This window comes from Phyllobacterium sp. (genome assembly GCF_037994405.1).
GTDB lineage: Bacteria > Pseudomonadota > Alphaproteobacteria > Rhizobiales > Rhizobiaceae > Phyllobacterium.
This window is the reverse complement of the sequence record NZ_JBBNAN010000173.1, coordinates 1-55,168: the sequence shown is the minus strand read 5'-3', so window position 1 is coordinate 55,168 and position 55,168 is coordinate 1. Positions and strand designations below refer to the sequence as shown.

Below are 55,168 nucleotides of genomic sequence, written 5' to 3'. Positions count from 1 at the left end.
AGATTAGGGCGTGGACTCGTTAATGCGCAGCCATAACCTGATCGACGCGAGTTGGATGAATGCCAGATAGTTGGCCGCAAGCTTGTCGTAACGCGTTGCGACATTGAAAAGCCGTTCGACTAAGTTGCGAGCGCTGTAAAGATAAAGGGCTGAAGCAGAGCGCTTCTTCCGGTTCCGTCTCGGTGGGATGTTCACTCCAGCACCGGCCTCCACACGCGCCTCTTCTTGTTCACGCGATCGCGATCTCAACATCATTGTGATTTGATAACCGCCGAACGCCCATGCATTATTTCGGCAAGGCGGCTCGGATAGTTTAGATGTCTACATTCGTCATTTGCGCGGTGTTCGTACTTGCTACTTGGGCAGGATGCAGGAAGTTTCCTGTATGGCCGACGCCTTTATCTACGAAACGGCTGCGCCATCCGTTCCGGTTGCCGTTCTGGAGATCCGCAACAACGAGGCCCGCCCATTTCTCTCCATAAGTTTCTGAACGGGCCTCGCTTTCGGTCGGCGGCCAGGCACCAGGATGACATCCGTGCTAAGTGCTCCCAATTCGGAGGGAAAGATGCGACTATTTTTGGTGTTGATTTTGATGGCGCTGAGCGGCTGCGTATCCAATGTTTCCCCGGATAGTGATGGTATACCACGCCGCGCGTCCTGGGCTGGAAACAATTAGCTGCCAGAAGCGTGCACTCCCTGACCGGCCGCCCGAGGCGCGATAGCAAGGCCTCACGTTTTCTTAACCATACAAGTGCACGCTCGTACCGCTGGTGGCCAACATCCACTGGCCCGGCCTGCCTCTGTATTGCTTAATCGGCAGGTCTTGTTCCTTCACCGCCAGTGGTACCAAGCCACCCCCTAGGTTTCACCAAGCGCACATAGCGCAGGAGCATTAGGCGCGCCGTTAGTTCACAGGCGTTCCAAAGCAGCCACGCGTGGAGTTTGCGCATGGTGGCGCCTTGAGACCGCATCTGCGGGGGTGAATCTCTAAGTCGGATTGCCTAGTTGAGTGTCCCTTTGTGGTGGTTGAGGTTCTGAAGGAACACGCCAATCTTCAGATAATCGAAACGGCGATTGGGAGTAAGCGCTCACCTGATCCCCTGCTATCCCGAATAGTTTGAAGATGTCAGAAGATGCGCGCAGCGCGGGTGTCGTCGAACTGCATGTCAACCTCGGCGAGATAGATCGCTTCAACATGATCGGCTGAAATGCGAGCCGGACGGCCATCTACGCCCAAGATGCATTCAACGCCGGCGCAGCCACGAACCTTGAAGAAGTTTCGATCGGATTGAGGTAGCCCACGAACACATCTCGCGGCATCAGCGGGGTTTCTCGGGTCGTATAGGTGTGCGTCCGCTTGTTCTTCACCTCAACGCGGCGGCGCGGATAATAGACGTCGTATCCAGCCTTTCGGATGTTGGCTGAAGCTTTGTCTTCCGCCTTCACATTGGTCCGCACCACGTACCAGTGCTTGTCCTTGTCTATCAAGTCTGTCCTGCGTGGGCTGCTACTGAATGAGATTTTGGCAAACAAAGATGCACAGAACTGCACCTCATGGGACGGACGAGCACCAGTCCTGCACTGTGCGAATCGCTTTCATTGAAGTCGCCAAAGATTTTGATATCCCGTATCCGGATGGCCGTAACCGGCTGAGATGATCGATCTGCAGCTTGATGGTTGAACACCCCTCATGTGCTGCTATTGCGTTTCATTTCCCGCAATTGGCCGTTATCAACACAATTTTGCTCTGCCCTTCCCAAAACCACAGGTTGCGACCTTGATTGTTTCAAGGGATGTGGTTCCGTCTCCCAGTCCATACGGGGTGTCTCTCCAACACCGCCAGTACGGCACCTTTATCGTGCTTCAAAAGCCGGCCGTGATAAGTCATACTTTGAAGTAACACATCAAAGCGAGTTCACAACATGCAACCTATCAATCTCGCCATCGTCGGCGTCGGCAAAATCGTTCGCGACCAGCATCTGCCCTCGGTCAACAAGAGCGCGGATTTCAATCTGGTTGCGACAGCAAGCCGCCACGGCACGATCGACGGCGTTCCGGCCTACCAAACCATAGACGCAATGCTGGACGCAGTCCCTTCGATCAACGCAGTGTCTCTGTGCATGCCACCACAATTTCGTTACGAGGCCGCGCATAAGGCGCTTTCGGCCGGCAAACATGTTTTCCTTGAAAAGCCTCCGGGAGCCACGCTTTCCGAAGTTGCAGATCTGGAAACGACGGCCGCGGTTAAGGGGGTATCGCTCTTCGCAAGCTGGCACTCGCGCTATGCCCCGGCCGTCGAGCCCGCCAAAGCTTTCCTCGCTTCCACACGTATCAAAAGTGTGAAAGTCATTTGGAAGGAAGACGTGCGGCATTGGCACCCGAACCAAGCCTGGATCTGGCAGGCCGGCGGTCTTGGCGTTTTTGATCCAGGTATCAACGCGCTTTCGATTGTCACACACATTTTGCCCAAGGCCGCCTTCATCACAGCCGCGACGCTTGAATTCCCGGAGAATTGCGACGCACCCATTGCCGCCGAGCTGCATTTCAAGGACGCCGACAATCTGCCAATCCACGCGGTGTTCGACTGGCGGCAAACTGGAAAGCAGACCTGGGATATCGTCGCTGAGACCGAAGCCGGAACCATGGTCCTCGCAGAAGGCGGCGCGAAGCTGTCGATCAATGATGAGCTCAAATTCTCGGAGCCGGAGCACGAATACTCTACGCTCTATAGTCGCTTTGCCGAAATCATAAAATCTGGCAGGTCGGATGTCGACGTGGCTCCACTTCGCCACGTGGCCGATGCCTTCCTGCTCGGCAAGCGGAAGTCTGTGGAAGCATTCCTCGATTGAGATCGACTTCGGTTGAAATTCAACCGAAGTCATACCAAACCTCCCGCTCCAGTTTCTGAGCAAGCCCCAGGTAAAGACAACGTCGTCGGCCGAGAGATCGGCGAGCGTAGCGCCTTCGATGAGGATGCCGTCGCCGTCGCCGTCGCCGCCATCGAGGAGATCATCGCCTTCTCCGCCGTCCAGATCGTCCTGGCCGGCAAGTCCCCAGATCCGGTCGTTTTCATTCGTCCCGAACAGGGTGTCGTTAGCACCGGTACCAACTATCGTTGCCAAGGAGCATTCCACTCCGCAGCCGCTGCATGGAGTAAAAAAGGAAAATATGCCCAACCGCACACAAATGCACTGGTTGGACCGAGCAGCACCAAACGTCGCACGAAGCTCTAACGCGAGCTATTGATAGCGGTTTGGTGTAAATTGGACGAGGGCGGAGGGTCCGTTGGGAGGCCGACATGGACGAAGCTCAGAAACAACTTCAAGAAGAAAATATCGCGCCGAAATGGTCAGCACCACCGCTGCCAGCCACATCAGCCGAATACATCACGGTATTGGCGCATTATCATCGCGCCGAGATGGGGCGCATGGCAGGTTGGCGCGACCGGATCGACCGGACAACCAACTGGGCCATCACTGGTGTTGCGGCAATGCTGTCGCTATCCTTATCCACGCCGACGTCACACCATGGCGTGCTCCTGTTTGCGATGGTGCTGGTACAACTTCTCCTTCTGATCGAAGCCCGGCGCTATCGGTTCTTCGACGTCTATCGCGGCCGGGTGCGCCGATTGGAGAAACACTACTTCGCCCAGATCCTGGCCCCCCTGCCCGAGCCAGACAGCGAGTGGTCGCGCCTGCTGGGTCAAGATTTGCGCAGACCGCAATTCATGATCTCCATTCGGACGGCGATGGCGCGACGCCTGCGGCGCAACTATATGTGGATGTTTTTAATTCTGCTTCTGGCATGGGTGCTGAAAATCTCGACACCCAAATTGCAGGACGAGGGCGGAACGCTCGACGTCGCACGGTCCCTGCACGAGATTGTCGGGAATGCTGCATTCGGGCCAATACCCGGTTGGGCCATATTGGTCGCGGTGGTTATGTTCTATTGCTGGCTTGCCTATGCGGCGCTGCTGACTGACGACCCTGACGAGAAGGAACACGGCGCGGTTCACGTTTGACCTCCGGCGCTTCATTCTACAGCGGAACATATGCCGTGCGCAGCCGTTATTCCCTCGTGATGAACAGGAGCTTATGACATGGCTATATTCTCGAAAAATGCGGACGATATTCAGGCTGACGTTGAGGCACAGATTGCGGCCTTGCGGAAGGAAATCTCGAAAATCTCCGCCAGCCTCTCAGATTTGCGCGGTGAGAGGTTTGACGAGATGAAGCGCGTGGCTGGCAGGCAGGCCCGGTACGCCGCGGACACGGCGAAGGAAAACCCTGTCGCAACCCTGGCGATCGTAGCAGGTGCAGCCTTGCTTATTGGCTTGTTCTCACGGCGCTAATCATTGGCCCATGCAAGGATGAACACAATGGATGATATGACCGAAGCGATGCAGGGCGACGCAGACAAGGCGCTCTTGAAAAGTCAGATTGCCGATCTGAAACGCGATCTGGCGGCGATTGCCAAAACACTTTCCGAGAAGGGAATCGAAATACTGGACGACTTTGCCGACGATGACCGCTCGACCTATGATGAGATAAAGGAACAAGGCCGGCGAGCGGCAATAGGACTAGGTTATCGGGCAAGAAGGATTGCGGATACACCGACTCAAAACTCGGTTTCGACGTTGATGATCATTGCCGGACTTGGTGTCATCATAGGCATGCTTGCACGGGGATAAAATAAATCCAAATTTTTTGGAACAATCGGCGTCGATGTGCATTTTTAGAAAACTGGTCCCCCAACCAGTCAGGCCGCACCCCACGGCCAACCCCCGAGTCCCAGCTTTCGCTTTACGTGAAAGCTGGGCTTTTTCTTGTTAACGGACCTGATCGAGGAGACGCTTACACTCGAGAAGGTCAAAGAGTGTTTCCTGCAGAAGCGTTCGATTGTCCTTGGAAAGCCGTTTGCCGTCGGCAGCGACCGGCCCTTCGTCGTCGCCCTTGATCAATCCAAAGAGGCGACGGCCATGCGGGGCAGCCTTCGGCGTGCCCATGACGGCAGCTTCTTCGGCATCGTCTGCCCTGCTCTGTTCGGCCGCTATCGCTTCTTCCTGGCGGGCAGTCGCCTGCTTCTGCTGGCTGATCGCTTCCGCCGCGGCGGTGTCGCCACTGCCAAGTGCGATGATGAACTGGGTGCCGTTTTCCCGCAGGAGCCGTTGCACTCCCTTGATCGTATAGCCTTGATCATAGAGAAGATGGCGGATACCCTTCAGCAGGTCGACATCGAGCGGACGATAATACCGCCGACCGCCGCCACGTTTCATGGGCTTGATGTGCGTGAACCGGGTTTCCCAGAATCGCAGGACATGCTGGGGCAGATCAAGGTCTTCTGCGACTTCGCTGATGGTTCTGAATGCGTCGGGGCTCTTGTCCATGTTTTCACCCTTTCAGGAGAAAATCTGATTCGACGTCCATTTCAGCGGTTTATGCTCCATTTTTCAAGCGCGACACGAGACTACCGCACAGCAATCTCGCTCGACAGCGTCTCGAATCTGCGAATCTGCCTTGTGTCAGGCAGATTTCTTCTTGCGGGTCTGGTGCGACCGCAAAATGCGCTGCTTCAAAACGTTGGACGCCTTGAACGTCATGACCCGGCGCGGCAAAATCGGAACTTCCTCACCCGTCTTTGGATTGCGGCCAACGCGTTCGTTCTTGTCTCTTACCTGGAACGTGGCGAAAGATGACAATTTTACTGTCTCGCCACGAACAATTGCGTCACACACTTCATCGAGAATTGTCTCGACCAGTGAAGCTGACTCTGTGCGCGAAAGCCCTACCTTGCGATAGACTGCCTCAGCCAGATCAGCGCGCGTAATGGTCTTACCCCCCATACGATCTCAAAGCTCTCGTTTGTTGCAAAACTACCAGGTGACAGCGGAAGTTATAGGATGAAAACCGATCGGGCAAGCAGGTTGGAAAAGTTCGTGAACTAATCTGCAGACCCGCTAGACCCGCTACCACCGTAGCAGAACTGCACCCCACGTAAAGCCCCCACCCATGGCTTCAAGAAGCACCAAATCGCCTTGCTTGATGCGACCGTCTGCGACCGCGGTCGCAAGAGCTAAGGGTACTGAAGCGGCTGAAGTATTTCCGTGCTGGTCGACCGTGATGACCACCTTTTCTTCCGCCAGATTGAGCTTCTTCGCGGAGGCATCGATGATGCGCTTGTTGGCCTGATGCGGGACGAACCAATCGATGTCCTCAGCGGTGATTCCGGCCTCGGAAAACGACGCCTCGATGACGTCGGTAATCATGCCGACGGCGTGCTTGAAGACCTCCCTGCCCTCCATTCTCAGGTGCCCGACAGTCTGTGTCGTGGAGGGGCCGCCATCAACATATAGTTTCTGCTTGTGCGAGCCGTCAGAGCGAAGATTGGCGGTCAAAACGCCGCGATCCGAGGTCAAACCGCGCCCTTCGCTTGCTTCCAGCACAAGCGCGCCGGCACCATCACCAAAGAGCACACAGGTCGTGCGGTCATTCCAGTCGAGGATGCGGGAAAAGGTCTCCGATCCTATCACCAGAACGCGCCTGGCCATGCCGCCACGAATATAGAGATCAGCCGTGGTGACGGCATAGACGAAACCCGAGCAAACCGCCTGCATGTCGAATGCGAAGCCATGCGTCATCCCGAGGCGTGCCTGAATATCGACTGCCGAGGCAGGAAACGTATTATCCGGCGTCGAGGTCGCAAGGATAATCAGATCAATGTCATCCGGTGTCAGGCCGGCATTGTCCAGCGCTGCCCGCGCAGCTGCTTCGCCGAGGGAAGCTGTCGTTTCACCCTCACCAGCGATATAGCGCTGCCGGATGCCGGTCCGCTGAACGATCCATTCGTCTGATGTTTCAACAATGCCTTCTAGGTCAGCATTCTTTACCACACGCGCCGGCTTGGCTGCGCCTATACCTCTGACAACTGACCGGATCATCTATTTTTCCTGTTGTTCTATCTCAGCTTCTGCGTCGCTCTCGCCCTGGAAGGCCACGCCGACCGGGCTCTTGTGGAAGTGGGTCAAATCCGCCGCGATCTTGTCCAAAAGCTTGTTGTGGGCCATGTCGTAGCCCACATCGATGGCTGAAGCAAAGCCCAAAGCATCGGTGCCGCCATGACTCTTGATGACGACGCCGTTCAATCCGAGAAATACCCCGCCATTGGTTTTGCGGGGATCCATCTTTTCACGCATGCGGTCGAACGCACCCTTGGCAAAAAGATAGCCGATCCTCGACATCAAGGTACGGTTCATGGCGTCGCGCAAATACTGAGTGTATTGTTTGGCCGTGCCTTCGGCCGCCTTGAGCGCGATATTTCCGGCAAAACCTTCTGTCACAACAACATCGACAGTGCCTTTGCCGATGTCATTTCCTTCGACGAAACCGTAATATTCGAGGCTTGGTAGCGGAATTTCACGCAGGATTCGAGCTGCATCCTTGACGTCGTCCTGGCCCTTGATCTCCTCGACGCCGACGTTGAGCAAGCCAATTGTTGGCCGCTCGATCTCGAAGAGCGAGCGCGCCATAGCCGCACCCATTACCGCATAATCAACGAGCTGCTGCGCGTCTGCACCAATCGTCGCGCCAATGTCCAGCACAATGCTTTCGCCGCGCAGTGTCGGCCAGACGCCGGCAATCGCTGGCCGCTCAACATTGGCCATGGTGCGGAGGCAAAATTTGGACATGGCCATCAACGCGCCGGTATTGCCAGCCGAAACGCAGACATCAGCCTCGCCAGTCTTGACCGCTTCGATTGCGCGCCACATGGACGATTTCCAACGACCGCTGCGCAGAGCCTGGCTGGGCTTCTCGTCCATGCGCACAGCAACGTCGCAATGGTGGAAGGTAGAAGCATTGGACAATGCCTGATGGCGGGCAAGCACCGGTTTGACTTCTTCCTCGCGCCCGAAGATCACAAACCTGATGTCAGGATGGCGCTCCAGCGCCGTTGCCATGCCGGGAATAACGATTTCAGGACCGAAATCACCGCCCATGGCATCAATGGAAATTCTGATCACTCTCGATTGTCCTGTCCTGTTCAGTGCTTGTGGGTAAGCAAAGGATGTTCTTTGAAAAGACTCGGCGAAAATAGTCATTTTGCATTGGCGCACAACTGGTTTCTGCGCATCTACCAACTCACCGAGCTGCGTTATCGTGAAAATCCTGTCCCTAGAATGGTGATAAATGCGATCTGCAGACCATGTTTCATGCATCTACCCGCAGGATGGCTATCCGATCAAGTCTTCTGTTTCCAATCCTTCAGTGCCGCAAAGGGATTCTCTGGCTTTTCAGCCTCGCCATCGTCCTCTCCATAGGTCACTACGATGGGTGGAGCGGCCTTTAGTCCTTGCTTGCGCGGATAGGGGTCGATCGCAAGTTCGAAAAACTCCTCGGCAATCGCACCCGCGTCAAGCGTATCGCCGGAAAATGTCTCCGGTATGTCTGGACCCTCCGCACTAATGATCAGTTCACCATTCTCGTCGAGCGGCAGACGGGCAAGTCGGGAATTTTCCGGAACAAAAATCGAATCAATTTCGGTGTCTATCTTCGCGTCAATCGGCTCAAGGGTCACAATGCATGACTGAACGATTTCGGCTTTGACAACACCGCGAACTCGAACACCATCCTTCTTCCACGGTATGATCTGAAGGTCGGCCACAAAGGATTTGACATCTTCGAGCTCATGAATGTCACGCAATGCCTCACGCTCGTGAGTATTTGCCTCAATTTTCACGGCAAGTCCCTTTTGCTGCAGCCGTTGAACCGAAACGGGAAAGCTTAATGCCCCATCTGTATTCCTCGTCATCGTGCGTCCTCCTACGATGATGCAATATCTGCAGCGGCGTCGGGAAATGTCACCTTGCCGGTCGCGATCATATCATCGGATTGGTCCTCAAGCTGCCGCACTACCTGGCCGACATAATTTGCAAGCGGGGTTGCGCCTGCCCAGTTCGGGGTGTCCGGGCGGACATTGCGGGCGAGCGCCGCGACAAGTGCGGGATAATCATTGTTTTCGAGTGCTTTGTCGTAAGATTCGATGCGGCCGTAGAACATGCGCGCGAGTTTCTTCATGCGCTTGGGCACCCCCGTGTCGCCGATGCCGAGCTCGCGCAGGGAATGATCGACGTCTTTGAAGAACTCGTCCGTCACCTCCTGACCAATCGATCTAAGCGCCTCGGTTCTTCCCTTGATACGCCGTACGAACAAGAAGACATGCAGCGAGAGCATTTCGTAGCGGCCCAATGGCGAATCCGGTACTTCGAAGTCAGAATAAAGGGTGGGCTGCCGCGCCGCTGCCACGATCGCATCGTAGAGCGCAATGGTAATCGCCTCATTTGCTTTGGCCTTGCGGCTAAATAGACTGAGAATCATAGAGTTGTGCCTTAACTTGAGTCCTCCACGCAGCACGAGTCGCGTGTTGCATCGGACTTCAAGGTGGTTTACCGAAGTTCTGCGGGCAGCGAAAGACTTGCGCCCAGTTTGAAATGGAGATGTCGTTGCTGCAGCGGATTTTCAAGACCGATCGTCCACGGGAATACCTTCTCGCCGGGACCCTTCTTTTAGCCGCAGGACTTGCTGGCTGTAATACGGCCAGCCTCAATCCAACCGAGACACTGACCGAAGGATATGTACTCGACCAAAAAGCGCTGGACTTTGTTCCTGTGGGGTCGAGCCGTGAACAGGTTATCCTGTCGCTTGGCAGTCCGTCTACCACCGCCACCTTCGACAATGAGGTTTTCTACTATATTTCGCAGAAGCGTAAACGCACCGTCGCTTTCATGATGCCGAAAGTAACGGATCGCCGCATTCTGGCTGTCTATTTCGACAAGGACGGCAAGGTCCAGAACATTTCGAACTATGGTTTGCAAGACGGCAAGGTGTTCGACTTCATTTCCCGCACCACGCCGACAGGCGGCAAGGACCTTTCGTTCCTCGGTCAGATGCTGGCGGGTGTCAGCAAATCACCTGCCGTTCCCGGTACCGGTCGCACGCCCACCGGCGGGGCGCCCGACTAACGCGCATCTCAGAAACAAAACCCGCGAAACATGGTTTCGCGGGTTTTTTTGTTGATGCTACTTGAGGCTAGTGCGCGAGCACCGCCAGCAACAGCAGCGCAACGATGTTGGTAATCTTGATCGCCGGATTGACCGCCGGGCCCGCCGTATCCTTGTACGGATCACCTACGGTATCACCCGTAACCGAAGCCTTATGAGCTTCAGAACCCTTCATGTGGCGGGTTCCGTCCTTGCCAACAAAGCCGTCCTCGAAGGATTTCTTGGCGTTATCCCACGCACCGCCACCTGACGTCATCGAAATGGCGACGAAGATGCCATTAATGATCACGCCAAGGAGTGACGCTCCAAGCGCAGCAAACGCGGAGGCCTTTGAGCCCGAAATCAGCAGCACGCCAAAGTACACGACGATCGGGGCGAGAACCGGCAAAAGCGACGGAATAACCATCTCCTTGATCGCCGCACGCGTCAGGATGTCCACAGCGCGCGCATAGTCAGGCCGTTCGGTGCTCAGCATGATACCTGGCTTTTCCCGGAACTGCCGACGAACCTCCTCAACCACCGAGCCCGCTGCACGGCCAACAGCTGTCATCGCAATGCCACCGAAGAGGTAAGGGATGAGACCACCGAAGATGAGGCCCGCAACCACATAGGGGTTGGACAATTCGAAGGAGACGGCACCGATTCCCTTGAAATAGGAGAATGCGGTGGCACCATCCTTGTTGGCTTCGCTGATGAAGAACTGCAGATCATTGGCGTAAGCTGCAAACAGGACCAGAGCGCCAAGGCCGGCAGAACCGATCGCGTAGCCCTTGGTGACCGCCTTGGTAGTGTTACCGACCGCATCGAGCGCGTCAGTGGACTTGCGTACTTCCGGGTCAAGTCCAGCCATTTCAGCGATACCACCGGCATTGTCGGTGACCGGGCCGAAAGCATCGAGCGCCACGATCATGCCGGCAATGCCCAGCATCGCTGTAACGGCAATACCTGTGCCGAAAAGACCGGCGAGCTGGTAGGTTGAGATGATGCCTCCAACGATAACAAGTGCCGGCAATGCCGTCGATTCGAGCGAAACCGCGAGACCCTGGATCACGTTGGTCCCGTGACCGGTAATCGAAGCCTGAGCGATCGAGTTAACAGGACGTTTGTTGGTGCCGGTGTAATACTCGGTAATCACCACGATCAAACCCGTCACCACAAGCCCGATAAGGCCGCAAATGAACAGGTTGGCGCCGGTGACAACCTTGCCGGCAACTGTCCCTATCTCCGCCCAGCCAACGGTCATGGACGTCGCCGCGCCGAGACCGACAATCGACAGAAGTCCCGTCACGATCAGACCTTTGTAAAGCGCGCCCATAATGGAGTTATTGGCACCAAGCTTGACGAAGAACGTGCCGGCGATCGAAGTGATGATGCAGGCGCCGCAGATCGCCAGTGGATAGAGCATAACCGCACCAAGCACCGGTGTTGCTGCAAAGAAGATGGCAGCCAGAACCATTGTAGCGACGATCGTCACAGCATAGGTTTCGAACAGGTCGGCAGCCATACCCGCGCAATCACCAACATTGTCACCGACATTGTCTGCAATCGTTGCCGGGTTGCGTGGATCGTCCTCGGGGATTCCCGCCTCGACCTTGCCGACAAGATCGCCGCCAACGTCGGCGCCCTTGGTGAAGATGCCGCCGCCAAGGCGTGCGAAGATGGAAATGAGGGAAGCACCGAAACCAAGGGAGACCAGAGCGTCCATCACCGTACGGTCAGCGGGCGCATAGCCCATCGGGCCGGTCAGAACCCAGTAGTAGACCGACACGCCAAGCAACGCGAGGCCCGCGACCAACATGCCGGTGATGGCGCCCGATTTGAAAGCAATTTCGAGACCAGCTGCTAGACTGCGGGATGCAGCCTGTGCCGTGCGCACATTGGCACGGACAGAAACGTGCATGCCGATAAATCCGGCAAGCCCCGAAAGAACTGCACCGATCATGAAGCCGATCGCTGCCGTGCTTGTCAGGAGAAACCAGACGGCGATGAATACGACGACGCCGACCATGGCAATCGTCGTGTACTGACGTGTGAGATAAGCCTGTGCGCCTTCGCGGATTGCACCGGCGATTTCTTGCATGCGCGCATTGCCCTGGTCCGCCGCGAGCACCGATTTGGTGGCCCAGATAGCATAGACGACAGACAGCAGACCGCAGGCAATGACCAGAAACAGTATTGTCATGCCACTCCCTCAGGTTTTGACCGGAAAAACCCCTCCCCGGGTCAGGTTCGGTACGGCACACCAAAATCCGCCAGGCCGGCAGAAACGCGACCGTATGTGTAAGGAGTAACGAAGCAAATGCGAAAACGTCAAGGTCTTTCGCATCTTAGTGAAATGCGCGACCAAAGCAGGCTGGCTGATTGAGAAGGCGTGCGTCAATATTGTCTAGAGGCAGGCAATGGAAGGTTTGCGAGTGCGAGTAATCTACAATGAGCGGATCAAACTGTTTTCAATATTTCTGAATGGGATTGGTATCGCAATTTTTGCCGTCGGAGGGCTAGCGCCCACCATATCTGCCCTATATGGACCGGATGGCCTCACGTTGCTCAAATGAGGATGAAGCAATGACAACGTCGCAAATGCTTTTATTTTTCTAATGCCGTTGTCTGGCCTGGTCATCGCTGGGGTCGTTCTTCTCTACGATTGGAAGTATCCAGCCAAACATCAATGTCCGCGCCACAGATAATAATCTGAGCGTTTGATTAACGTCGCGGGCCTTTAACACCCTTGCTCTCGCCCCGAATGTCATAGGCGAGCCTGTCGAGGACAGCATTGACGAGCTTTGGTTCTTCTTCCGTATAAAAAGCCTTGGCGATATCGACATATTCCGAAACGATGACTGCGGTCGGAACGTCAACCCGATCCTTCAGTTCCCAGATTCCGGCGCGCAGGATGGCACGCAAGGTCGAATCGAGACGCGAAAGCGGCCAGTCTTCGGTCAGCGCCTGGCGGATCATTGGATCGAGCAAGGTTTGCTCCGCAACGACACCGGAAACAATCGCGCGAAACCATTGGGGATCGGCGTCGAGATATTGGGTACCGTCCACTTCCTTACCAAGGCGGTGCGCTTCGTATTCCGCCACAACCTCGAGAACACCAGTGCCCGCGACGTCCATTTGATAGAGTGCCTGAACAGCGGCCAGACGGGCAACACCACGCTTGTTGGCTGTCTTAGCGGCTGGGCTTTGCCCGTCTTTCGTAGAAGGCATCCTCAGGCTCCAAGCTTTTCCTTGATGGCAATCATGGTCAATGCAGCACGTGCTGCAAACCCACCCTTGTCCTTGTCTTCGCGGCGCGCACGTACCCACGCCTGCTCTTCGTTCTCGACGGTCAGAATGCCATTGCCGATCGCAATGCTTTCATTGACAGTAAGATCCATCAGCGCGCGGCAGGACTCGTTGGCGACGATGTCGAAGTGATAGGTCTCGCCGCGAATGACGGTACCGAGCGCAACGTAACCATCATATTCCTTTCCGCCTTCCACTGCAGCATCCAGGGCGAAAGAAATGACTGCCGGGACCTCCAGGGCCCCCGGGACAGTGACTACATCATAAGTGGCATTGGCTTCGTCGAGCGCCAGTTTGGCGCCATTCAGCAGTGCGTCAGACAGATCGTCATAGAACCGTGCTTCCACGATCAACAGATGTGGCGCCTGCGCCTTCTTTTTGGACATGATAACTCCAAGGGAAATGGGGTGGCGTCGCCGCCGTTGGCTGAGGTCCTAGGCTGATTTCGGATATTCTGCAAGCCGCGCAGCGTATCTCGCCATCTGATCGATCTCGATATTGACATTGTCACCAACCTTGCGGTCGCCCCACGTTGTCACTTCGAGCGAATGGCGGATGAGCAGGACATCGAATTTGCTGTCGTTGACGCTATTCACGGTCAGCGATGTGCCATCGAGCGCAACCGATCCCTTGGGGGCTATAAAACGTGCCAGATGCTCCGCTACCCGCAGCGTGAAGCGCACGGCATCGCCCTCGTCCTCCCGCCGAATGATTTCCGCCATCGCATCAACATGGCCAGAGACCAGATGACCGCCCATTTCATCACCGAGCTTCAACGAGCGCTCGAGGTTGATCCGTGTTCCAGCCTTCCAGCCGGCGATGCTGGTTAAGCGCAAGGCCTCCTCCCAGGCCTCAGCTTCGAACCAGCGTGCATTCGATCCCTTTTCAGGAAGCGTCGTAACGGTCAGGCAAACGCCGGAGCAGGATATGGATGCGCCGATGTCGATCGTTTCAGGGTCATAATTGGTCTCGACGCGCAGCAAAACGCCTTCATTGAGCGGCTTCACCTGACCAATTCTGCCAATATCCGTTACAATTCCAGTAAACATTCGTGCTTCCTTAGACAGGTCTGACATATTCGCTGTATCGGTCATCACCAAAGCGATATTCATGCGACAATTTGAAACCCCGAGCGATATGGGAGTGGAGCTCAGGGACTGCAACCCCGGTGTTGCTGCCAATTGCGACTGGGCCCTGGAAAAGCGCCAGGCGATCAACCAGGGCTTCCTGCAAAAACGAGGTCGCGACCGTCGCACCGCCTTCCACCATCAATGTCGATATGCCCTGTGCGGCAATGTCATCGAGCAATTCCGGAAGCGCGGTGGCGCCGCAATCGGTTTCCGTAGCGAGGATTCGGCAGCCCGCCGAGACGAGCGCCTGCCGTTTTTCCGGGTCAGCATCGGCCCGGGCCGCCACCCAGACCGGAACCGTGCGCGCGCTCCTGACCAATGCGCTGTCAAGCGGCAGGCGGAGCCGGCTGTCGAGGATGATGCGGATCGGTGAACGCGCTTCCAGGCCCGGCAGGCGGCACGTCAGCTGCGGATCGTCAGCAAGTACTGTGCCGATGCCGACAAGTATCGCATCGGATTCGGAGCGCAGCAGATGAACCTGCGACCGGGAGACGGTGCCCGTGATGGCTATCTGCCCGTCGCCGCTCCTGCCGATGAAACCATCAGTTGAAAGCGCAAGCTTTAGAGTCACTTCCGGGCGTTTCTTCGAAGAGCGAATCAAGTAACCTGCGAGATAGTCCGCTGCTTCTGCGCCGAGCACATCTTCCTCAACTTCGATTCCGCCAGCGCGCAGGATCGCGTAGCCTTTGCCAGCAACACGATCATCGGGATCATTGGTTGCAGAAACGACGCGAACAATTCCTGCCGTCACCAGCGCATCCGCACACGGCGGGGTCCTGCCATGATGGGCACACGGTTCAAGCGTAACGTAGGCAATTGCGCCCCTCGCCTTTTCACCAGCTTCGGCCAGGGCCTGCGTTTCGGCGTGGGGGCGTCCGCCAATGGCCGTGACCCCGCGCCCGACGATCACGCCATCCTTGACAATCAGGGTGGCAACGGATGGATTCGTCCCCGTAAGTCCTTGATGGCTGCGCGACAAACGAATGGCCGCGTCCATAAAGCGGCGATCAAGCGCCCTTTGCTCCGGCCCGGTCACTTGGCTCATTGGTCCGAGACCGGATCAGCTGCGACATCAGCCGAGGTAATCTCGTCAATAACGTCATGAAAGTCCTTGGCCTCGCGGAAATTGCGATAGACTGAGGCGAAACGGATATAGGCAATGTCGTCGATGCCCTTCAACGCGTCCATGACCAACCGGCCGATCTCGTCGGACGAAACCTCCGGCTCTCCGGAGCTTTCCAGCTGGCGAACAATACCCGACACAGCGCGCTCGACCCGCTCGGGGTCAACCTGGCGCTTGCGCAACGCCACTTCGACAGAGCGCATCAGCTTGTCTCGGTCAAAGGCAACCTTGCGGCCGCTCTTCTTGATCACAGTGAGGTCGCGCAGCTGGACACGTTCAAACGTGGTAAAGCGTCCTGCGCAAACGGAACAGACACGCCGCCTGCGGATCACCGCACCGTCCTCGGCCGGACGAGAATCTTTGACCTGAGTGTCTTCGGATTGGCAGTAGGGACAACGCATCGAATGACTTTCTGAACGCAATCAATTTTGGCTGAAGATAGTGTGTTTATCGACGAGATAAAAGTGTTCAGGCGGAGGCGATTGTGAACGGACCGTTCGATCCATCACAATCGCCTCCGCCCGAATAAAATCAAGCGATCTACTCTACTTATCCCAGGTAAGGATAAAGCGGGAAGCGTTCTGTCAAGTCGACAACCTTCTGCTGAACAGCCTTTTCGACAGCAGCATTGCCCTCGTCGGAGTTGGCCACTTTCAGACCATCGAGAACCTCGGAGATCAGATTGCCAATTTCCGTGAATTCTGCCGGGCCAAAGCCGCGCGTCGTTCCAGCCGGCGTGCCGAGGCGAACACCGGAGGTAACGAAAGGCTTCTCTGGGTCGAAGGGAATGCCGTTCTTGTTGCAGGTAATATTCGCACGGCCGAGCGCAGCTTCGGCCCGCTTGCCGGTTGCATTCTTCGGACGCAAATCAACGAGCATCAGATGGTTGTCAGTGCCACCGGAAACGATATCAAGGCCATTCTTCTTCAAAGTCTCGGCCAGGGTCTGCGCGTTGGTGACGACGTTCTTGCCGTAGGTCTTGAATTCCGGCTTGAGCGCTTCACCGAATGCAACCGCCTTCGCGGCGATGACATGCATCAAGGGTCCGCCCTGCAGACCCGGGAATACCGCCGAGTTCATCTTCTTGGCGATCTCGGCGTCATTGGTGAGAATCATGCCACCGCGTGGACCACGCAATGATTTGTGTGTCGTCGTCGTGACGACGTGTGCATATGGAAGCGGCGACGGATGAACGCCGGCGGCAACGAGACCGGCAATATGCGCCATGTCGACCATAAGATAAGCGCCGACAGCATCGGCGATCTCGCGGAAGCGCTTCCAGTCCCACACACGCGAATAGGCAGTGCCGCCTGCCAAGATCAATTTTGGCTTGCTCTCGTGCGCCTGCTTTTCGATAGCATCCATATCAAGCAGATGATCATCCTGACGCACGCCATAAGATACGACCTTGAACCACTTGCCGGACATGTTGACGGGTGAACCGTGGGTCAGGTGACCGCCTGAATTAAGGTCGAGGCCCATGAATGTATCACCTGGCTGCAGTAGCGCCAGGAATACGGCCTGGTTCATCTGGCTGCCGGAATTCGGCTGAACATTGGCAAATTCGCAGCCAAACAACTGCTTGGCGCGCTCGATTGCCAATTCTTCGGCAATATCGACGAACTGACAGCCGCCATAATAGCGCTTACCCGGATAGCCTTCGGCATATTTGTTTGTCATGATCGAGCCCTGAGCTTCGAGCACGGCGCGCGAAACAATGTTTTCCGAAGCGATCAGCTCGATCTCGTGACGCTGACGGCCCAGCTCCTTGCGGATTGCACCGAAGATTTCCGGATCGATCTCTTCGAGCGCTGCGTTGAAAAAGGTATCTGCATTCGACATGGTGTCTGGACCCTCATTTGCCGGTGGGTAATTCATAGGTAATTGCGGCGCATTATCATACTTAAACCGGCAAGGCCAATGGCCGGAGGGCGAAAAGCTTTAGCCCGAAACCGCCATGAGAACCTTTTGATCTCTCCGGCCTGATGCACATCCGCTGCGAATTACTGCAGTCGCCTGTTCACATGGACCAATATCCATTGCGATCCGGTCCTCGCAAGCCACCCATCTGCCTCGTCGGGCTGAATTCTCAAATGGTTCCCCAACAAAAAGACCGCCCTGAGGCGGTCTTTAACAGCTCCTGATTGCTGCAAGATCAAGTGTTCGTGCCGATCGACAGGGCAGCCTGGCCGTCACGCTCGTAAATGTCATCGCGCAGATGGACCACGCCATCGCCGGTTGACCACGCAGTCACATAGACGAAGTGCAGCGGAACGGGATTGGTAACCTGAATGGGCGTGTTGACGCCGGTCTTGATGGTTGCCTCCATCGTCTGACGATCCCAGCCGGGCGTGTCGCGCAGGAGCCATACATTGAGATCGCGCACGTTCTGAACGCGGACGCAACCGGAGGATTCGAAACGCATCAGCTTGTTGAAGACACCCTGCTGCGGCGTATCGTGCATGTAAACCGCATAAGAATTGGGGAAGTTGATCTTCGTCGACGACATGGCGTTGATCTTGCCCGGATCCTGCCGGAACATCAGCTTCACGGCTTCGTCAGTGTTCCAATCAACGCTTTCCGGCGGGATTTCCTCACGTGTCCGTTCGTCGAACAGGCGGATCTTGTTGCGCGTAAGGTAGGTCGGGTCCTTGCGCATCAGCGGAATAATGTCTTTTTCGATAATCGACTTCGGCGCCGTCCAGTAAGGATTAAGAATGACTTCCTGGATCTTGGAATCGAGAATTGGGGTCTGGCGGTCAATCTTGCCGACGATGGCGGTGTGGCGCTGAACAACGCGGCCGCCTTCAACCGCTTCAAGCTGCGCCGCTGGAATATTGACCATGACGTAGCGCGGACCCTGATCGGCCGCAGCGAGCGTGCGGACACGATCGAGGTTGGTCTTCAACTGACCGAGGCGAATATCGGGGGAAACATTCATCGCAGCGATAGAATATTGGCCCATGACGCCGTCGGCCGGAAGGCCGTGCCGTGCCTGGAAACGCTTTACCGCAGCATCGACATAGGTATCGAACGAATTCGAAATGCCCGCACTTTCGGAAAGATCACCTGCGATCATCAGGCGCTTGCGCATGACAGCTACGGAAGGATCAACGACGCCGAGTTGCAACTTCACGGTTGGATTCACCGCAGGCCAGCCGCCATTGGCAACAATCTGGCTGTAGGTATTAATCGCGCTCTCGATAAAGGACGCAGTCTCCGGGCTGGCGATCGGCTGGAAGCTCGCAACCTTGGCATGACTGTTCGAGCGGGCATCGAACTGATCGTCCCAATTGCCGCGACGGGGTGCAGCAAGAATATCGCCAATATCAGACTGCTGCGCGAAGGCAGATGATGCCGCGGCAGCAAAACCAGCAGTAGCCACGCCTCTCAGAAATGCGCGGCGATCGAGCGCTGATGATCCGAATTTTTTCATATTTGTCCAACCCTTGGAAGTTCTGCAGCCGACTGCCGTCTGCGATACAAAACGGCGACTTGGTTTCCAAAATTATCAGGAACACCCTTAACAAACAGCGACTTTAACACTGATCGCGCATTCGTGATGACCGATCAGGCCTCTCCGGCTGTCCGGGGCATTTCTCTGAACATGAAATAGCTGTCGTCGCATTCCACGCCATTATGGCGGATTGATGACTGGGGCTTAGAGATCGGGCGTGAACATGCGACAACGAGCAGACAGCGCATGATGTGCCCCGGTATTACAAAGCCCGTCTTCGCGAGCTGCGAAGCCGGGCTTTTGTTCGAAGAACAATCCAGCGCCTACATCCGGTAGGCGATGGAGTCGTTCCAGAAACGGTCAAGACGCTGGAGAGCCTTGTTCATGGACTGGAATTCTTCCGCCTTGATGCCGCCGACATGTTCGATGGAGGCAACGTGGCGTTCATAGAGACCCGCAACCAGTTCCGCGACTTCCGATCCCTTTTCCGTCAGGCTCACCCTTACCGAGCGACGGTCGGTGCGTGAGCGCTCGTGGGAGATGAAGCCGAGTTCGACGAGTTTCTTCAGATTGTAGGAAACATTCGAACCCAGGTAGTAACCGCGGCTACGCAGTTCACCGGCCGTCAGTTCTGCATTGCCGATGTTGAAAAGCAGCAATGCCTGGATCGCATTGATGTCGCTGCGGCCGTTGCGGTCAAATTCATCCTTGACCACATCAAGTAGACGACGATGTAACCGTTCGACTAACTGAAGTGCTTCAAGATAAAGTGTCCGCAATGCTGTATCACTTGGTGTTGAATGCGGGCTTGCGCCAGACTTTCTCTGTGTGTTGTTCATATTACCTGCCTCACTGTTGTTTCGGTGTATTTTTCTCACCGTTGAGGCAACACTATCCAATACGCATAAAATTCGACTTAAAACACAGACTTAACAGTACCTTACCGCGAATGAATCAATTTCAGTCTTAATGAAGACTTACCCGCCGGTCGCGTCTGCCGCAAATCCGGACGGAAAACCGGTGTCCACTTTTCCTGGTTTTGCTTATCTCACAGGCTTGGCCTGCTGCCGTTTCTGCAGGAAAAGCACGGTGCGGAAGCAGATATAGAGCACCGCCACACAGCCGTGAATGATGGCGATCTGTGGCCTGTAAAAGAAATACTTGGAGAAGACCGTAAACATTAGCGTTTCACCAAGTGCAGCGACAAACCAGATGACCGGTCCCCAGGATACCATCATCCAGAGGCCCGTTGAAGCTACAGGGTAAAGCATGGCCAATGAGACTGAAGCGACTTTCCATTGCCAGGGCATGAGGTCAAAGCGCCAGAGCAGCCCCTCGTAATAGCCGCTGAGCTGCGCCCAATAGCCGACACCTGCCACAAGGCAATAGATGGAGACCAGCCGCAGAAACCAGACGAAGCCCAATTGGGCCATCGTCGGGTCGAATGGCAAATGAGTAGGCCGTTCGTTCATGTCATGCCATTCATGTCAATTGCAGTTCGCGCTCGCCCAAGGGAGCGAAATAGGCATCTACCATTGCGGGCGTCACGTCTTCTATTTTCGCTGGCTCCCACACGGGTGCGTTATCCTTGTCCACAAGCAGTGCGCGTACCCCTTCATAAAAATCGTGATTCTCAAGCATGCGTGAAAGTATCCGGTATTCCATCTGCATGCATTGATCCATCTCGAGACTTCGCCCTTCTTCGATCTGTCTGAACGTCACATGCAGGCTTGTCGGCGAGCGCGTCTTAATCAGATTCAGAATCTGCTGTGCCCATTCGTTTCCATTCACCCCCGCCGCGCCAAGACGGATGAGGCAGCCACCCAGAGTTTCCGAATCGAACAGCACGCCGATCATATCGCGTGTTTTCTCGGGTGTTTCATAGTCGGGATTCATGGTTTTACCCCGTAAAGCGATGTCGGGATTGCCTGTTCTTATCAAGCTTCGCCGCACCCTCTCCTTATCCTCGGCCTTGATTGCGTGCGTGGCGATTCCGCTCTGCAGACAATCTCCCTGGCGGGCTCGATTGCCCGTCAGCGCGAGATAGGTGCCGAAATGCTCTGGCAAATGCGGAAGAAACGCACTGCCTCCGACATCGGGAAAGAAGCCGATGCCTACCTCCGGCATGGCAAATACGACATTCTCCGTCACGACGCGGTGCGAACCGTGGACTGAAATGCCGACGCCACCGCCCATGCAAATACCATCGATGAGGGAGACGTAGGGCTTGGCGAAATGCCGGATATAGGCGTTCAGGCGATACTCATCGGCAAAGAATTCATAAAGTGGTTTGCGCGAGCGGCCAGCATGATAGACAGCAAGAATGTCGCCCCCGGCGCAGAAGGCTCGCCCCTCTCCTTCGACAATAACGCAATGAACATCGGGGTCCGTGGACCAGGCGATGAGCGCGCGATGAAACGCAGTGACCATGGTTTGGGTTAGCGCGTTCAAGGCCTTGGGCCGCGTCAACCGAACCAGGCCGGCCTTGCCCCGCCTTTCGAATACGATTTCGCCTGCCCCGCCAAAATCGATTTGCATGCGCCCCTCCAGGTTTCTTGCTGGAGGTTAGGAAACTCCGGCGCACCGCGTCAATGGATCACATCTCCAAGCAGGCATCTTGGTCAACAGGACGATCCCTGTTAAAACCATTCCAAACAACAGAAAGAATGTCTGGCTTCGACAGACAAGGCAGCAATCATGAACAAACACCCGGCATTTCAGGCTCGCGCTCCAAGAACCGTCGATGAAATCACGCAAAGCCGCCGTTTACGGCGCATGCGCAAGGCGGACTGGTCACGCCGTCTGGTTCAGGAAAACCAGCTGACGGTCAACGACCTCATCTGGCCGATTTTCCTGTGCGAGGGTACCAACCGGCGTGAGGACATCAATGCCATGCCGGGCGTTCAGCGTTTTTCCGTCGATATGGCGGTGCGTGAGGCGGAACGGGCGGCGAAGCTCGGCATTCCCGCGCTTGCCACTTTTGCCAATATCGATCCTGACCTGCGCGATGATGCAGGATCGGGCATTCTCGATGCAGACAACCTCATCAATCGTGCGACACGGGCGATCAAGGATGCAGTGCCGGAAATCGGCATGATTACCGACGTGGCGCTCGACCCGTTCACCAGCCACGGACATGACGGGATTTTGAGGGACGGCATCATTGTCAATGATGAAACGGTCGAGCAGATCACCAAGGGGGCCGTGCTTCAGGCTGATGCGGGAGCCGACATCATTGCACCGTCGGACATGATGGATGGGCGCATCGGCGCCATACGCGATGCGCTCGACCTGAACGGCTTCCAGGACGTCGCGATCATGGCATACGCAACGAAATTCGCTTCTGCATTTTACGGTCCCTATCGCGAGGCTATCGGCACATCCGGGCGCCTGAAGGGCGACAAGAAGACTTATTACATCGATCCGGCGAACACCGATGAAGCGGTGCGCGAAGCCGAGCAGGATCTGGCCGAGGGCGCGGATTCGCTGATGGTCAAGCCCGGCCTGCCCTATCTCGATATCATCCGGCGGCTCAAGGATACTTTCTCCGTGCCGACCTTTGCCTATCAGGTGTCAGGCGAATATACGATGATCAAGGCCGCCGGCGCCAATGGCTGGATCGACGAAGAACAAGTCATGATGGAGACACTCCTCGCCTTCAAGCGCGCCGGTTGTGACGGCATCCTGACCTATTTCGCGCCGATCGTTGCCGAGCGGTTAAAAGCCGGGGCCTGACCGCGCCTTGAATTATCGTTCTCGAATTCCCAATTTCTGCGCAACGGCAATGTGTCCGTCTCTTTGAAACAGGAACCGAAATGAACGCGAAGACCCTTGATGGCGAAATCATCACCAACCGCCTGGATGACTGGCGGATGTATCAGGGCGTGCGGACGAGCCGCATCTTCGCGTTCCTGATCGACTATTTGATTGTGTTTCTCCTGTGCATTCCCGTCGCGATCCTTATTGCAATTCTTGGCGTGGCGACGCTGGGGCTGGGATGGACTCTCTATGGCATCATGTTTCCGGCGGTCGCGCTCGCCTATGTCGCGACGACAATGGGCGGACCACGCCAGGCGACAAAAGGCATGCAGATGATGGGTCTGAAGCTGGAGCGGCTCGACGGGCAGAAAGTCGACAGCTTGCTCGCAGTCGTACATACAGTTCTGTTCTGGGGCCTGAACGTGGTCCTGACGCCGCTCATTCTGCTGGCAACACTGTTTCTCGATCGCAAACGGACTGTCCATGATCTGCTGCTGGGCACCGTGGTGGTCCGCGCTTATAACTAATCTCAAGGGCTCCTGATCTGGAGCCCTTCTTCATTTGGCATTGAACATGATGACATTACGCTCATTCGCGGTCGCTCTCGCGGCGCTCGTATTCTATGGATTTGGCGCGGTTGGCGGCATGGCTGCATCGCCTTCTGGCCGCTTTTGCGGTGAGATGATCTCCAGTGGTGACTACCAGGATGTAGAGACATTTTTCAACGTAGACCGGGACGGCCACGTGGCCGGAAGCTATGAACTCGATGAGCCAGCTGGCCGCGTCGAAGGGACGTTGACCGAGAAGGACGGCGCCGGAACATCCCGAACGCTGGTGTGGACCGACAAGTACGGGACCGGACTGCTCGATCTCAAATTCTCGGACGACTTTAAAGAGTTCAAAGGCCGCTGGGGTGGCTCGACGAATGGCAGATTTGATGCCGCAAGCCATTCCTGGAATGGCATCCGCTGCACCGGTATTGCAGATTAGAGCAAACCGCAGACATTCACAGCTGAATACAATATAATTGAATTGACGTTTTCGGCGGTCGTACGATTCTATAGGCATTGCCGACCGTTCCAGGATCTTGAATGACGCACCAACCGCAGCAGTCACCACAGTTTTTCCTGACAGCACCTTCGCCCTGTCCCTATCTGGAGGGCCAGCTTGAGCGCAAGGTATTCACGCATCTGGTGGGCGGTCGCGCGAGTGAACTGAATGATCTCCTGACGCAAGGCGGTTTTCGCCGTTCGCAGAACATCGCCTATCGTCCGGCCTGCGAAAATTGCCGGGCGTGCGTGTCGGTGCGAATTCTCGCGGGCGAATTCCGGCAGGACAAATCCATGCGCCGCGTCTGGAACCGCAACCGGGACCTGATTGGCAATATCCATCACGCCGAACCGTCGACTGAACAATATTCCCTGTTCCGGCGCTATCTCGATGCTCGCCATAACAAAGGCGGCATGTCGGAAATGACGGTGCTCGACTATGCAATGATGATCGAGGACACGCACGTGCCGACCCAGATCATCGAATACCGGCGGCGCGGCCCGGATTCCTTCATCACCAAGAAAGGCGAAGGTGAACTCATTGCCGTGGCATTGACCGATGTAATGGGCGACGGGCTGTCGATGGTCTATTCGTTCTTCAATCCGGAGCATTCGCACCGCTCGCTCGGCACGTTCATGATCCTCGACCATATCCAGCGCGCCGCCGCCGCTGGCCTGCCACACGTCTATCTCGGCTATTGGGTCGAAGGCTCGCGCAAGATGCAGTACAAGATCCGCTACAAGCCGCAGGAACATCTTGGCCCCAAGGGTTGGGAGCGCCAAGATTAAGGACTGACTTAGCCTGCCCCATAACTGCCCTGGCATGCGGCAAATCATAACAATACGGAAACGCCACATGTCAAAGCTAGAACTCGACCATCGCAAGGGTTTGCTCATCACCGGCCTTGGCGGCCTCATTCTGACCGCCGATATTCCCCTGCTGCGGCTTGGCCAGGGCGAGACCTGGTCGACCCTGCTGTTGCGCAGTGTGACGACCTTTGTCGCGGCTCTGGTCATTTGGGCGGTCTGGAGTCTCGCGACCGGCAAGATGCGCACGATTGTACCTGGCCGCATCGGGTTCATCGTTGCCGCCCTTTACGGCCTCACGTCGATTACCTTCATGATTGCGGTTTACAACACCAAGACCGCCAATCTTGTGTTTATCCTGGCGTTCAACACGGTATTCTCGGCGTTGCTTTCGTGGATATTCCTGAAGGAGCGGCCAAGGACCGTAACCTTCGTCGCCATGTTCTTCATGCTGGCCGGCGTCGGCATCATTGTCTACGAGGGCCTTTCTTCCGGCCATCTATTCGGCGATCTCGTCGCCCTGCTCTCCACATTCATCCTCTCGACGGCTATCACGGTCAGCCGTTCATCGGGCAAGGACATGGGTTTTGCCGCGATCATTGGCACGGCATTGCCGATGGTGGTCGCGGCCTTCATGGTATCGCAGAACGGCTATGCGGTTGCGGTGCCCGGCTGGATCATTTTCAATGGTGCGGTGGTAACAACAGTTGCCTTCTTGTGTCTGGCAACGGGTCCGAAGTTCATTTCAGGGCCCGAAGTGGCAATGTTCTATCTACTGGAAACCGTGTTGACGCCGATCTGGATCTGGCTGGTGTTTTCCGAACGGCCGAGCGATCCGACCCTGGCCGGCGGCCTCATTATCATCACTGCCCTCATCTGCCACTCGCTCTGGCAAATGTATCACGCACGAAAGCGGGCCCGGATGACGGCTCTCCCCCACCCGGTCTGATGCTTTTTATTCAGCAGCTTCTGCGATAGGGCCACTCGTAGGGTGTAAAGGCACCGCGCGAGCTCCAGACCTCGGCGTGACATCGGCTTCGTCCGGCCGGTTCGGCCGGAACGACCAATGGAAAGCCTTGCCCATCCAGTGGCTGACATCGTCCATGATCGTATAGAAGGACGGGACGAAAACCAGCGACAGAACAGTCGAGACCAGTAGGCCACCTATCACGGCAATCGCCATCGGCGCGCGGAATTCACCACCGTCGCCGAACGCCATGGCTGCAGGCAGCATGCCAGCCGACATGGCGATCGTGGTCATGACGATCGGGCGGATACGCTTGCGGCCGGCATCGATGATCGCTTCGTTGCGAGGGATGCCGTGCTTGACCTCTTCAACAGCGAAATCGACGAGCATGATGGCGTTCTTGGTCACGATACCCATCAGCATCAGAATACCAATGACGACCGCCATGGAGACCGAGTTGTTCGTCAAAAGCAATGCGACCGCCACACCGGCAATCGACAGCGGAAGCGACATCAAAATCGTGAACGCATGGAAGATACTGCCGAACAGCAGGATCAAGACGACGAAGACCAGCATCAGTCCCATGATCATTGCATCACGGAACCCGGCGAAGACTTCACCCATAACCTCGGCATCGCCGGTCTCCTGAATACGCACTCCCTCCGGCATCGACTTCGCCACAGGAAGGTCCTTGACGATTGAAAGTCCCTCGCCGATCTCCTTGCCGCCTGCCATATTGGCGCCGACAACAACGCGCCTTTCGCGGTTGAAGCGTTCAATCGACGAAGGGCCTTGCCCGAACGCAATGTCGGCAATGGATTCCAGCGGCACCACCACTCCTGATGGAGCAGTAACGGTCAGCGTCCGGAGAATGGAGAGGTCCCGGCGGGACTCTTCCGTTAGCTGAACGCGGATGGGAATTTGGCGATCACCCACCGTGTATTTGGCGAGGTTAGGATCAAGATCGCCCAGAGTTGCAACGCGCAATGCATCCGACAGTGCGGTCGTGGAAATGCCCAGCTCGGCGAGCTTGTCCATGCGCGGCGAAACTATGATCTCTGGCCGATCGAGCGCAGCGGTTGAGGATACCGCCTGGAAACTGCCCGTTGCCGTCATGGCGCTCTGGAGCAAGCGGGCCTGTTCACTGACTTTGTCGCCGTCGCTGCCAATGACGCCAACTGCGAATTCGCGCTCTCCGCGATCATTGACGAAATTCGCCCGTAAATCAGGCACTTCGGACAATTTGTTGAATATATCGACCTCAACCTGTTTCTGCGTCCGCTCACGCTCGCTCTTGTGGCTGAGCTTGACAATCATCGTTGCGCGCCGTGTATCAAGCGATCCCGTCGGGGACGTGCCGCCGGTGACGTAGGTTTGCCGGACTTCCGGGATTTCCCGAACCAGTGATGCAGCCCGATCGGTTACACGGAGGGTCTCGTCAATCGGTGCGCCGGGCGGCAGTTCAAGACTGACCGCGACGCGCGCTTCGTCTTGCGGCGGCACGAAGCCGGAAGGCAGGAAGCCCATCGCCCAGATCGCAATTGCGAATATGGCGAAACCGCTGATCAGCGTCAGCCAACGATAGCGCAAGGTAACGGTGAGGAAACGGGCGTAGGTACGAATCCAGCCTGTCTCTTCTTCGCCATGATGCAAGTTCTTGCGATCGCGAAGGAGATAGGCTGTCATCATCGGCGTTATCAGCCGGGCAACGAGCAGCGAGAAAAATACCGCCACCGCTACAGTCAGACCGAATTGCTTGAAATACTGCCCGGCAATGCCGCTCATGAAACTGACCGGCGCGAAGACTGCGATGATCGTTACAGAGATAGCGATGACTGCGAGGCCAATCTCGTCGGCGGCTTCCAGAGAGGCCCGGTACGGTGATTTGCCAGATCGCATATGCCGGACGATGTTTTCTATCTCGACGATCGCATCATCCACCAGGATGCCGGTCACGAGCGTGATGCCCAGCAGGCTGATCAGGTTGAGCGAGAACCCGAGCATGTCGATCGCCCAGAAGGTCGGGATAGCCGAGAGCGGTAAGGCAATGGCCGCGATGAGCGTAGCGCGAACATTGCGCAAGAACAGGAAGACCACGATAATCGAAAGCAGCGCACCCTCGACCAGCGAACTCATGGCAGATTCGTAGTTGCCGTAGGTGTAGTTCACAGAATTGTCGATGATGTGGAACTTCGCGTCGGGATATTTCTGCTGCAGCTGGTCCATGCGCGCCTGCACCAGCGCATAGACATCCGCATCGCTGGCGCCCTTTGCACGAAACACGCCGAGTGACACGACCGTCTGGTTGTTCACGCGGGCAAAGGATTTGGGCTCTTGATAGGCATCGCTGATCGTTCCCAGCGCATCGAGGCGCACGGATCGGCCACCGGCCAGGGGAATTTCAACCGCCCGCAAATCGTCAAGCGTGCGCGATGCGCCGAGCGTGCGGATCGTCTGCTGGGTCGTCCCAAGGTCACCCCTCCCGCCCGTCAGGTCGGCATTCATGGATTTCAGCGCACGGTTGACATCCGCAGCCGTTACACCGAGTGCGGTCAAGCGGTCGGGATCAAGCGAGACGCGAATTTCACGCGTGACGCCGCCATAGCGTTCGACGCGACCAACGCCCTTCAGGCCCTGGATATCGCGCAGGATCTTGTCATCGACAAACCAGGAAAGCTCTTCCGATGTCATGGTCGGCGCCGAAACGCCATAGGTCAGGATCGCCGAGCCTTCCACATCAACCGAGTTGATGATCGGTTCCTTGATGGTGGCCGGGAGATCGTCGCGAATGCGAGAGACCGCGTCCTTGACATCGTTGAGCGCCTTTTGGGTGTCAACTTCCAGACGGAATTCAACCAGCGTTGTCGAATTGCCCTCGGTCAGATTGCTGGTGACGTTCTTTACGCCGGTGATGTTGGCGACAGAATCCTCGACGCGCTTGGCGATCTGCGTCTCAAGTTCGGTCGGTGCGACGCCAGGGTCGGTGACGGACACAGAGATCAAAGGCACGTCGATGTTGGGAAAGCGCGTGATCGGCAGCTTGGCAAAGGCCATCAGGCCGAGGACGACCAGCACGACGAACAGAAGGATCGATGGAACCGGGTTGCGGATCGACCAGGCAGAAATGTTCCAGTTCATTGGACCGCTCCCGTCGCCTCGTCGGTCACGCGAACCGGCGTGACGCGGTCACCATTTGCGACGAAGGTTCCGGCGCGGGCGACGACTTCTTCGCCTTCTGCCAGTCCCGCCAACACCTCGACGGCCCGGTCGTTGCGGATGCCGAGCTCAACCTTGCGGCTCTCGATCACCCCATCCTTGACCACCTGCACTAGTGCCGACCGACCGTGATAGACGACGGCGGAAAGCGGTACGCTGATCCCGTTGCGGCGCGTCAGTTCGACGACCGCGCGGGCAAAATTGCCGGGCCGGATTGCCGGATTCCGGTCGAGCGCGATCTTTACCGATCCCAAACGTGAGCTCGCGGTGATTTCCGGCGATATGAGCCGGACGCGGCCGGCTACAGGCTCGTCCATGCCGGAAACCCGAACGGCAACCGGCATGTTTTCCTTCAGGCGCGGCAGATCGACTTCAGGAATGTTGGCAGCGAGTTCGAAATCCTGGTCGCGCGCGATGCGGAACAGCGGACCCGCATTGAACGAGACGATACCGCCGAGAAGCGCATTGCGGCTTAATACAACACCACTTGCGGGTGCCCTGACATCGGCCTTCTCAAGCCGGAGCTGGACGTCGCGCTTCTGCGCGGCAACGAGCTGCAATTGCGACTTGGTTGCTGCCAGCGCCTGGCGGGCCGTGTTGAGGCGGGCATTGGCGCTGTCATGCGCATTGGTAGCGTTGTCCAGCTCCATTTTTGAGTTGATGCCCTTCGCTGAGAGGGCACGAGCGCGCTCGAGTGCTTCCAGCGCCTGGCGGACGGCAATCTCGGCATCAACGATCTGCGCCTCGGACTGGGCGATGGAGGCATCGGCCTGCGCGCGCTGCGCGTCGATCTGGGCAAGCTGAATTTCCAGCGACGACTTGTCGAGCCGGGCAAGAATATCGCCTTCCTTGACTACGTCACCCTGATCCGCATTGAGCTCGAGAACGAGCAGGCCTGCAACGTCGGTGCCGACGGCAACCTCCTGGCGCGGCACGATCGTGCCTGTCACGGTGATCGTTGCGACCATTTCAGTCTTGCTCGCAGGCATGACGTTGATCACAGGCGCCTTGGCTTCCTGGACTGCCGCCACCGCTTTCTCTTCGGCAAACCCGCTAGAGCTTATGGACGATGACAGGCTCAAGGCGAGAGCCAGGGAAATCAGAACTTTTGTGCTGTGGTGGCTCATTGCAAAATCCGGGGTGAGAGCAATAGTCAATTGTTGGCTTTTGTCGGACGAAGCATGGCCTCGGCGAGCGCCCGGAACACCGGTTCCAGCGCTTCGACCGGCACACCTTGCGACGGGAAATTACGCATGATGATCCCCTCGCCCATCGCGGCAAGCGTTGCAACGAGGAGTTCCATATCCGTCACGGGATCGATCTCGCCGCGCTCCTTGGCAGCCGTAAATGCAGCGAGAAGCTTCTCGCGCATCAGGCCTTCATGGAGCTCACATATAGCCGCGACCCCCTCATTGCGCATGGCTTCTGCACGGACCTCAACGAAAAGGCGCGCGCTGGAGTCGCGCGGGCCAGGTCCGCTCGTGTTCAGCGACATTTTCCGCACATGGTCGATACCGACCTGAGTAACGGCATCGATGATGTTGCTGGAGGTCAACATACGATCGAGGATTTCAGCACTTTGCTGACGGTGCGCGGCGGATATCTTCTCGATGATCGCCTCTTTCGAAGGAAAATAGCGGTAAAGCGCACCAGGGCTCATGCCTGCCTCGGAGCATATGTCGTTCATGGAGGCGCCACGAAAACCAGAGCGGATGAAGCAGGTCATCGCCGCATTGAGGATGCGTTCTTCCTGCGCCTCGCGATTGCGTGCGCGTTTCCCAAACAGTTTTGCAACGAAACACTGCGACGCATCATCCGAATAATCTTCGGCAATGCTCGCTGCCTGTCTCGGCAGGATCTGATCAACCATAGTGTACCTAAAAAAGAGAGAACGTTCTCTCTCATTTACAGCAAAGGTACAACACCGTCAAGAACGCGAGTGATCATTCTCGTTTTAAAAGTGAGCTATCGATACCGAGCAATCAGGAAAACTTGCCGGAACGCGGGAAGCCCTTGGGCACCATGCGGCCTGCTGTTGCTCTTGGACCGGTCCATTCGAGCAATTCCAGTTTGCCACGGGTGAAGCTGCGGCCCGATGCGTCCTGCCATGTCAGCCCCTGCTCCAGGGTAAAGACGCGAATATCGGAGACGCCGCCATCCTTGTAGCGCTGCAGCCGCACGCCCTTGCCGCGACCAAGCTCCGGGACTTCCGTGAGCGGGAACACCAGCATCTTGCGGTTTTCGCCGATGATGGCCACCGAGTCACCGGTAACGGGAATGCAGTGGCGTGCCTCGTCGGGCGCCTTGACGTTCATCACCTGCTTGCCTTTGCGGGTGTTGGCGATGACGTCCGCCTCGGGCACGATGAAGCCGTTGCCAACATGCGATGATAGAAGCAGCTTGCGCTCGGGATTGTGCACGAAGGCCGTGACGATATCCTGGTCATTCTCCATATCGACAATGATACGGATCGGCTCGCCATGACCACGCCCGCCAGGCAGGCTGTTGGCGCCAATCGTATAGAACTTGCCGCCCGTCGTCAGGACGAGGATGCGATCCGTCGTCTCGGCATGGAAGGCAAGCTTGAGCTTGTCGCCCTCCTTGAACGTCAGGGCCGAGAAGTCCGCCAGATGCCCCTTCATGGCGCGCAACCAGCCCTTTTCGGACACGACGACCGTGACCGGTTCTTTCTCGATCATGGCATGATGGATGTCAGTCAGGTCATGCTGCGGCGCTTCCGCGAATGTCGTACGGCGTTTGCCGAGCAGCGTGTCCGGCGCATATTTCTTCTGCATTTCCGAAATCTGCCAGGCGATCGTCTGCCATTGCTTGGGCTCAGATCCGAGAAGCTGCTCGATCTTGTGCTTTTCCACGGTAAGGCCGTCGAATTCCTTGCGGATCTCAAATTCCTCGAGCTTGCGCAGCGAGCGCAGGCGCATGTTGAGGATGGCTTCGGCCTGATTGTCGGTAAGTTCGAAGCGGCGGATCATCTCCTGCTTCGGCTCATCTTCCTCGCGGATGATGCGGATGACCTCATCGATGTTCAGATAGGCGATCAGCATACCGCCGAGAATTTCGAGGCGGCGCTCGATCTCGCCTAGGCGATGACGCGAGCGGCGGATGAGTACATCCTTGCGGTGCTCCAGCCATTGTTTCAGCACGTCCCGCAAAGAAAGAACGTTCGGTACCTTGCCGCTGGAAAGGACATTCATGTTCAAGGGAAAGCGTGTCTCAAGCTCGGTAAGCTTAAACAGGGATTCCATAAGAATGTCAGGATTGACGCTGCGGCTCTTCGGCTCCAGCACCAAACGGACATCTTCGGTGGATTCGTCGCGCACATCGTCAAGCAGGGGCAGTTTCTTGGCGATCAACAGCTCGGCAATCTTTTCGATGAGCCGGGATTTCTGCACCTGATAGGGGATTTCGGTGATGACGATGATCCAGGTACCACGGCCCTGGTCCTCAACCTGCCAGCGGGCGCGCAGGCGAAAGCCACCGCGGCCAGTCTTGTAGGCGTCGAGAATGGCGTCGGCGCTTTCGACAAGGATGCCGCCGGTCGGGAAATCCGGTCCGCGAACCTTGGTCTTCAGCGGATCTTCGTCGTCTGCCTGCGACATCAGTTCTTCGACCGCGGCGTCAGGATGCTTGATCAGATGCAGCGCCGCGGCGCAAAGCTCGGAAACATTGTGCGGCGGGATCGATGTTGCCATGCCGACGGCAATGCCCGACGAGCCGTTGGCAAGGAGGTTCGGAAATGCGCCCGGCAGGACGATCGGTTCTTCGTCTTCCTCGTTATAGGTCGGACGGAAGTCGACGGCATCCTCGGTGATGCCTTCAAGAAGCAGCATGGCGACATCGGTCATCCGCGCTTCGGTGTAGCGCATTGCCGCCGGGTTATCGCCATCGATATTGCCGAAATTGCCCTGTCCGTCGACGACAGGATAACGAACAGCGAAATCCTGCGACAGACGCACCAGCGCGTCATAGATCGATTGGTCGCCATGGGGATGGAACTTACCCATCACCTCGCCGACAATACGCGCGCATTTCGCATAGGCTTGATCCGGCGACAGACGCAGGAGGCGCATGGCATGCATGATGCGCCGGTGGACCGGCTTCAGACCGTCACGCACGTCGGGCAAGGCGCGGTGCATGATCGTTGAAAGCGCATAGGCAAGATAGCGCTCTTCCAGCGCTGCCTTCAGATCAACCGGTTCTACATTATCATCGTCGCCATTGTCTGGCGGAATCAGGCTTTTTCCCATGTCAATGAACTATCAATTCGAGGAATCCCGGGCAAGCAATGATTCGCCAAGATCACAGGCAGTTACCGGCATTTGGCACACTGAAATGCTGGAACCTTGCGTTCGGACCTCAAATCTGACTTTCTAGCGCCCTAGTTGCAATTATTGCCCGTTCCCGGCGCCTGTCATAGTTTTGCCGCGCCCGATGCAATAGGTTCGAAAATCAAAGCAATAGGGATAAAATCATGCCTCCAATCCACCCCCTGAAGTCCGGCTTGCGCATGCTCGCTGCAACGTCAGCCCTCGTTGTCGTGTTTGCCGGTTCAGCCTACGCGGTTGATGGCAATGTAGTGGCCGCACGATTGAAGGCGGTCTACGCCGAACAGAGCGGCACTATTGAATACGGCAACGTCGAAACCAGCGGGTCGACTGTTGTCCTCAAGGATACAAAGTTCTCCACGCCAAGCGCCAAGGAAAGCTTCGCCGTTGGTGATATTACATTGGACGACGTCAGCGATACTTCCGATGGCGGCTTCAAAATCGGTTCCCTGTCGATTCCTGATGTGAACGTCGATTCCAAGGAAGAGCCCGGCAGCAAGATCGTCGTCCAAGGCATCAAATTCGAAGGCATAACATTACCCCCGGAAGGTGCGACCACGCCGCTCGCGAAGATGCTTCAGTATGAAAAAGCTGAAGTAAAGCACGTTGGTGTCAGCGTGAAAGACAAGGATGTTTTCTCGGCCGACGACCTGACCGGAACAATGTCCCCCCTCTCCGAAACCGCGCCGGTCACCTTTGTGCTCGACTTGGCAAAGTTCAAAGCCGATCTGTCTGGAGTTGAAGACCCCAAGACCAAGGATGCCTTAAAGGCACTTGGGTACGAGACACTTACCGGGAAATTCCAGGCTGAAGGCAGCTGGAATGTATCGGATGGGCGTCTCGTTTTCGACAAGTTCGACTACCTTGTCGACAATGCCGGCACACTGGGACTGAAGTTCGATATTTCGGGCTATACGCTCGATTTCATCAAGGGCATGCAGGAAGCCACCAAAGACATGAAAGGTAAGCCCAACGATGCGCAGAGCATGGCAATGCTCGGCCTTATGCAGCAACTGAGCTTCACCGGAGCATCCATCCGCTTCGACGATGCCTCGGTGACCTACAAGGCGCTGGACTATGTCGCCAAGCAGCAGGGCGCCAAACGTGGCGATCTGATCAACCAGGCCAAAGCCATTGTCCCCATGGCGGCGGCGCAGCTCGGCAATGCCGAATTTGCGCAGTCGCTCGGTGTCGCGGTTAGCACCTATCTCGACAACCCGAAAACGATCCAGATCAAGGCCGCGCCGGCCAAGCCGGTTCCCTTCGCCATTATCGCGGCTGGGGGCATGGCCGACCCGAAATCGCTGATCAAGACGCTTGGTGTAACCGTTACCGCCAGCCAGTAATCGCAATAGCAGCCAAAAGCCCGCGCAATGCCGGGCTTTTTGTTTCTTTGGTCTCAGTTAGGAGAGGTCTTTAAACCTCTTTCTTCACCGGATTGAGCCGTATATGCAGATCGCGCAGCTGAGCTGGCGATACTTCCGATGGGGCATTCATCAGGAGGTCATAGGCCTGCTGGTTCATCGGGAACATGGTGATCTCGCGCAGGTTCTTGGCGCCGACCAGCAGCATCACGATACGGTCGATACCAGCCGCCATGCCGCCATGCGGCGGCGCGCCATACTGGAATGCCCGGTAGAGGGCACCGAAGTCCTCTTCCACAGTTTCCCGCGAATGGCCGACAGCCTCGAACGCCTTGACCATGGTTTCCGGCAGATGGTTGCGGATACCGCCCGAGGCGATCTCGAAACCGTTGCAAACCATATCGTACTGGAAAGCCCTGATCGTCAGCGGATCCTGGTTCTCCAGTGCATCCATGCCACCCTGCGGCATGGAGAATGGGTTGTGCGCGAAATCGATCTTCTTCTCGTCTTCGAGCCATTCGAAGAACGGGAAATCGACGATCCAGCACAGCTTGAACTGATCACGGTCGACAAGGTTCAGTTCTTCGCCGGCGCGCGTGCGGGCCGCACCCGCGAATGACACGAACTTCTTCGGATCGCCAGCAACGAAGAACGCAGCATCGCCGTCATCCAGGCCGAGCTGAATGCGCAGTGCTTCGGTGCGTTCCGGGCCGATATTCTTGGCAAGAGGTCCTGCCCCTTCGAGATTTTCACCTTCCTTGCGCCAGAAGATATAGCCAAGACCCGGCTGGCCTTCGCCCTGCGCCCAGGAATTCATCCGGTCGCAGAAAGCGCGCGAACCGCCGGTCTTTGCCGGAACCGCCCACACTTCCACCTTCGGATCATTTGCGATCATGTTGGCAAAAACCTTGAAGCCGGAGCCGGCGAAATGCTCGGTTACGGCCTGCATCTCGATCGGGTTGCGCAAATCCGGCTTGTCCGTGCCATATTTGCGCATGGCATCGTCATAGGCGATACGCGGGAATTCCTGCGTAACCGGCTTGCCAGCGGCGAATTCCTCGAAAACACCACGCAGGACCGGCTCCATGGTCGACAGGACGTCATCTTGCTCGACGAAGCTCATTTCGATATCGAGCTGGTAGAACTCGCCCGGCAGACGGTCGGCGCGCGGGTCTTCATCGCGGAAGCATGGCGCGATCTGGAAGTAGCGGTCGAAACCGGACATCATGATCAGTTGCTTGTACTGCTGCGGCGCCTGCGGCAGAGCGTAGAACTTGCCCGGATGAATACGGCTTGGCACGAGAAAGTCGCGCGCACCTTCGGGCGAGGACGCTGTCAGGATTGGCGTGGAAAACTCGGTGAAACCGATCTCGGTCATACGGCGGCGCATGGCAGCGATGATCTTCGTGCGCGACATGATGTTCTTGTGCAATGTCTCGCGGCGCAAGTCGAGGAAGCGGTACTTCAGACGGATGTCTTCCGGATAATCGAGCTCACCGAACACCGGCAAAGGCAGCTCCTTGGCGGCGGACAATACCTCGATCTCGCGGGCAAAAACCTCGATCTCGCCGGTTGGCATGTTGGGGTTGACCGTATCGTCGGTGCGAGCCTTCACCTCACCGTCAACACGGATAACCCATTCACCGCGCACGGTTTCCGCCAGTTTGAATGCCGGTGAATCCGGGCTGGCAACGATCTGCGTCAGGCCGTAATGATCGCGGATGTCAATGAAGAGAATGCCGCCATGGTCGCGGACGCGGTGAACCCAGCCGGAAAGACGAACTGTCGAACCAACGTCCGATTTACGCAAGGCGGCGCAGGTATGGCTGCGGTAACGGTGCATGATATGTGCCTCTGATATGTATGCTGGTTGCCGGAAAGCGTGGGACAAGCCCCGGCAAAGCCCGAGAATTTGCGCGGACAAGCGCATTTTGAGGCTGATTTGTCAAGATCAGGATTTCGAGAGCGAGACAAACGTCAATCGGTTCGCTATAGAAATTTCATGACCATGATTACAACCACCGATCAGCTTGAACAGGCTGTTGCCGCCCTTTCGCAATCCGATTTCGTGACCGTCGATACGGAATTCATCCGGGAGACCACGTTCTGGCCGGAGCTTTGCGTCATCCAGCTCGCGTCGCCCGATCATACGGCGATCGTCGATGCGCTGGCGCCGGGCCTTGATCTTGCTGCGTTTTTCAAGCTGATGGCCAATGAGAAAATCGTCAAGGTGTTCCACGCCGCGCGGCAGGACATCGAAATCATCTTCCATCTCGGAAATCTCATCCCGCATCCGGTGTTCGATACGCAGGTTGCGGCGATGGTTTGCGGTTTTGGTGATGCAATCGCTTACGACCAGCTCGTGCAGCGGGTGGTTGGTGCGCAGATCGACAAATCCTCCCGTTTCACCGACTGGCGCCGCCGCCCCCTCTCCGAGAAACAGCTGGATTACGCGCTGGCGGATGTGACCCATTTGCGCGACATCTATCTGCACCTGAAGAAGAGCCTCGAAGAAGAAGGCCGCACGGACTGGGTTCTCGACGAGATGAAAATTCTTACCGCGCGTGAGACTTATGACATGCATCCGGATGATGCGTGGAAGCGGTTGAAGATGCGTCTGCGCAAGCCGGTGGAACTTGCGGTGCTGCGCAGCGTTGCTGCCTGGCGCGAACGGGAAGCGCGCGAACGCAACGTGCCGCGCGGCCGTGTGATCAAGGACGATGCGATCTACGAGGTCGCCCAGCAGCAGCCGCGCGATGCGGAGGCAATGTCACGTTTACGAACGATTCCAAAGGGTTGGGAACGCTCGAGCATGGCGACCGGCCTGCTTAATGCGGTCAATCTGGCGCTTGACCTGCCCAAGGAGGACATGCCGCGCCTGCCGAAATCGGTACAGTCGCCCGAAGGCGCAGGTGCTGCCGCAGAGCTTTTGAAGGTGCTGTTGCGGCTTGTCACCGAGGAGCATGGCGTCGCCGCCAAGGTCGTCGCGACCTCCGACGAGATCGACAGGATCGCGGCGGAGGGCGATGCGGAAGACATCCCGGCACTGCAGGGCTGGCGGCGTGAAGTCTTCGGCGAGAAGGCGCTACAGCTCATCAATGGTGAGCTCTGTCTGAAATTCGAGAACAAGAAAATCCGTGCGGTCGCATGGCCCGCTGAATAGCGATTTCAATCGCCCGCAATCAAATTGCACCCCAAGATTGATTTTCTTATGCCAATTTCGAGCATTCTTGTGTGAGAATCGATGCTTCCCGTGCAGGGATTGCAGAATTTTGCGCAATTTCTCGGTGAGTTGGCCGACGGCTTGTTCGGAAATTATAGTTCGGTCCTGATCGAAGCATTGGCGGCACTCGCGCCGCTACTATAGTCGCATTGATCACCACTCGATGGAAAGTAACTCATGTCCGCTTCCGCAGCACACACACCGGCGCTCGCAAAAGAGATCGCCCTCCTCGCCGTTCTGGCAACGCTATGGGGCGCGTCCTATACCTTCATCAAGATCGGTGTCGAAACCATCCCTCCCGTTACCTTCATCGCGGCGCGGACGCTGATCGCCGGCGGGCTGCTTCTGATCATCATCAGGATGCGCGGTCTCGCCCTGCCGAGAGACCCGGCTATCTGGAAACGGTTCCTGATCCAGGCCTGCATCAACAGTGTCATCCCGTTCACGCTGATCGCCTGGGCCGAGATGACGGTGAATGCCGGGCTCGCGACGATCCTCAACTCGACGACACCGATCTTCACCTTCCTCATGACGGTGCTGATCACCCGTCATGAGGCGGTAACCGCACGCAAACTGTTCGGTGTTGTCGCAGGGGTCGTCGGGATCAGCCTGATCATCGGACTTGAAGCCTTCAACGGCCTCGGCAAGGGACTGGTGTCACAACTCGCGATTGTTGTCGCAACAATCTCCTATGCCTGCGCGGCGATTTTCGGACGCGGGTTCAAGGGCCTCGATCCGATGATGCCGGCGGCGGGCTCCCTGATCTGCGGCGCGGTGTTGCTCATCCCCGTGAGCCTGGTCGTCGACCATCCTTGGACAATCACCCCTTCAGCGCACTCGCTCCTCGCGCTGCTTGGCCTGTCGGTCTTTTCGACTGCCCTCGCCTTCGTCATCTATTTCCGGTTGATCCATACGCTGGGTTCGGTCAGCACGACATCGCAGGCTTACCTGCGCGTGCCGATCGGCGTTGGGATCGGCGTGCTCTTTCTCGGCGAAAGCCTGACCTCGACCGCATGGATCGGCCTCATCTGCGTTATTGCCGGCGTCGCGGCGATGACACTCCCCACGCGCAAGAAAGCCGCCATCACTGGGACAGCATAATGATTCCTGAAGGTCGGGCAGGCGTTTTTGAGCAGGAATAAGCCACCATTAAATCGCGACGACTACAGGCACGATGCTTCGGCGGTGTAGATGTGCTATGCAGACGAAGATCAAACGAACGGGTTTGGTGTGCCGATGGAACAAAAGCTGTCCGTCATCATGGCTTGCGATGTAGTCGGCTACAGCCGATTGATGGGCATCGACGAGAAAGGCACCTTGTCGGCTCTCAAGAGCCACCGGCGCGAACTCCTGGATGTTAGAATTGCCGAACATCAAGGCCGGACCATCAAACTCATTGGCGACGGGATGCTGGTTGAATTTCGGACCGCAGAGGACGCGGTCCTGTGTTCAATTGATATTCAGCGCGAAATGCGACAGCGAAATGCCGATGTTCCGGAGGATCGGCGAATAGAATTTAGGATCGGGATCAATATCGGTGACATAATTTTTGAGGACGACGACGTTTACGGCGATGGCGTGAACGTGGCGGCGCGCATCGAGAACATCGCCGAGCCAGGCGGCATCGCAGTGTCCTCATCGGTACGCGATACGCTGGGCAACCGCCTTAGCATCGGCTTCGAGGACGCAGGCGAGCAGGCATTGAAAAACATCGAGCGGCCGCTTCGCATTTTCAACATCATCATCGATGATCCGGAAGTTGGGGCTTCCAAGCGTGGGTCAACTTCTCCAATCGCCGTGCCGTCGCCCAACATTCGAGGCAATCCGGTCTTCAAGTCCAACAGAACGCTTCTTTATGTTTCCAGGTTTTTAAATCTGAGCGGGGATCCAGATCAAGAATATTTTGCGGCCGGCATATCGGAAGACATTGCCGCCGCATTATCCCGGTTCTCGCGATTGAACGTGATCGTTCAGGCGCCTCGTTCAGAACCGCGACGTGATGGCCCGACTACTTATTACACCCTTGAGGGCAGTGTGAGGCGGCTAGGCGATCGTGTCAGGGTTAATGCCAATCTGACCAATGTTCTTCGCGAACAGATCTGGGCGGAAAAATACGACTTCGACCTTGTTGACGTGTTCTACATCCAGGACGAGCTGTCCCAATCCATCCCTGCTGCGCTGAACATCAAGATTGAGGAAGCTGAACGTCAGCGCGTTCTCGGTAAACCGCTTACAGCCCTAAGGGCATATGATTTTTATCTGCGGGGCCGGCATCTGGAACAGAGCTTGAATCCGGATGAGGTGCGACTTGCGAGGGAAATGTTTATCGCCGCGATCAAGGATGATCCAAGCTACCCGCGCGGATATTTGGGCCTCGCCTGGCTCGATATACGGAAGCTGAAATGGAATGAGAGCGTCGACCTTCAAGCAACACTGGCCAGTGCATTTGCTTCAGCAAGCAAAGCCCTGGACCTCAATCCCTTTGAGGCCGATGCTCATTGGGCACTCGGCGTCATCCACCTTTGGAGGGGGGAGGCAGAACGGGCTATAGGTTGTTATGAACGGGGTCGCGAATTGGCACCCAACAACTGTGATCTCCTCGCTGAATATTGCGACGCGCTGGGTTATCTTGGACGCTTGGAAGACGCCATCAGGGTCGGTGAGCTGGCTGTACGGCTCAACCCAAGTCGACCCGACTGGTATCTTTGGAACATTGCGGCCAGCAAATATCTTTCCGGAAACTATTCGGATGCATTGTCTCTTCTGGAAAAAATGATTGAGCTTGGACCTGCCTACCGCTTGCTGGCAGCAACATATGGTAAACTTGGACGCCTGGAAGACGCACATCGCGCGGCGAGTGAACTCCTGAAAATCTACCCGGAATTTTCAATTGAGCGATACAGTTCCAGGGCTCCGTATCGTGACAAGGCTCTGTTGGCCAAGTACGTCGAGGGGCTGCGACTGGCGGGGCTGCCAGAGTAATTCGGGAGCCTGATAATTTCTCCTGCCGCAGCACGAAACGTCTCCGAAGCCCATCCCACCCGGCGCCCTCGGTAACTTCGTGCGGAAGTCGACCGAGGTTGGTTTCGTCGGCCATATGCTCGCTTTTGCGAGAAACGACGCAGCTACGCCCCAATCACCATCCTCAGGTTCTTGCCGGTCAGCCTCGCCAGCTGCTGCAGCCGGCCCTCGGGGACGTCGCCGATGAGATCGGCCTTCGATTTGTGCACAACCAGGTCGATGCCGTCGGCGGTCGGTTTCCAGGAAAGGTTCGGGACAACGCCTGCCATGGAAGCGGAGAACGGATAAGTGATACGCATGACCGCCGCCAGGATCCTCGAATATTCGAGCAGTCGCGGACTGGCGATGGCCGCAAGCTCCGGATCCGCCCCACTGTTGGTAATGCCTTCGTGCCGGAAGAAATTGGCCAGCGCGATATAAGCGCGGCCGGGATGGTCAATGCCGACAAAGGCGGCATTCGAGATCATGTTCAACGCCTGGGAGCCGCGATAATCCGGGTGCGCGCGCCAGCTTATATCTGCAACGAGGCACGCGGCGCGGCGATAGCGCTTCTCGTCCTCGGTTTCATCATAACCAAGCGCTGCAAAGGCCTCGCCGGTCCAATCGGCAAGCTCGCGCGCATAGGCCGGCGAGCGAGCGCGAAGCACAGCCAATTCGTCTGCAGCCGAGATCAGCGGATCTTCCAGCTGCTCGCTTTCCGACAGAAGCGAATAGAGGAAACCTTCGCGCACGCCGAGCGCCGAGAACACGACCCTTGACGGGCGCATCAACTTGATCGTTTCGAGAAGTGCGATCGCGCCATAGGACAAGAGTGCACGGCGGTTCTTCGAAACATCCTCGATGCCGCGCATATAATCGAGATCGCCAGCGGCAACGAGCTTCAAGAAGCGCTGAGCCTCCTCAAAGGCGATTTCATAATGGTGCATGACATGGAGCGGATAATGCGTGGCGCTCATATGCAGCTTGGCGAGATTTCGCCAGGTCCCGCCGACCGCATAGAAAGTTCTGCCCCTGCCGTTGGCGAGAAGTTTTGCCGTCGACAAATGTTTCCTGGCGATGCTGACCGCTTCGGTCAGATCGCCATCCGACATATCCTGCAGGCGCAGGCCGCCCAGAGGCAGTGTGATACCATCGCCGATCTGGCGGCCCTTGACGTCGACCAGCTCGAGACTGCCGCCGCCAAGGTCGCCGGCGATGCCGTCGGGATCGTGAAAACCGGAGATGATGCCGAGCGCCGAATAATAGGCTTCTTCCCTGCCCGACAGGACCTTGATCGGCTCCTTCAGGAGTGCTTCGGCTTCCTTGATGAATTGCGAGCCGTTTTCTGCTTCACGCGCCGCGGCCGTCGCAAGAACATCCAGCGAGACTGCTCCGGCCTGATCTGCCAGCGCGCGGAAGCGGCGCAACGCGCGAAGCGCGCTTTGCACCGCCTTCGCGTTGAGTTTCCTGGTTTTTACCAGCCCCTTGCCGAGGCCACAGAGAATTTTTTCATTGAAAAGAACGGTCGGCGACCGGTTTACCCCTTCATAGACCACCAAGCGCACGGAGTTCGAACCGATATCGATGACGGCGGCCGGTTGACGCCCCTGTACGCGCCCTTGTGCGGCGGAGATCATGCAGCCTTGTTTCTTTTGGACCGCTTGCGATGCGCAATCAATCGGGGTGCTGAAGATTTCAGCGACTTGCCACGGCCTGACAGGCTGGGATTGGTCATGAAATATTCCTGTGCGTTAAAAGCTTCTTCCCCGTCAGCCGGTGCAATCCGGCGCGACGTTCCGTCTGCTAGTAACTCGTAACTCTGCTGGTTGTCGAGAAGGTTGGCCAGCATAATCTGTGAAAGAACCTGCTGATGCACCGTTGGATTGGTGATGGGAACCAATGTTTCAACCCGGCGGTCGAGATTGCGTGTCATCATGTCGGCCGACCCGAAATAGACAAGCGCCTTTTCCGACGGCAGGCCCTCGCCGTTGCCGAAGCAGAAAATGCGGCTGTGTTCGAGGAAGCGTCCGACGATGGATTTTGCCCGAATATTGTCAGAAAGGCCGGGAACCTGCGGGCGCAGGCAGCAAATGCCGCGCACGACGAGATCGATTTCCACGCCGCTCTTGCTGGCATCATAGAGCGCGTCAATGATTTCCGCGTCGACCAGCGAGTTCATCTTCATCCAGATGGCCGCCGGGCGGCCTGCCTTGGCGTGGACAATCTCCTCGGCAATGTGGTGCAGGATGCGAGGTCGCAACGTAATCGGCGAAACTGCAATACCCATCTCCCCGGAGGGCGGCGTGTAGCCGGTGATGAAATTGAAGATCTGCGCTACGTCGCGGCCAATCGATGGTTCGCACGTGAAGAACGACAGGTCGGTATAAATCTTGGCGGTGATCGGATGGTAATTGCCGGTCCCCAGGTGCACGTAGCTGCGCAGTTTGTTTTCCTCGCGCCGGACGACGAGCGACATCTTGGCGTGGGTCTTCAATTCGATGAAGCCGAAAACCACCTGGACGCCGGCGCGTTCCAGATCGCGGGCCCAGCGGATATTCGCCTCCTCATCGAAACGGGCCTTCAGCTCGATCAGGGCCGTCACCGACTTGCCGGAATCGGCCGCATCGATCAGCGCGCGCACGATGGGGCTGTCATTCGAGGTCCGGTAAAGCGTCTGCTTGATCGCAACCACGTCCGGGTCAGCTGCTGCCTGGCGCAGGAACTGGACCACGACGTCGAAGGACTCGTAGGGGTGGTGGACGATGATGTCTTTCTCGCGAATGGCCGCAAAGCAGTCACCGCCATGCTCGCGCACCCGTTCGGGGAAACGCGGATTGTAGGGCACGAATTTCAGATCGGGACGCGGAATGCTGACGATTTCGGAAATCATGTTCAGTGCCAGAAGGCCGCTGAGAACGCTGATACGATTGTCCGGAACACCGAGTTCGGTGGCGACAAAGCTGCGCAGCGATTCCGGCATTTCATCGTCGAACTCGATGCGGATCACCTGACCGCGACGCCGGCGCTTCAACGCGCTTTCGAACAGGCGCACCAGATCTTCGGCCTCCTCCTCAACTTCGATATCGCTATCGCGGATGATGCGGAAAGTGCCTGCACCCTTGACCTCATAGCCGGGAAACAGCCGCCCGGTGAAGAGGCTGACCGCATCTTCGAGCGTCAGGAAACGAAAATGTCCGCTCTCGTCCGGAATCTGGATGAAGCGTTTCAAAGCCTGTGGCAGGCGCAGTAGAGCCGTCATGGGACGGTTGTCGGTGCTCCGGTTGAGAAGCATGGCGATCGTAAAGCCAAGGTTGGGGATAAACGGAAATGGATGGGCAGGATCGATCGAGAGCGGGGTCAGAACCGGATAAATGGTTTCGAGGAAGTGATCTTCCAGCCAGGCCTGCTCCGCCTTGGTCAACTTGTCAGGGCGGACAATCTCAATATTTTCACCCAGCATTTCGGCGCGCAGCTCATTCAGCCTCAGCTGCTGTGCAACCTGGAGCTTGCCGACTTCCTCAAGCACGAATTCCAATTGTTCCTGCGGGGTGCGGCCGTCATCGCTGCGATCGGAAACGCCGGCACGGACCTGACCGGCAAGGCCGGCAATGCGCACCATGAAGAATTCATCGAGGTTGGCTGCCGAGATCGACAGGAAGCGCAGGCGCTCAAGCAGCGGCTGGTTCTTGTTCTCCGCTTCTTCGAGCACGCGCCGGTTGAACTGCAACCAGGAAAACTCGCGATTGACGAAACGATCGACGCTGGTGTGCAGGTCCGGCAGGTCGACTTTCTCGACGGGTTCCGGAACCGCAGGCGATTGGTCGTTCATTATCGTTCTCCGATTAATAATTTCCGCCGAAAACGGATTCGATAAAATACCATAGTGAAGTCTTTTGACAGTTTGATAGCAAGCGTTTTCAAGTGACCATCATAAAGTGCTGATGATGCGTGCTGCGACATAGAATGCGTTCCATTTGGGCATCTTTTGTTTTAAGACAAATCAATTGCGCCAAGAGCGCGTTGAGCCAAGATCTTCAGGAGCGAAATATGGCTGGACACAGCATCCCTCATTTCCAGAACAGCGCTGGTCATGCGACCATTTCGATCGGCGTGAAGGAATTCATGTGTGTCGGCGCCAATCCGCCCTTCGACCATCCACATGTGTTTCTCGATCTGGGCGACGATAATGAGAAGGTCTGCCCCTATTGCTCGACGCTTTATCGCTATGACGCCTCGCTTGCTGCCGACGTCACAGTGCCGGAAGGCTGCCTCTATGTGGACAAGGCCGCCGCTTGAAAGCAGCCCTCATCGATCTGAAGACAGAACGAAACAGGCGAATTCCCAATCCTGATCAGATCATTGTTGCTGGCGCCGGCATTGCCGGCCTCACCCTTGCCCTTGCCCTCAGCGAAAAGGGATTTGACGTCCAGATTTTCGAAAAGAGCGCAACGCTGGCGGAAATCGGAGCGGGTCTGCAGCTTTCGCCGAACGCGACGCGGCTGCTGGACCGCCTCGGCGTGCTTGAGCGCCTGAAATACGCGTCGGTTGAGCCGCAGGCCATTTGCCTGCAGGATGGTACGAGCGGCGAGAAACTGCTGCATTTCCCCATTGGCAATCAGGCGAAAGAACGCTGGGGCGCGCCCTATATCGTCTGCCATCGCGCCGATCTGCAAAACGCCCTGCTCACGCAAGCGCGCAGCCGCCCCAACATAGCCATCCAGCTGCAATCGGCTGTGACGCAGCACAAGGCAGATGCGGGAGGAATTCTCGTGCGCGTGCAATATCACGACCGCATCGAGGAGCATCGCGGCGCCCTGCTGGTCGGAGCGGATGGCGTGTGGTCGAATATGCGCACGGCCATGTCGGACACCGATCGCGCGCGCTATACCGGCACCATCGCGTGGCGGTCATCCGTTTCTGTCGATCAACTGCCGGAATCGTTCAAGGGTCTGCTGCCCGCCGGAACCAACGTGGTCGCCTGGACCGGAGCCAACGCCCATCTGATTGCCTATCCGATCCGTTCCGGACAGGTGATCAATTTCGTTGCCGTCGCACCTGACCGGCAAGATGGCCGACGCTGGAACCTGCAGATCGATCCGGAGAATATCAGCCAGAATTTCATCCGCGAGTTTGCGGCCTGGCATCAGGGCATACGCGACATGATGCGTGCGGGGCGCCCCTGGACGCCGTGGCGCCTTTTCGAGATGAAGAAATGCCGGTTCAAGATCGAGGATCGTCTGGTCTTGATCGGCGATGCCGCCCACGCCATGACCCCCTACGCTGCACAGGGCGCGGCCATGGCAATTGAAGACGGCTGCGCGCTTGCTGCGGCGCTCGGCACCGACGGCGCGAAATGGGATTCTGCACTTGCCTCATTCAGCAGTGCGCGAACGCATCGCATTACGGCGGTCGTCAGGCGCGGCGCGCTCAACCACCTTGCTTACCATGCCAAGGGGCCGATGGCGCTTGCCCGCAACATTGTATTGCGGAACCGCCCGGTCGAGAAATTCGTCAAGGGCTTCGACTGGCTTTACGGGTTTGATGCCGAAGGGCCGTTTGATCAGAAATGATCATTCAGCAGGGGTAGCGCGGCGTTTCAGTTCACGAGCAATTTCGGCGAGGCGAGCGTCCGTTTCCCTCAGATTTTTCTCGGACTCGTAGCGGACAACCAAAATCGCGCCCATCTCAGCAATATCAAACCCCACAGCTATCGCGGGATCGAAGATCAAAACGAGGCGGCGGCCACAAGGGGCCGCCGCAATATACTGAAATCACTGCAGATGTGCTTTAGTGCAGTATCTGGCTGAGGAACAGCTTGGTGCGCTCATGCTGCGGATTGTCGAAGAATTCCGCAGGCGCGTTCTGCTCGACGATCTGGCCCTGGTCCATAAAGATCACGCGGTTCGCCACCTGCCGGGCAAAGCCCATTTCGTGGGTAACGCAGACCATGGTCATGCCTTCCTCGGCAAGCTGGACCATCGTATCCAGCACTTCCTTGATCATTTCCGGATCAAGCGCGGAGGTCGGCTCATCGAACAGCATGATGCGCGGGTTCATGCAGAGCGAACGGGCGATCGCCACGCGCTGCTGCTGACCGCCGGAGAGTTGGCCCGGATATTTGTTGGCCTGCTCGGGAATCTTGACGCGCTCAAGATAATGCATGGCCACCTCGTCGGCCTTCTTCTTCGGCATCTTGCGCACCCAGATCGGCGCCAGCGTGCAGTTCTCGAGAATCGTCAGATGCGGGAAAAGATTGAAGTGCTGGAACACCATGCCGACTTCACGGCGCACTTCGTCGATCTTCTTAAGATCATTGGTAAGTTCGATGCCGTCGACGATGATCTTGCCGCTCTGGTGTTCCTCCAGGCGGTTGATGCAGCGGATCATGGTGGACTTGCCCGAACCGGATGGACCGGCAATGACGATACGCTCACCGCGCATCACCTTGAGATTGATGTCCTTCAGGACGTGGAAATCACCATACCACTTGTTCATGTTGATGATGTCGACAGCAACGTCCGTTTTGGATACATGCAAGAGCGAGCGATCGACGTGAATTTCATTGGGGTCAACAACGTTTTCGGTTGTCATAATATCAGTACTCCCTAGCGTTTGTGTCCTGTATCGAGCCGCTGCTCCATGAAGATAGAATAACGCGACATGCCGAAACAGAAAATCCAGAAGACGAAGCCTGCAAATATCAGGCCGGAAATTGGGGTTTGCGGAGATGCCCAATTGGCATCGGAGAAGTGCTGACGCACCGTTCCGAGCAGATCGAACATGCTGATGATCGAGACCAGGCTGGTGTCCTTGAACAGGCCGATGAAGGTGTTGACGATACCGGGGATGACCATCTTCAACGCCTGCGGCAGGATAATCAGTCCGGTTTTCTGCCAGTAGCCAAGGCCGAGTGAATCGGCACCTTCATATTGCCCCTTGGGGATTGCCTGCAGACCGCCACGCACCACCTCAGCCATGTAGGCCGATGCGAATAGCGCCACACCGATCAGCGCCCGCAGGAACTTGTCGAAGGATACGCCAGGCGGCAAGAACAGCGGCAACATGTAGCTGGCCATGAACAGCACTGTAATCAGCGGAATGCCGCGCACCATTTCGATGAAGATGACGCAGAGCATCTTGATGACCGGCATCTTCGAACGGCGCCCGAGTGCAAGAGCAATCCCGAGTGGCAGCGATACGGAGATGCCGACGAATGAAATCACCAAGGTGACAAGCAGCCCGCCCCACGCGGAGGTCTCGACATAGGAGAGACCGAACCAGCCGCCGACCAGCAGGACGAACGCGACAATCGGGAAAATGAAGAAGAACACGATCGCGTTCGGCACTTTGTAAGGCGCCTTTGGAATGAGCAGCGGGACAAGCAGTAGCACGAACAGGATGGCCACGAGGTTTACACGCCAATGCTGATCCACCGGATAGCGGCCATACATGAACTGGTTGAAGTTGGCATTCACATAGGCCCAGCAAGCGCCTGACCACCCTTCCGGCTGAATGCCGCCTTGCGCGACTGTCGAGCAAACAGATCGATCCGGCCCTACCCAGGCGGCGTGAACGAACAGCCAGTTGATCATGGGCGGAACGAACCACAACAGGAGCAGGATAGCGATGATGGTCAGAACCGAGTCAGCCGGCGTGGCAAAGAGGTTGGTACGGATCCATTTGACCACACCTCGTTCCGCCAGCGGCGGTGTCTGGCCCTGAAGCATCTCGGTACGGACGTAGCTTAGATTATTATCCATGATCAGCGCTCCACCAGGGCCATCTTGGCATTGAACCAGTTCATGAAGACCGATGTCAGCACGCTGAGGCTGAGATAGACCACCATCCAGATAGCGACGACTTCGATGGAACGATTAGTCTGGTTGAGGATCGTACCGCCGACTGCGACGAGATCGGGATAGCCGATTGCCACTGCCAGGGACGAATTCTTGGTCAGGTTGAGATACTGGCTCGTCAGCGGCGGGATGATAATACGCATCGCCTGCGGCACGACCACAAGCCGCGTTGTTGGACCAGCGCGCAATCCCAGCGCATGGGACGCCTCGCTCTGGCCCTTGCCGACGCCGCGGATACCAGCACGCACGATCTCCGCGATAAAGGCCGCCGTATAGAAGGACAGGGCAAGATAAAGCGACATGAATTCCGGGCCAACGACCGTGCCACCCTTCAGATTGAACGCACCGAGGATGGGAGGGTCAAATGTCAGCGGAAAACCTTTGATTGCCAAAGCAAGAATCGGCAGGCCGATAATCAGTGCCAGCGCCGTCCAGCCGACAGGGAATTGCTGGCCCGTTGCCATCTGCCGCTTATAGGCCCAGCGCCGAACAAGAAATGTCCCGACAATACCGACCAGAAGGCCAACGGCTGCCAGCCATGCCCCTTCACCAAAAATGGGCGCGGGGAAGAAGAAACCGCGATTGTTCAGATATGTATGCAGCGGCAACGGAATGCTCTGCCTTGCCTGCGGCAGAACCGACAGAACGCCGGAATACCAGAAGAAAATGACCAGCAGCGGCGGGATATTGCGGAAAACCTCGACATAGACCGTGCAGATCTTGCGGATGAGCCAATTGTGCGAGAGTCGGCCCACGCCGACGATGAATCCGATGATTGTGGCCGTAATGATGCCGACGACGGCCACTGTCAATGTGTTGAGAATACCGACCCACAACGCCGTCAGGTAGGTCGAGTCACTCGAATAGGTAAGGTAGGGACTGCTGCTTATGTCAAAGCCAGAGCGCCCGTCGAGAAAACCGAAACCAGACGCAAGGTGTGCGCGCTGAAGATTGGCTATTGTATTGTTGACGATCCAGTAGCCGAAACCTGCGATCACAAGAATTGCCACGATCTGGAAAACGTAACCGCGTATTTTCGGATCGTATAGAAGTGATGCGCTATCTCTGCCGACAGGCGTAATGTCCTGCGATGCCATTGACCCCTCGTTTCTTTTTAAACGTTTGTTCTTATTATTTTTATTATGTTTTGGAGGAGGAGGCATGAGCCCCCTCACCCGATTTCAAAACGACCGCAATCAGCGGATCGGCATTGCGTATTGCAGGCCGCCCTTGCTCCATTGAGCATTGATGCCACGTGCAATCTTGAGCTTGCTTCCGGAACCAATATTGTTCTCGAAGACTTCACCGTAGTTCCCGACGGCCTTGACGATGTTAACAACCCAATCATTGGTCAGGCCAAGGTCTGTTCCAAGCTTTGTATTGGCTTCCTGGCCGAGAACACGCTTGATTTCCGGGCTGTCGCTTTTGACCAGTTCTTCCACATTGGCTTTGGTGATGCCAAGTTCTTCAGCGGTCAGCAGGGCGTAATGAGTCCAGCGGATGACGTCGGCCCATTGGCTATCTCCCTGGCGAACGGCAGGTCCAAGCGGTTCCTTGGAGATGATTTCTGGCAGAACGACGTGATCGTCAGGTGCAGAAAGGGTCAGGCGGATTGAGTAAAGGCCCGACTGGTCGGTGGTGTAGACGTCGCAACGTCCGGAATCATAGGCCGCGTTGACCTCTTCAAGCTTCTCGAACACGACTGGATTGTATTCCATCTTGTTCGCCTTGAAGTAGTCGGCGAGGTTCAACTCGGTCGTAGTACCGGCCTGTACGCAAACCGATGCGCCAGACAGCTGGAGCGCGGAATTGATGCCCGACAGCTTCTTCGAATTGATCATGAATCCCTGGCCGTCGTAGTAGTTGACGCCGGTAAAGTCGAACCCTTGCGTGTCGCGGCTGAGCGTCCAGGTGGTGTTGCGGATCAGTACATCAATTTCACCGGACTGAAGGGCGGGAAGACGATCCTTCGCCGACAGCGGTGTGAATTTTACCTTGGTTCCATCGCCAAAGATGGCGCCGGCAACAGCGCGGCAATAGTCAACGTCAAAGCCTGACCATTCGCCTTTGTCGTTCGGCGAAGCGAAGCCGGCGAGACCGGTGTTGACGCCGCATTGCAGGAATCCCTTCTTCTTGACGTCGTCAAGCGTTCCAGCAGAAGCTGCGGTCGCCAAAAGAATCAGCGCCGAGGCAGCGAGCGTGCCCTTCAAAACAAGATTTTTCATCACAAATGTACCCTTTGGTTGTTGCCCGTAGTTCCCAGAGAGGAAAAACACGATATTGGCGGGTATCCCCCTACCCCAAAAAGGGTCCAATACCTCTCCCATTCACTCTTGCATCGAAGGCCATTCTGCCTCTTTGGTCAAGGGACAATCTTTGCTCAATATTAAAGCAGCAAGCAACTTCGGGCTGCACATTCGACAAATTACCGCTTATTTCTTGTTCAAATCCGTATTTCGCTGCCAAATGCGGTCACGAAAACGCAAGATTGGCCAGAATCGGCCCTCCTCGCACAGGAACGCCGAACGGCGTCCCGCCAGAAATCTGGCCAGCGCAATTGTAAACAGAAAACCAATGCTATAGCCGGCGGCGACGTCGGTCGGATAGTGCGCGCGCGCTATAATGCGCGTGAAGGCAATGAACATTGTTGCCAGAATGATCGGCACGCGCCAGCGCGGAAACCACAGCGCAAGGACGGCTCCGACCGCGCCCATGGTCGTGGAATGACCGGATGGAAAACTGGCAAAATTGTATCCCGCCTCGAGGGGCGAAAAACTGTTGGCGCCCAGTGTATCGACGAATTTCGGACGCGCGCGTCCAATGAGGAATTTTGCGATGTTCGTCAGGATTCCGGAGAGCGCAATTGCCCAAAAGGCAAATGTCGCCTGCGCATAAACCAGCCCGAATCGCAAACGCCTTGCCTGAGTAAGATTTCGCCAGTCGATGCCGATCAAGCACACGCCGATGGCAAAGGCTGGAATAAGGTACCATTGCGACAGACCGATATCGGTAAGACGGCGCGCACCGCTAAGCGGTCCATAGGACGATAATGTTCGGGACAAATAGGCGTCATAGGGATGGAGCAGCAGAATAAAGAAGAAGATCAGGACGGCGGCCATGGACATGCCACCGGTCCATGCCGGCGGGGTACCGGGATATGCGGGGGCCTTCATGCGCCGCAAAAAGCGAACGACCGATAGACCGGCACGTTGCATAGCCGATTGCTGGTCATGAATCTTCCCGGTCATCTTCCCATTCCGTGTCAGCAAGCAAGCTCCCCTGTTGCAACAGGCACGCCGTCGCATTATCGACTTCTACCAAAGCATACAAGATGTGGAGACGATCTCATGGATAAGCAACCGGGCAAGACGGCGAAACTGGGCATCAACACCAGGCTTGCTCATGGAGGGTATGATCCCCGCGACTATCATGGTTTCGTCAACCCGCCGGTCGTGCACGCATCGACGGTGCTGTTCCCCGATGCCGAAACGATGGCGAGCCACAAGCAGAAATACACCTATGCCACGCACGGCACGCCAACGACCGACGCGCTGTGCCGCGCAATCGACGAGTTGGAAGGGTCGGCTGGAACGCTCCTCGTTCCATCAGGCCTCGTCGCAGTGACAGTTCCGCTCCTCGCCTTCCTCGTACCAGGCGATCACCTTTTGATGGTCGACTGCTGCTATGGCAATACAAGGCACTTCTGCAACACGATGCTGAAACAGTTCGGCGTAGAGGTCGAATATTACGATCCTCTGGTTGGCGCCGATATCGAAAAGCTGATCAAGCAAAATACGCGCGTCGTTTTCACAGAATCGCCTGGATCCAACACATTCGAAGTTCAGGATATTCCCGCCATTGTCGAAAAGGCGCATGCCGCGGGTGCGGTCGTCATGATGGACAATACCTGGGCGACACCGATCTACTTCAAGGCCCTCGACTACGGCGTCGATATTTCGATCCACGCGGCGACCAAATATCCCTCCGGTCATTCGGATATCCTGATGGGAACGATCTCCGCTAACGAGAAATGCTTCAAGAAGCTCGACGCAGCCTATACGGCGCTTGGCCTCTGCGTGAGCGGCGATGATGCCTATCAGATCCTGCGCGGCCTGCGTACCATGGGACTGCGGATGGAACGGCACGCCCAGAATGCACTCGAAATCGCCAAATGGCTGGAGAGCCAGGAGGGCGTTGTCGAGGTGCTGCATCCGGGGCTTGAGAGCCATGCCGGCCATGCCCTGTGGAAACGCGATTTCGGCGGCGCGGGCGGCGTATTCTCGATCGTGATCAATGGCGGGACAAAGCAGGCACACGCATTCCTGAATGCACTGAGGATATTTGGCCTTGGTTATTCCTGGGGCGGTTATGAGAGTCTGGCACTGCATGTACATCTCGGCGGGCGGGTCATCACCAGCCAGAACTATGCCGGCCCGCTCATCCGCCTCCAGATCGGCCTCGAAGACACAGCGGATCTCATCGCCGATATCGAAAATGCGCTGGCGGCGGCAAAAGCCGCCTGAGCGGCATAAATACAAGTTGATTTCGATTTATTTGCTGGACTTGCTATGAAGGCGCAATGAACAGGTTGGTTGCAGTCCTCGTGCTTCTGGCGGCGCTTGGCATCGGCTGGGTTCCGGTGTTTGCAGCACCTGCGCGTCTGGCTGCGGAAATGAATATGCACGATACCGCCGCGGGCACTTCGCCAGCGCCGATCCATGTCCATCATGCAAGCGGATGTGCCGGAAAGCAGCAGCATTGTCCTCAAGATGCCAAGCAGCAGCACCCCGCAGTATGCGCGGCCTGTATCGGCGTTCCCGCAGTGGCTCCTCTTATTTTGCTCTCAGGACAAGCCCGAATGATTATCCCGCGCGGCAAGGAACTGCCGCTCGTTGCGCGCTCCAACGCTCCGCTTCCACGGCCTCCCAGTCTTTGAATGATCGCTCCATTTCGTTCCAATGCGCAGGTGACCGGGTCTTAGCCTGCGCCGATTGACTGACCCATGGAAAGTTCAAGACAATGAAAATGAAACTGCTTCACAGCGCAGCATTGATCTGCGCCATTGCTTTCGTCTCGCCCGCCCTGGCACAGGACCATACGTCCCACAAAATGATGAAACACGAAGCCATGGCGCCGGCCGGCGACCAGAGTGCATCGTCCAAGGCATTCGCCGCAGCCAACGCGAAAATGCACAAGGACATGTCGATTGCCTTCACCGGCAATGCGGACAAGGATTTCGTGCGTGGGATGATCGCGCATCACCAGGGCGCGATCGATATGGCGAAGGTCGAACTCGAATACGGCAAGGATGCGGAAATCCGCAAACTGGCCGAGGGAATCATCGCTGCACAGGAAGGCGAAATCAAACAGATGAAAGCCTGGCTGGCGAAGAACGGCGACTGAGGCCGCAAAGCAATCACCCGCCGGTTTTGCGGCCGGCGGGTGATTGATGCAAACTCGTTTACACCTTACTGGTTTATTTCATAGCTGGCGGCGCGCTTTTGCAGGCACAATTGCCAAAGACTATGGGCAGCATCGGCATAGGTTGAAGTCCCTGCCTTGAACTCGGCTGAACGCAACGGCAACAAATCTTCGACGACATCCAGTGTGCGTGACGGAAGGATATCCGTGCAGGTCCACAGCCGCCGGAACACGGTGCTGATTGCAACCTGCCTGTCATTGACGCCAATCACGGGTTCGTCGTCGCCGAGTTCCCAATCCTCCAAGGCGTCAATCGCATCCTGAAAGGCGTTATGCAATATGATGGGCGCGTGGCCCTCATGAAGTGGGTGCAGCAAACCAGGCATTCCTGTCTCCTCACTCTCTGCGTTGCACTGCCGGGGGTTCCCGGAAACGGAATCATAAGGGTGGAATGGCGATTTCAGCAAGCGCAAACTGCGATACCATACTATTTTACTAGACATATTGGATTAAATCGAGTTTTCGCTATAGTTTTAACGTTCATTATTCATCCTATGAATGCATAATGTCTATTATAGCTTTGAATATACTATCGTTTCCCGCGCAATATCAGGGCAGACGAGGTAACTGCAGCCACGGCGCCAGTCGTGCTGATTGGCAAAACCAGCCTGAGCTGGCCAAATCACTTGGATCTATCGCGCCAAAGCAGTTTGACTGCATTGAACCTGCAGGTTGGCATCGAGCATATTTCGTGATTTTTGCATTCTTTTGAACTGGATTTATTTCAATGTCTTATTTTCAGCGCGTGGGGTTTGCGCGCTGACCAAACTTGCTTGCAACTTTATTAGGACGGATAGGTGGCTTTCTGGCCGCCCGAATTCAGCTGTTTGCGGAACTTGTCCCCTTCATATCCCTAAGAGATGCCACATGGTCTGAACTGAACAATTCCCGGGACGCTATTGCCCTTGATGTCTTGCCGCAGAGCGGCGTCGGCAAGGTGTGCCATATCCTGAAAACAGCCGGTGCCCTTCGCGAGAATGCGACAGTCCTTGAACTCGGCGCAGCGTCGGGGGTTCAGACAACCGAGATGGCCACGTGCGGTGCGTTTTCG

The 55,168-nt window shown here is 56.7% G+C and carries 50 protein-coding genes and 3 pseudogenes; 20 read left to right on the top strand and 33 right to left on the bottom strand.

What is annotated here, in order from left to right; all coding sequences use genetic code 11:
* Positions 1 to 3: 3 nt before the first annotated feature.
* A pseudogene (locus AAAC48_RS10350) lies at positions 4 to 189 on the bottom strand (IS5/IS1182 family transposase); the annotation flags it as partial.
* Between the two features lie 1,038 nt (positions 190 to 1,227).
* Positions 1,228 to 1,488 carry a transcription termination/antitermination NusG family protein gene (locus AAAC48_RS10345; RefSeq protein ID WP_340654102.1) on the bottom strand — a complete coding sequence of 87 codons (261 nt, stop codon included), beginning with the start codon at positions 1,486 to 1,488 and terminating at the stop codon, positions 1,228 to 1,230.
* Positions 1,489 to 1,922: 434 nt separating this feature from the next.
* On the opposite strand from AAAC48_RS10345, the gene AAAC48_RS10340 reads away from it, so the two are divergent.
* Positions 1,923 to 2,849, top strand: a complete 927-nt coding sequence (locus tag AAAC48_RS10340) for a Gfo/Idh/MocA family oxidoreductase (protein WP_340654101.1) — start codon at positions 1,923 to 1,925, stop codon at positions 2,847 to 2,849.
* 135 nt (positions 2,850 to 2,984) lie between these two features.
* Here AAAC48_RS10340 and AAAC48_RS10335 read toward each other — a convergent pair.
* Positions 2,985 to 3,122, bottom strand: a pseudogene (locus AAAC48_RS10335) (hypothetical protein); the annotation flags it as partial.
* 176 nt (positions 3,123 to 3,298) lie between these two features.
* Between AAAC48_RS10335 and AAAC48_RS10330 the strand changes: the two are divergent.
* From AAAC48_RS10330 to AAAC48_RS10320, 3 genes are all read left to right on the top strand, one after another.
* Entirely contained in the window at positions 3,299 to 4,021 is a 723-nt protein-coding gene (locus AAAC48_RS10330) for a DUF2270 domain-containing protein (RefSeq protein ID WP_340654100.1), read from the top strand.
* A gap of 78 nt (positions 4,022 to 4,099) precedes the next feature.
* Positions 4,100 to 4,351, top strand: a complete 252-nt coding sequence (locus AAAC48_RS10325) for a hypothetical protein (protein ID WP_340654099.1) — start codon at positions 4,100 to 4,102, stop codon at positions 4,349 to 4,351.
* A gap of 27 nt (positions 4,352 to 4,378) precedes the next feature.
* Positions 4,379 to 4,690, top strand: coding sequence for a hypothetical protein (locus AAAC48_RS10320; RefSeq protein WP_340654098.1), 312 nt, complete (start codon positions 4,379 to 4,381; stop codon positions 4,688 to 4,690).
* A gap of 138 nt (positions 4,691 to 4,828) precedes the next feature.
* Here the strand turns inward: AAAC48_RS10320 and AAAC48_RS10315 are convergent, their stop codons facing one another.
* From AAAC48_RS10315 to AAAC48_RS10290, 6 genes are all read right to left on the bottom strand, one after another.
* Complete coding sequence (locus tag AAAC48_RS10315) at positions 4,829 to 5,386, bottom strand: MerR family transcriptional regulator (protein ID WP_340654097.1); 558 nt, start codon at positions 5,384 to 5,386, stop codon at positions 4,829 to 4,831.
* A gap of 135 nt (positions 5,387 to 5,521) precedes the next feature.
* A complete protein-coding gene (locus AAAC48_RS10310; RefSeq protein WP_340654096.1) occupies positions 5,522 to 5,842 on the bottom strand; it encodes an integration host factor subunit alpha in 321 nt (106 codons plus the stop codon).
* Between the two features lie 123 nt (positions 5,843 to 5,965).
* Positions 5,966 to 6,937 (bottom strand): beta-ketoacyl-ACP synthase III, encoded by a 972-nt coding sequence (locus AAAC48_RS10305; RefSeq protein ID WP_340654095.1) that lies wholly within the window; start codon positions 6,935 to 6,937, stop codon positions 5,966 to 5,968.
* The gene (gene plsX / locus AAAC48_RS10300; RefSeq protein ID WP_340654094.1) at positions 6,938 to 8,017 is read right to left on the bottom strand and encodes a phosphate acyltransferase PlsX; all 1,080 of its coding nucleotides are present in this window, start codon (positions 8,015 to 8,017) and stop codon (positions 6,938 to 6,940) included.
* Between the two features lie 218 nt (positions 8,018 to 8,235).
* Entirely contained in the window at positions 8,236 to 8,805 is a 570-nt protein-coding gene (locus AAAC48_RS10295) for a DUF177 domain-containing protein (protein WP_340654093.1), read from the bottom strand.
* Between the two features lie 11 nt (positions 8,806 to 8,816).
* On the bottom strand, positions 8,817 to 9,371 hold the full coding sequence (locus tag AAAC48_RS10290; protein WP_340654092.1) for a ubiquinol-cytochrome C chaperone family protein: 555 nt from the start codon (positions 9,369 to 9,371) through the stop codon (positions 8,817 to 8,819).
* 125 nt (positions 9,372 to 9,496) lie between these two features.
* Here AAAC48_RS10290 and AAAC48_RS10285 point away from each other — a divergent pair, with 125 nt between their 5' ends.
* Positions 9,497 to 10,015, top strand: a complete 519-nt coding sequence (locus AAAC48_RS10285; RefSeq protein WP_340654091.1) for an outer membrane protein assembly factor BamE — start codon at positions 9,497 to 9,499, stop codon at positions 10,013 to 10,015.
* A 67-nt stretch (positions 10,016 to 10,082) separates the two neighbouring features.
* Here AAAC48_RS10285 and AAAC48_RS10280 read toward each other — a convergent pair whose 3' ends face one another.
* The 11 genes from AAAC48_RS10280 to AAAC48_RS10230 form a co-directional block, all read right to left on the bottom strand.
* A complete protein-coding gene (locus AAAC48_RS10280) occupies positions 10,083 to 12,236 on the bottom strand; it encodes a sodium-translocating pyrophosphatase (RefSeq protein ID WP_340654090.1) in 2,154 nt (717 codons plus the stop codon).
* A gap of 521 nt (positions 12,237 to 12,757) precedes the next feature.
* A complete protein-coding gene (gene nusB, locus AAAC48_RS10275; RefSeq protein ID WP_340654089.1) occupies positions 12,758 to 13,264 on the bottom strand; it encodes a transcription antitermination factor NusB in 507 nt (168 codons plus the stop codon).
* A gap of 2 nt (positions 13,265 to 13,266) precedes the next feature.
* Positions 13,267 to 13,728: a 6,7-dimethyl-8-ribityllumazine synthase gene (gene ribH, locus AAAC48_RS10270; protein WP_340654088.1), complete on the bottom strand. Its 462-nt coding sequence runs from the start codon at positions 13,726 to 13,728 to the stop codon at positions 13,267 to 13,269.
* A 48-nt stretch (positions 13,729 to 13,776) separates the two neighbouring features.
* On the bottom strand, positions 13,777 to 14,391 hold the full coding sequence (locus AAAC48_RS10265; protein WP_340654087.1) for a riboflavin synthase: 615 nt from the start codon (positions 14,389 to 14,391) through the stop codon (positions 13,777 to 13,779).
* Positions 14,392 to 14,401: 10 nt separating this feature from the next.
* Positions 14,402 to 15,517, bottom strand: coding sequence for a bifunctional diaminohydroxyphosphoribosylaminopyrimidine deaminase/5-amino-6-(5-phosphoribosylamino)uracil reductase RibD (ribD, locus tag AAAC48_RS10260; RefSeq protein ID WP_340654086.1), 1,116 nt, complete (start codon positions 15,515 to 15,517; stop codon positions 14,402 to 14,404).
* Complete coding sequence (gene nrdR / locus AAAC48_RS10255) at positions 15,514 to 15,996, bottom strand: transcriptional regulator NrdR (protein WP_340654085.1); 483 nt, start codon at positions 15,994 to 15,996, stop codon at positions 15,514 to 15,516. Before nrdR ends, ribD begins: the two co-directional genes overlap by 4 nt.
* 148 nt (positions 15,997 to 16,144) lie before the next feature.
* On the bottom strand, positions 16,145 to 17,437 hold the full coding sequence (gene glyA / locus AAAC48_RS10250) for a serine hydroxymethyltransferase (protein WP_340654084.1): 1,293 nt from the start codon (positions 17,435 to 17,437) through the stop codon (positions 16,145 to 16,147).
* Between the two features lie 313 nt (positions 17,438 to 17,750).
* Positions 17,751 to 19,031 carry a L,D-transpeptidase family protein gene (locus AAAC48_RS10245; protein ID WP_340654083.1) on the bottom strand — a complete coding sequence of 427 codons (1,281 nt, stop codon included), beginning with the start codon at positions 19,029 to 19,031 and terminating at the stop codon, positions 17,751 to 17,753.
* Positions 19,032 to 19,375: 344 nt separating this feature from the next.
* The gene (locus AAAC48_RS10240; RefSeq protein ID WP_340654082.1) at positions 19,376 to 19,891 is read right to left on the bottom strand and encodes a MarR family winged helix-turn-helix transcriptional regulator; all 516 of its coding nucleotides are present in this window, start codon (positions 19,889 to 19,891) and stop codon (positions 19,376 to 19,378) included.
* A gap of 204 nt (positions 19,892 to 20,095) precedes the next feature.
* Positions 20,096 to 20,524: a DUF6163 family protein gene (locus AAAC48_RS10235; protein WP_340654081.1), complete on the bottom strand. Its 429-nt coding sequence runs from the start codon at positions 20,522 to 20,524 to the stop codon at positions 20,096 to 20,098.
* Positions 20,525 to 20,534: 10 nt separating this feature from the next.
* On the bottom strand, positions 20,535 to 21,590 hold the full coding sequence (locus AAAC48_RS10230; protein ID WP_340654080.1) for an enoyl-CoA hydratase/isomerase family protein: 1,056 nt from the start codon (positions 21,588 to 21,590) through the stop codon (positions 20,535 to 20,537).
* Positions 21,591 to 21,749: 159 nt separating this feature from the next.
* On the opposite strand from AAAC48_RS10230, the gene hemB reads away from it, so the two are divergent.
* The 5 genes from hemB (at position 21,750) to AAAC48_RS10205 (ending at position 25,616) form a co-directional block, all read left to right on the top strand.
* Complete coding sequence (hemB, locus tag AAAC48_RS10225; protein ID WP_340654079.1) at positions 21,750 to 22,787, top strand: porphobilinogen synthase; 1,038 nt, start codon at positions 21,750 to 21,752, stop codon at positions 22,785 to 22,787.
* A gap of 80 nt (positions 22,788 to 22,867) precedes the next feature.
* Entirely contained in the window at positions 22,868 to 23,338 is a 471-nt protein-coding gene (locus AAAC48_RS10220; RefSeq protein WP_340654078.1) for an RDD family protein, read from the top strand.
* A gap of 46 nt (positions 23,339 to 23,384) precedes the next feature.
* Positions 23,385 to 23,801: a hypothetical protein gene (locus tag AAAC48_RS10215; protein WP_340654077.1), complete on the top strand. Its 417-nt coding sequence runs from the start codon at positions 23,385 to 23,387 to the stop codon at positions 23,799 to 23,801.
* Between the two features lie 101 nt (positions 23,802 to 23,902).
* A complete protein-coding gene (locus AAAC48_RS10210; protein WP_340654076.1) occupies positions 23,903 to 24,649 on the top strand; it encodes an arginyltransferase in 747 nt (248 codons plus the stop codon).
* A gap of 67 nt (positions 24,650 to 24,716) precedes the next feature.
* Positions 24,717 to 25,616, top strand: coding sequence for a DMT family transporter (locus tag AAAC48_RS10205; RefSeq protein WP_340654075.1), 900 nt, complete (start codon positions 24,717 to 24,719; stop codon positions 25,614 to 25,616).
* A gap of 6 nt (positions 25,617 to 25,622) precedes the next feature.
* Here the strand turns inward: AAAC48_RS10205 and AAAC48_RS10200 are convergent, their stop codons facing one another.
* The 4 genes from AAAC48_RS10200 to parC form a co-directional block, all read right to left on the bottom strand.
* Entirely contained in the window at positions 25,623 to 28,772 is a 3,150-nt protein-coding gene (locus AAAC48_RS10200) for an efflux RND transporter permease subunit (RefSeq protein ID WP_340654074.1), read from the bottom strand.
* The gene (locus AAAC48_RS10195; RefSeq protein ID WP_340654073.1) at positions 28,769 to 29,977 is read right to left on the bottom strand and encodes an efflux RND transporter periplasmic adaptor subunit; all 1,209 of its coding nucleotides are present in this window, start codon (positions 29,975 to 29,977) and stop codon (positions 28,769 to 28,771) included. Before AAAC48_RS10195 ends, AAAC48_RS10200 begins: the two co-directional genes overlap by 4 nt.
* Positions 29,978 to 30,003: 26 nt before the next feature.
* Positions 30,004 to 30,720, bottom strand: coding sequence for a TetR/AcrR family transcriptional regulator (locus tag AAAC48_RS10190; protein ID WP_340654072.1), 717 nt, complete (start codon positions 30,718 to 30,720; stop codon positions 30,004 to 30,006).
* 112 nt (positions 30,721 to 30,832) lie between these two features.
* A complete protein-coding gene (parC, locus tag AAAC48_RS10185; protein ID WP_340654071.1) occupies positions 30,833 to 33,115 on the bottom strand; it encodes a DNA topoisomerase IV subunit A in 2,283 nt (760 codons plus the stop codon).
* Positions 33,116 to 33,339: 224 nt separating this feature from the next.
* Here parC and AAAC48_RS10180 point away from each other — a divergent pair, with 224 nt between their 5' ends.
* Positions 33,340 to 34,539 carry a hypothetical protein gene (locus AAAC48_RS10180; protein WP_340654070.1) on the top strand — a complete coding sequence of 400 codons (1,200 nt, stop codon included), beginning with the start codon at positions 33,340 to 33,342 and terminating at the stop codon, positions 34,537 to 34,539.
* A 70-nt stretch (positions 34,540 to 34,609) separates the two neighbouring features.
* Here AAAC48_RS10180 and aspS read toward each other — a convergent pair whose 3' ends face one another.
* Positions 34,610 to 36,400 (bottom strand): aspartate--tRNA ligase, encoded by a 1,791-nt coding sequence (aspS, locus tag AAAC48_RS10175; RefSeq protein WP_340654069.1) that lies wholly within the window; start codon positions 36,398 to 36,400, stop codon positions 34,610 to 34,612.
* Positions 36,401 to 36,559: 159 nt separating this feature from the next.
* Between aspS and rnd the strand changes: the two genes are divergently transcribed.
* From rnd to AAAC48_RS10160, 3 genes are all read left to right on the top strand, one after another.
* Complete coding sequence (gene rnd / locus AAAC48_RS10170; RefSeq protein WP_340654068.1) at positions 36,560 to 37,720, top strand: ribonuclease D; 1,161 nt, start codon at positions 36,560 to 36,562, stop codon at positions 37,718 to 37,720.
* Positions 37,721 to 37,957: 237 nt separating this feature from the next.
* Positions 37,958 to 38,881, top strand: a complete 924-nt coding sequence (locus AAAC48_RS10165; protein WP_340654067.1) for an EamA family transporter — start codon at positions 37,958 to 37,960, stop codon at positions 38,879 to 38,881.
* Between the two features lie 90 nt (positions 38,882 to 38,971).
* On the top strand, positions 38,972 to 40,762 hold the full coding sequence (locus AAAC48_RS10160; RefSeq protein ID WP_340654066.1) for an adenylate/guanylate cyclase domain-containing protein: 1,791 nt from the start codon (positions 38,972 to 38,974) through the stop codon (positions 40,760 to 40,762).
* A gap of 143 nt (positions 40,763 to 40,905) precedes the next feature.
* Here the strand turns inward: AAAC48_RS10160 and ppx are convergent, their stop codons facing one another.
* Positions 40,906 to 42,417, bottom strand: coding sequence for an exopolyphosphatase (ppx, locus tag AAAC48_RS10155; RefSeq protein ID WP_340654065.1), 1,512 nt, complete (start codon positions 42,415 to 42,417; stop codon positions 40,906 to 40,908).
* Positions 42,414 to 44,546: pseudogene (locus tag AAAC48_RS10150) on the bottom strand (RNA degradosome polyphosphate kinase); the annotation flags it as partial. The pseudogene AAAC48_RS10150 and the gene ppx, both read right to left, overlap by 4 nt.
* 281 nt (positions 44,547 to 44,827) lie before the next feature.
* Here AAAC48_RS10150 and AAAC48_RS10145 point away from each other — a divergent pair.
* Positions 44,828 to 45,076 (top strand): zinc-finger domain-containing protein, encoded by a 249-nt coding sequence (locus AAAC48_RS10145; RefSeq protein WP_340654064.1) that lies wholly within the window; start codon positions 44,828 to 44,830, stop codon positions 45,074 to 45,076.
* Positions 45,073 to 46,350 (top strand): FAD-dependent monooxygenase, encoded by a 1,278-nt coding sequence (locus tag AAAC48_RS10140; protein ID WP_340654063.1) that lies wholly within the window; start codon positions 45,073 to 45,075, stop codon positions 46,348 to 46,350. The genes AAAC48_RS10145 and AAAC48_RS10140 overlap by 4 nt, the downstream gene beginning before the upstream one ends.
* 217 nt (positions 46,351 to 46,567) lie before the next feature.
* Here the strand turns inward: AAAC48_RS10140 and AAAC48_RS10135 are convergent, their stop codons facing one another.
* From AAAC48_RS10135 to AAAC48_RS10115, 5 genes are all read right to left on the bottom strand, one after another.
* Complete coding sequence (locus tag AAAC48_RS10135) at positions 46,568 to 47,371, bottom strand: amino acid ABC transporter ATP-binding protein (protein WP_340654062.1); 804 nt, start codon at positions 47,369 to 47,371, stop codon at positions 46,568 to 46,570.
* A gap of 14 nt (positions 47,372 to 47,385) precedes the next feature.
* Positions 47,386 to 48,540 carry an amino acid ABC transporter permease gene (locus AAAC48_RS10130; RefSeq protein WP_340654061.1) on the bottom strand — a complete coding sequence of 385 codons (1,155 nt, stop codon included), beginning with the start codon at positions 48,538 to 48,540 and terminating at the stop codon, positions 47,386 to 47,388.
* A 2-nt stretch (positions 48,541 to 48,542) separates the two neighbouring features.
* Complete coding sequence (locus AAAC48_RS10125) at positions 48,543 to 49,733, bottom strand: amino acid ABC transporter permease (protein WP_340654060.1); 1,191 nt, start codon at positions 49,731 to 49,733, stop codon at positions 48,543 to 48,545.
* 99 nt (positions 49,734 to 49,832) lie between these two features.
* Positions 49,833 to 50,861 carry an amino acid ABC transporter substrate-binding protein gene (locus AAAC48_RS10120; protein ID WP_340654059.1) on the bottom strand — a complete coding sequence of 343 codons (1,029 nt, stop codon included), beginning with the start codon at positions 50,859 to 50,861 and terminating at the stop codon, positions 49,833 to 49,835.
* A gap of 207 nt (positions 50,862 to 51,068) precedes the next feature.
* Positions 51,069 to 51,884: a phosphatase PAP2 family protein gene (locus tag AAAC48_RS10115; protein WP_340654058.1), complete on the bottom strand. Its 816-nt coding sequence runs from the start codon at positions 51,882 to 51,884 to the stop codon at positions 51,069 to 51,071.
* A 99-nt stretch (positions 51,885 to 51,983) separates the two neighbouring features.
* Here AAAC48_RS10115 and AAAC48_RS10110 point away from each other — a divergent pair, with 99 nt between their 5' ends.
* The 3 genes from AAAC48_RS10110 to AAAC48_RS10100 all read left to right on the top strand — a co-directional run bounded on the left by AAAC48_RS10110 (position 51,984) and on the right by AAAC48_RS10100 (position 54,039).
* The gene (locus AAAC48_RS10110) at positions 51,984 to 53,159 is read left to right on the top strand and encodes a cystathionine beta-lyase (protein ID WP_340654057.1); all 1,176 of its coding nucleotides are present in this window, start codon (positions 51,984 to 51,986) and stop codon (positions 53,157 to 53,159) included.
* Positions 53,160 to 53,215: 56 nt separating this feature from the next.
* The gene (locus tag AAAC48_RS10105; RefSeq protein ID WP_340654056.1) at positions 53,216 to 53,572 is read left to right on the top strand and encodes a hypothetical protein; all 357 of its coding nucleotides are present in this window, start codon (positions 53,216 to 53,218) and stop codon (positions 53,570 to 53,572) included.
* An 83-nt stretch (positions 53,573 to 53,655) separates the two neighbouring features.
* Positions 53,656 to 54,039 (top strand): DUF305 domain-containing protein, encoded by a 384-nt coding sequence (locus AAAC48_RS10100; RefSeq protein ID WP_340654055.1) that lies wholly within the window; start codon positions 53,656 to 53,658, stop codon positions 54,037 to 54,039.
* A 65-nt stretch (positions 54,040 to 54,104) separates the two neighbouring features.
* Here the strand turns inward: AAAC48_RS10100 and AAAC48_RS10095 are convergent, their stop codons facing one another.
* Positions 54,105 to 54,443 (bottom strand): hypothetical protein, encoded by a 339-nt coding sequence (locus AAAC48_RS10095; RefSeq protein WP_340654054.1) that lies wholly within the window; start codon positions 54,441 to 54,443, stop codon positions 54,105 to 54,107.
* A gap of 443 nt (positions 54,444 to 54,886) precedes the next feature.
* On the opposite strand from AAAC48_RS10095, the gene AAAC48_RS10090 reads away from it, so the two are divergent.
* The coding region (locus AAAC48_RS10090; RefSeq protein WP_340654053.1) for a hypothetical protein at positions 54,887 to 55,168 on the top strand (282 nt) is incomplete at its 3' end.

Excerpts from the sequence above, each read along its gene's own strand:
- aspS (WP_340654069.1), bottom strand. The coding sequence starts at position 36,400 with ATGCACCGTTACCGCAGCCATACCTGCGCCGCCTTGCGTAAATCGGAC.
- nrdR (WP_340654085.1), bottom strand. The coding sequence starts at position 15,996 with ATGCGTTGTCCCTACTGCCAATCCGAAGACACTCAGGTCAAAGATTCT.
- AAAC48_RS10295 (WP_340654093.1), bottom strand. The coding sequence starts at position 8,805 with ATGACGAGGAATACAGATGGGGCATTAAGCTTTCCCGTTTCGGTTCAA.
- AAAC48_RS10100 (WP_340654055.1), top strand. The coding sequence starts at position 53,656 with ATGAAAATGAAACTGCTTCACAGCGCAGCATTGATCTGCGCCATTGCT.
- parC (WP_340654071.1), bottom strand. The coding sequence starts at position 33,115 with ATGGGAAAAAGCCTGATTCCGCCAGACAATGGCGACGATGATAATGTA.
- AAAC48_RS10205 (WP_340654075.1), top strand. The coding sequence starts at position 24,717 with ATGTCAAAGCTAGAACTCGACCATCGCAAGGGTTTGCTCATCACCGGC.
- nusB (WP_340654089.1), bottom strand. The coding sequence starts at position 13,264 with ATGCCTTCTACGAAAGACGGGCAAAGCCCAGCCGCTAAGACAGCCAAC.
- AAAC48_RS10120 (WP_340654059.1), bottom strand. The coding sequence starts at position 50,861 with ATGAAAAATCTTGTTTTGAAGGGCACGCTCGCTGCCTCGGCGCTGATT.
- ppx (WP_340654065.1), bottom strand. The coding sequence starts at position 42,417 with ATGATCTCCGCCGCACAAGGGCGCGTACAGGGGCGTCAACCGGCCGCC.
- AAAC48_RS10145 (WP_340654064.1), top strand. The coding sequence starts at position 44,828 with ATGGCTGGACACAGCATCCCTCATTTCCAGAACAGCGCTGGTCATGCG.
- AAAC48_RS10115 (WP_340654058.1), bottom strand. The coding sequence starts at position 51,884 with ATGACCGGGAAGATTCATGACCAGCAATCGGCTATGCAACGTGCCGGT.
- AAAC48_RS10160 (WP_340654066.1), top strand. The coding sequence starts at position 38,972 with ATGTGCTATGCAGACGAAGATCAAACGAACGGGTTTGGTGTGCCGATG.
- glyA (WP_340654084.1), bottom strand. The coding sequence starts at position 17,437 with ATGTCGAATGCAGATACCTTTTTCAACGCAGCGCTCGAAGAGATCGAT.
- rnd (WP_340654068.1), top strand. The coding sequence starts at position 36,560 with ATGACCATGATTACAACCACCGATCAGCTTGAACAGGCTGTTGCCGCC.
- ribD (WP_340654086.1), bottom strand. The coding sequence starts at position 15,517 with ATGAGCCAAGTGACCGGGCCGGAGCAAAGGGCGCTTGATCGCCGCTTT.
- AAAC48_RS10330 (WP_340654100.1), top strand. The coding sequence starts at position 3,299 with ATGGACGAAGCTCAGAAACAACTTCAAGAAGAAAATATCGCGCCGAAA.
- AAAC48_RS10245 (WP_340654083.1), bottom strand. The coding sequence starts at position 19,031 with ATGAAAAAATTCGGATCATCAGCGCTCGATCGCCGCGCATTTCTGAGA.
- hemB (WP_340654079.1), top strand. The coding sequence starts at position 21,750 with ATGAACAAACACCCGGCATTTCAGGCTCGCGCTCCAAGAACCGTCGAT.
- AAAC48_RS10180 (WP_340654070.1), top strand. The coding sequence starts at position 33,340 with ATGCCTCCAATCCACCCCCTGAAGTCCGGCTTGCGCATGCTCGCTGCA.
- AAAC48_RS10265 (WP_340654087.1), bottom strand. The coding sequence starts at position 14,391 with ATGTTTACTGGAATTGTAACGGATATTGGCAGAATTGGTCAGGTGAAG.
- AAAC48_RS10165 (WP_340654067.1), top strand. The coding sequence starts at position 37,958 with ATGTCCGCTTCCGCAGCACACACACCGGCGCTCGCAAAAGAGATCGCC.
- AAAC48_RS10280 (WP_340654090.1), bottom strand. The coding sequence starts at position 12,236 with ATGACAATACTGTTTCTGGTCATTGCCTGCGGTCTGCTGTCTGTCGTC.
- AAAC48_RS10110 (WP_340654057.1), top strand. The coding sequence starts at position 51,984 with ATGGATAAGCAACCGGGCAAGACGGCGAAACTGGGCATCAACACCAGG.
- AAAC48_RS10325 (WP_340654099.1), top strand. The coding sequence starts at position 4,100 with ATGGCTATATTCTCGAAAAATGCGGACGATATTCAGGCTGACGTTGAG.
- AAAC48_RS10220 (WP_340654078.1), top strand. The coding sequence starts at position 22,868 with ATGAACGCGAAGACCCTTGATGGCGAAATCATCACCAACCGCCTGGAT.
- AAAC48_RS10190 (WP_340654072.1), bottom strand. The coding sequence starts at position 30,720 with ATGGTTGATCAGATCCTGCCGAGACAGGCAGCGAGCATTGCCGAAGAT.
- AAAC48_RS10200 (WP_340654074.1), bottom strand. The coding sequence starts at position 28,772 with ATGAACTGGAACATTTCTGCCTGGTCGATCCGCAACCCGGTTCCATCG.
- AAAC48_RS10215 (WP_340654077.1), top strand. The coding sequence starts at position 23,385 with ATGATGACATTACGCTCATTCGCGGTCGCTCTCGCGGCGCTCGTATTC.
- AAAC48_RS10230 (WP_340654080.1), bottom strand. The coding sequence starts at position 21,590 with ATGCAAATCGATTTTGGCGGGGCAGGCGAAATCGTATTCGAAAGGCGG.
- AAAC48_RS10310 (WP_340654096.1), bottom strand. The coding sequence starts at position 5,842 with ATGGGGGGTAAGACCATTACGCGCGCTGATCTGGCTGAGGCAGTCTAT.
- AAAC48_RS10235 (WP_340654081.1), bottom strand. The coding sequence starts at position 20,524 with ATGAACGAACGGCCTACTCATTTGCCATTCGACCCGACGATGGCCCAA.
- AAAC48_RS10095 (WP_340654054.1), bottom strand. The coding sequence starts at position 54,443 with ATGCCTGGTTTGCTGCACCCACTTCATGAGGGCCACGCGCCCATCATA.
- AAAC48_RS10340 (WP_340654101.1), top strand. The coding sequence starts at position 1,923 with ATGCAACCTATCAATCTCGCCATCGTCGGCGTCGGCAAAATCGTTCGC.
- AAAC48_RS10240 (WP_340654082.1), bottom strand. The coding sequence starts at position 19,891 with ATGAACAACACACAGAGAAAGTCTGGCGCAAGCCCGCATTCAACACCA.
- AAAC48_RS10105 (WP_340654056.1), top strand. The coding sequence starts at position 53,216 with ATGAACAGGTTGGTTGCAGTCCTCGTGCTTCTGGCGGCGCTTGGCATC.
- AAAC48_RS10195 (WP_340654073.1), bottom strand. The coding sequence starts at position 29,977 with ATGAGCCACCACAGCACAAAAGTTCTGATTTCCCTGGCTCTCGCCTTG.
- ribH (WP_340654088.1), bottom strand. The coding sequence starts at position 13,728 with ATGTCCAAAAAGAAGGCGCAGGCGCCACATCTGTTGATCGTGGAAGCA.
- AAAC48_RS10210 (WP_340654076.1), top strand. The coding sequence starts at position 23,903 with ATGACGCACCAACCGCAGCAGTCACCACAGTTTTTCCTGACAGCACCT.
- AAAC48_RS10320 (WP_340654098.1), top strand. The coding sequence starts at position 4,379 with ATGGATGATATGACCGAAGCGATGCAGGGCGACGCAGACAAGGCGCTC.
- AAAC48_RS10135 (WP_340654062.1), bottom strand. The coding sequence starts at position 47,371 with ATGACAACCGAAAACGTTGTTGACCCCAATGAAATTCACGTCGATCGC.
- AAAC48_RS10290 (WP_340654092.1), bottom strand. The coding sequence starts at position 9,371 with ATGATTCTCAGTCTATTTAGCCGCAAGGCCAAAGCAAATGAGGCGATT.
- AAAC48_RS10130 (WP_340654061.1), bottom strand. The coding sequence starts at position 48,540 with ATGGATAATAATCTAAGCTACGTCCGTACCGAGATGCTTCAGGGCCAG.
- AAAC48_RS10305 (WP_340654095.1), bottom strand. The coding sequence starts at position 6,937 with ATGATCCGGTCAGTTGTCAGAGGTATAGGCGCAGCCAAGCCGGCGCGT.
- AAAC48_RS10315 (WP_340654097.1), bottom strand. The coding sequence starts at position 5,386 with ATGGACAAGAGCCCCGACGCATTCAGAACCATCAGCGAAGTCGCAGAA.
- AAAC48_RS10125 (WP_340654060.1), bottom strand. The coding sequence starts at position 49,733 with ATGGCATCGCAGGACATTACGCCTGTCGGCAGAGATAGCGCATCACTT.